Annotated in this window: 57 protein-coding genes and 1 tRNA gene (2 of these 58 running past the window's edge); 38 read left to right on the top strand and 20 right to left on the bottom strand. The window is 40.6% G+C overall.

Annotation, left to right across the window (positions count from 1 at the left end; translation table 11 throughout):
• The 4 genes in view from OWEHO_RS14440 to OWEHO_RS14425 are tightly spaced (at most 24 nt apart) and all read left to right on the top strand, a layout consistent with a single transcriptional unit that may run on beyond the window.
• Window positions 1-501: the 3' portion of an NDR1/HIN1-like protein gene (locus OWEHO_RS14440; RefSeq protein ID WP_014203230.1), read on the top strand. It extends 402 nt beyond the left edge of the window; the window shows 501 of its 903 coding nt (coding positions 403-903); its start codon lies off the left edge, out of view; its stop codon occupies window positions 499-501.
• A gap of 13 nt (window positions 502-514) precedes the next feature.
• A complete protein-coding gene (locus OWEHO_RS14435; RefSeq protein WP_014203229.1) occupies window positions 515-1,957 on the top strand; it encodes a dihydrolipoyl dehydrogenase family protein in 1,443 nt (480 codons plus the stop codon).
• A gap of 24 nt (window positions 1,958-1,981) precedes the next feature.
• Window positions 1,982-2,686: a DUF547 domain-containing protein gene (locus OWEHO_RS14430; protein ID WP_014203228.1), complete on the top strand. Its 705-nt coding sequence runs from the start codon at window positions 1,982-1,984 to the stop codon at window positions 2,684-2,686.
• An 8-nt stretch (window positions 2,687-2,694) separates the two neighbouring features.
• Window positions 2,695-3,399 (top strand): TIGR04283 family arsenosugar biosynthesis glycosyltransferase, encoded by a 705-nt coding sequence (locus OWEHO_RS14425; RefSeq protein ID WP_014203227.1) that lies wholly within the window; start codon window positions 2,695-2,697, stop codon window positions 3,397-3,399.
• 168 nt (window positions 3,400-3,567) lie between these two features.
• Here OWEHO_RS14425 and OWEHO_RS14420 read toward each other — a convergent pair whose 3' ends face one another.
• Both OWEHO_RS14420 and OWEHO_RS14415 read right to left on the bottom strand, forming a co-directional pair.
• Window positions 3,568-4,155, bottom strand: a complete 588-nt coding sequence (locus OWEHO_RS14420; RefSeq protein WP_014203226.1) for a TIGR04282 family arsenosugar biosynthesis glycosyltransferase — start codon at window positions 4,153-4,155, stop codon at window positions 3,568-3,570.
• Between the two features lie 23 nt (window positions 4,156-4,178).
• Window positions 4,179-5,054: a sterol desaturase family protein gene (locus OWEHO_RS14415; RefSeq protein ID WP_083828018.1), complete on the bottom strand. Its 876-nt coding sequence runs from the start codon at window positions 5,052-5,054 to the stop codon at window positions 4,179-4,181.
• 86 nt (window positions 5,055-5,140) lie between these two features.
• Here OWEHO_RS14415 and OWEHO_RS14410 point away from each other — a divergent pair, with 86 nt between their 5' ends.
• The 14 genes from OWEHO_RS14410 (at window position 5,141) to OWEHO_RS18020 (ending at window position 19,631) form a co-directional block, all read left to right on the top strand.
• Window positions 5,141-5,650 (top strand): rhodanese-like domain-containing protein, encoded by a 510-nt coding sequence (locus OWEHO_RS14410; protein WP_014203224.1) that lies wholly within the window; start codon window positions 5,141-5,143, stop codon window positions 5,648-5,650.
• A 202-nt stretch (window positions 5,651-5,852) separates the two neighbouring features.
• Entirely contained in the window at window positions 5,853-6,491 is a 639-nt protein-coding gene (locus OWEHO_RS14405; protein ID WP_169312800.1) for a TIGR04282 family arsenosugar biosynthesis glycosyltransferase, read from the top strand.
• Between the two features lie 77 nt (window positions 6,492-6,568).
• Window positions 6,569-7,783 carry an ABC transporter substrate-binding protein gene (locus OWEHO_RS14400; protein WP_014203222.1) on the top strand — a complete coding sequence of 405 codons (1,215 nt, stop codon included), beginning with the start codon at window positions 6,569-6,571 and terminating at the stop codon, window positions 7,781-7,783.
• Window positions 7,773-8,636, top strand: coding sequence for an ABC transporter permease (locus OWEHO_RS14395; protein WP_014203221.1), 864 nt, complete (start codon window positions 7,773-7,775; stop codon window positions 8,634-8,636). The genes OWEHO_RS14400 and OWEHO_RS14395 overlap by 11 nt, the downstream gene beginning before the upstream one ends.
• Window positions 8,636-8,920: a hypothetical protein gene (locus OWEHO_RS14390; protein WP_014203220.1), complete on the top strand. Its 285-nt coding sequence runs from the start codon at window positions 8,636-8,638 to the stop codon at window positions 8,918-8,920. Before OWEHO_RS14395 ends, OWEHO_RS14390 begins: the two co-directional genes overlap by 1 nt.
• Window positions 8,917-9,687: an ABC transporter permease gene (locus tag OWEHO_RS14385; RefSeq protein WP_014203219.1), complete on the top strand. Its 771-nt coding sequence runs from the start codon at window positions 8,917-8,919 to the stop codon at window positions 9,685-9,687. Before OWEHO_RS14390 ends, OWEHO_RS14385 begins: the two co-directional genes overlap by 4 nt.
• A gap of 3 nt (window positions 9,688-9,690) precedes the next feature.
• Window positions 9,691-9,897 carry a hypothetical protein gene (locus tag OWEHO_RS14380; RefSeq protein ID WP_014203218.1) on the top strand — a complete coding sequence of 69 codons (207 nt, stop codon included), beginning with the start codon at window positions 9,691-9,693 and terminating at the stop codon, window positions 9,895-9,897.
• A complete protein-coding gene (locus OWEHO_RS14375) occupies window positions 9,898-10,644 on the top strand; it encodes an ABC transporter ATP-binding protein (RefSeq protein WP_014203217.1) in 747 nt (248 codons plus the stop codon).
• A gap of 85 nt (window positions 10,645-10,729) precedes the next feature.
• On the top strand, window positions 10,730-11,650 hold the full coding sequence (locus OWEHO_RS14370) for a nucleoside hydrolase (protein ID WP_014203216.1): 921 nt from the start codon (window positions 10,730-10,732) through the stop codon (window positions 11,648-11,650).
• 123 nt (window positions 11,651-11,773) lie between these two features.
• The gene (locus tag OWEHO_RS14365) at window positions 11,774-12,763 is read left to right on the top strand and encodes a phosphotransferase (protein ID WP_014203215.1); all 990 of its coding nucleotides are present in this window, start codon (window positions 11,774-11,776) and stop codon (window positions 12,761-12,763) included.
• 80 nt (window positions 12,764-12,843) lie between these two features.
• Window positions 12,844-13,863 carry a radical SAM protein gene (locus OWEHO_RS14360; RefSeq protein ID WP_014203214.1) on the top strand — a complete coding sequence of 340 codons (1,020 nt, stop codon included), beginning with the start codon at window positions 12,844-12,846 and terminating at the stop codon, window positions 13,861-13,863.
• Between the two features lie 6 nt (window positions 13,864-13,869).
• Window positions 13,870-17,088, top strand: a complete 3,219-nt coding sequence (locus tag OWEHO_RS14355; protein WP_014203213.1) for a SusC/RagA family TonB-linked outer membrane protein — start codon at window positions 13,870-13,872, stop codon at window positions 17,086-17,088.
• A gap of 32 nt (window positions 17,089-17,120) precedes the next feature.
• Window positions 17,121-18,569, top strand: a complete 1,449-nt coding sequence (locus OWEHO_RS14350) for a SusD/RagB family nutrient-binding outer membrane lipoprotein (RefSeq protein ID WP_014203212.1) — start codon at window positions 17,121-17,123, stop codon at window positions 18,567-18,569.
• 306 nt (window positions 18,570-18,875) lie between these two features.
• Window positions 18,876-19,631, top strand: a complete 756-nt coding sequence (locus OWEHO_RS18020) for an SGNH/GDSL hydrolase family protein (RefSeq protein ID WP_014203211.1) — start codon at window positions 18,876-18,878, stop codon at window positions 19,629-19,631.
• Window positions 19,632-19,757: 126 nt separating this feature from the next.
• On the opposite strand, the gene OWEHO_RS14340 is transcribed toward OWEHO_RS18020, so the two are convergent.
• Window positions 19,758-19,842 (bottom strand) — tRNA-Leu (locus OWEHO_RS14340).
• 199 nt (window positions 19,843-20,041) lie between these two features.
• Here OWEHO_RS14340 and OWEHO_RS14335 point away from each other — a divergent pair.
• The 9 genes from OWEHO_RS14335 (at window position 20,042) to OWEHO_RS14295 (ending at window position 33,858) form a co-directional block, all read left to right on the top strand.
• On the top strand, window positions 20,042-20,944 hold the full coding sequence (locus OWEHO_RS14335; RefSeq protein WP_014203210.1) for a flavin reductase family protein: 903 nt from the start codon (window positions 20,042-20,044) through the stop codon (window positions 20,942-20,944).
• A gap of 9 nt (window positions 20,945-20,953) precedes the next feature.
• Window positions 20,954-21,319, top strand: a complete 366-nt coding sequence (locus OWEHO_RS14330; protein ID WP_014203209.1) for a DUF3127 domain-containing protein — start codon at window positions 20,954-20,956, stop codon at window positions 21,317-21,319.
• Window positions 21,320-21,439: 120 nt separating this feature from the next.
• Entirely contained in the window at window positions 21,440-23,410 is a 1,971-nt protein-coding gene (locus OWEHO_RS14325; RefSeq protein ID WP_143764615.1) for a hypothetical protein, read from the top strand.
• Between the two features lie 187 nt (window positions 23,411-23,597).
• On the top strand, window positions 23,598-27,758 hold the full coding sequence (locus tag OWEHO_RS14320) for a T9SS type A sorting domain-containing protein (RefSeq protein ID WP_014203207.1): 4,161 nt from the start codon (window positions 23,598-23,600) through the stop codon (window positions 27,756-27,758).
• 51 nt (window positions 27,759-27,809) lie between these two features.
• Window positions 27,810-29,192, top strand: a complete 1,383-nt coding sequence (locus OWEHO_RS14315) for a short-chain fatty acid transporter (protein WP_014203206.1) — start codon at window positions 27,810-27,812, stop codon at window positions 29,190-29,192.
• Window positions 29,193-29,233: 41 nt separating this feature from the next.
• Window positions 29,234-29,836, top strand: a complete 603-nt coding sequence (locus tag OWEHO_RS14310) for a hypothetical protein (protein ID WP_014203205.1) — start codon at window positions 29,234-29,236, stop codon at window positions 29,834-29,836.
• A complete protein-coding gene (locus tag OWEHO_RS14305; protein ID WP_014203204.1) occupies window positions 29,833-31,398 on the top strand; it encodes a flotillin family protein in 1,566 nt (521 codons plus the stop codon). Before OWEHO_RS14310 ends, OWEHO_RS14305 begins: the two co-directional genes overlap by 4 nt.
• A gap of 3 nt (window positions 31,399-31,401) precedes the next feature.
• A complete protein-coding gene (gene aat, locus OWEHO_RS14300) occupies window positions 31,402-32,052 on the top strand; it encodes a leucyl/phenylalanyl-tRNA--protein transferase (RefSeq protein ID WP_014203203.1) in 651 nt (216 codons plus the stop codon).
• Window positions 32,053-32,151: 99 nt separating this feature from the next.
• Entirely contained in the window at window positions 32,152-33,858 is a 1,707-nt protein-coding gene (locus OWEHO_RS14295) for a T9SS type A sorting domain-containing protein (RefSeq protein WP_014203202.1), read from the top strand.
• A 393-nt stretch (window positions 33,859-34,251) separates the two neighbouring features.
• Here OWEHO_RS14295 and OWEHO_RS14290 read toward each other — a convergent pair whose 3' ends face one another.
• Window positions 34,252-35,136, bottom strand: coding sequence for a T9SS type A sorting domain-containing protein (locus OWEHO_RS14290; RefSeq protein ID WP_014203200.1), 885 nt, complete (start codon window positions 35,134-35,136; stop codon window positions 34,252-34,254).
• 500 nt (window positions 35,137-35,636) lie between these two features.
• Here OWEHO_RS14290 and OWEHO_RS14280 point away from each other — a divergent pair, with 500 nt between their 5' ends.
• The 4 genes from OWEHO_RS14280 to OWEHO_RS14265 all read left to right on the top strand — a co-directional run bounded on the left by OWEHO_RS14280 (window position 35,637) and on the right by OWEHO_RS14265 (window position 37,866).
• Window positions 35,637-36,113, top strand: coding sequence for a hypothetical protein (locus OWEHO_RS14280; RefSeq protein WP_014203199.1), 477 nt, complete (start codon window positions 35,637-35,639; stop codon window positions 36,111-36,113).
• Window positions 36,114-36,216: 103 nt separating this feature from the next.
• Window positions 36,217-36,930, top strand: a complete 714-nt coding sequence (locus OWEHO_RS14275) for a DsbA family oxidoreductase (protein ID WP_223252693.1) — start codon at window positions 36,217-36,219, stop codon at window positions 36,928-36,930.
• Window positions 36,931-37,072: 142 nt separating this feature from the next.
• Entirely contained in the window at window positions 37,073-37,564 is a 492-nt protein-coding gene (locus OWEHO_RS14270) for a DinB family protein (protein ID WP_014203197.1), read from the top strand.
• A 77-nt stretch (window positions 37,565-37,641) separates the two neighbouring features.
• Entirely contained in the window at window positions 37,642-37,866 is a 225-nt protein-coding gene (locus OWEHO_RS14265; RefSeq protein ID WP_014203196.1) for a hypothetical protein, read from the top strand.
• Here the strand turns inward: OWEHO_RS14265 and OWEHO_RS14260 are convergent.
• Window positions 37,863-38,819 carry a helix-turn-helix transcriptional regulator gene (locus OWEHO_RS14260; protein ID WP_014203195.1) on the bottom strand — a complete coding sequence of 319 codons (957 nt, stop codon included), beginning with the start codon at window positions 38,817-38,819 and terminating at the stop codon, window positions 37,863-37,865. The two genes, OWEHO_RS14265 and OWEHO_RS14260, sit on opposite strands and share 4 nt — an antisense overlap.
• Before the next feature lie 117 nt (window positions 38,820-38,936).
• Here OWEHO_RS14260 and OWEHO_RS14255 point away from each other — a divergent pair, with 117 nt between their 5' ends.
• From OWEHO_RS14255 to OWEHO_RS14240, 4 genes are all read left to right on the top strand, one after another.
• A complete protein-coding gene (locus OWEHO_RS14255; RefSeq protein ID WP_014203194.1) occupies window positions 38,937-39,845 on the top strand; it encodes an NAD(P)/FAD-dependent oxidoreductase in 909 nt (302 codons plus the stop codon).
• A gap of 69 nt (window positions 39,846-39,914) precedes the next feature.
• On the top strand, window positions 39,915-40,397 hold the full coding sequence (locus OWEHO_RS14250; protein WP_014203193.1) for a YehS family protein: 483 nt from the start codon (window positions 39,915-39,917) through the stop codon (window positions 40,395-40,397).
• 31 nt (window positions 40,398-40,428) lie between these two features.
• On the top strand, window positions 40,429-40,809 hold the full coding sequence (locus OWEHO_RS14245; protein ID WP_014203192.1) for an iron chaperone: 381 nt from the start codon (window positions 40,429-40,431) through the stop codon (window positions 40,807-40,809).
• A 56-nt stretch (window positions 40,810-40,865) separates the two neighbouring features.
• Window positions 40,866-41,462, top strand: coding sequence for a YceI family protein (locus OWEHO_RS14240; protein WP_014203191.1), 597 nt, complete (start codon window positions 40,866-40,868; stop codon window positions 41,460-41,462).
• 42 nt (window positions 41,463-41,504) lie between these two features.
• Here OWEHO_RS14240 and OWEHO_RS14235 read toward each other — a convergent pair whose 3' ends face one another.
• Both OWEHO_RS14235 and OWEHO_RS14230 read right to left on the bottom strand, forming a co-directional pair.
• Complete coding sequence (locus tag OWEHO_RS14235; protein ID WP_014203190.1) at window positions 41,505-42,800, bottom strand: hypothetical protein; 1,296 nt, start codon at window positions 42,798-42,800, stop codon at window positions 41,505-41,507.
• A gap of 18 nt (window positions 42,801-42,818) precedes the next feature.
• Window positions 42,819-43,376, bottom strand: coding sequence for a YceI family protein (locus tag OWEHO_RS14230; RefSeq protein WP_014203189.1), 558 nt, complete (start codon window positions 43,374-43,376; stop codon window positions 42,819-42,821).
• Window positions 43,377-43,601: 225 nt separating this feature from the next.
• Here OWEHO_RS14230 and OWEHO_RS14225 point away from each other — a divergent pair, with 225 nt between their 5' ends.
• Entirely contained in the window at window positions 43,602-44,195 is a 594-nt protein-coding gene (locus OWEHO_RS14225; RefSeq protein WP_014203188.1) for a DUF6992 family protein, read from the top strand.
• Window positions 44,196-44,344: 149 nt separating this feature from the next.
• On the opposite strand, the gene OWEHO_RS14220 is transcribed toward OWEHO_RS14225, so the two are convergent.
• The 8 genes from OWEHO_RS14220 to OWEHO_RS14185 all read right to left on the bottom strand — a co-directional run bounded on the left by OWEHO_RS14220 (window position 44,345) and on the right by OWEHO_RS14185 (window position 51,332).
• Window positions 44,345-44,863: a hypothetical protein gene (locus OWEHO_RS14220; protein WP_014203187.1), complete on the bottom strand. Its 519-nt coding sequence runs from the start codon at window positions 44,861-44,863 to the stop codon at window positions 44,345-44,347.
• A 75-nt stretch (window positions 44,864-44,938) separates the two neighbouring features.
• Complete coding sequence (locus tag OWEHO_RS14215; RefSeq protein WP_014203186.1) at window positions 44,939-45,442, bottom strand: hypothetical protein; 504 nt, start codon at window positions 45,440-45,442, stop codon at window positions 44,939-44,941.
• Between the two features lie 92 nt (window positions 45,443-45,534).
• Window positions 45,535-45,903, bottom strand: coding sequence for a contact-dependent growth inhibition system immunity protein (locus OWEHO_RS14210; protein WP_014203185.1), 369 nt, complete (start codon window positions 45,901-45,903; stop codon window positions 45,535-45,537).
• Window positions 45,904-46,042: 139 nt separating this feature from the next.
• Complete coding sequence (locus tag OWEHO_RS14205) at window positions 46,043-46,228, bottom strand: hypothetical protein (protein ID WP_014203184.1); 186 nt, start codon at window positions 46,226-46,228, stop codon at window positions 46,043-46,045.
• A gap of 17 nt (window positions 46,229-46,245) precedes the next feature.
• Window positions 46,246-46,782: a hypothetical protein gene (locus OWEHO_RS14200; RefSeq protein WP_014203183.1), complete on the bottom strand. Its 537-nt coding sequence runs from the start codon at window positions 46,780-46,782 to the stop codon at window positions 46,246-46,248.
• A gap of 160 nt (window positions 46,783-46,942) precedes the next feature.
• Window positions 46,943-48,019 carry a hypothetical protein gene (locus OWEHO_RS14195; RefSeq protein WP_014203182.1) on the bottom strand — a complete coding sequence of 359 codons (1,077 nt, stop codon included), beginning with the start codon at window positions 48,017-48,019 and terminating at the stop codon, window positions 46,943-46,945.
• Window positions 48,020-48,151: 132 nt separating this feature from the next.
• Window positions 48,152-49,219, bottom strand: a complete 1,068-nt coding sequence (locus tag OWEHO_RS14190) for an ABC transporter permease (protein ID WP_014203181.1) — start codon at window positions 49,217-49,219, stop codon at window positions 48,152-48,154.
• Window positions 49,220-49,226: 7 nt separating this feature from the next.
• Entirely contained in the window at window positions 49,227-51,332 is a 2,106-nt protein-coding gene (locus OWEHO_RS14185) for a carboxy terminal-processing peptidase (protein WP_014203180.1), read from the bottom strand.
• A 321-nt stretch (window positions 51,333-51,653) separates the two neighbouring features.
• Between OWEHO_RS14185 and OWEHO_RS14180 the strand changes: the two genes are divergently transcribed.
• Window positions 51,654-52,925, top strand: coding sequence for a mechanosensitive ion channel family protein (locus tag OWEHO_RS14180; RefSeq protein WP_014203179.1), 1,272 nt, complete (start codon window positions 51,654-51,656; stop codon window positions 52,923-52,925).
• Here the strand turns inward: OWEHO_RS14180 and OWEHO_RS14175 are convergent.
• Complete coding sequence (locus OWEHO_RS14175; RefSeq protein WP_169312798.1) at window positions 52,912-53,916, bottom strand: glycosyltransferase; 1,005 nt, start codon at window positions 53,914-53,916, stop codon at window positions 52,912-52,914. The two genes, OWEHO_RS14180 and OWEHO_RS14175, sit on opposite strands and share 14 nt — an antisense overlap.
• A gap of 148 nt (window positions 53,917-54,064) precedes the next feature.
• Here OWEHO_RS14175 and ruvC point away from each other — a divergent pair, with 148 nt between their 5' ends.
• The gene (ruvC, locus tag OWEHO_RS14170) at window positions 54,065-54,634 is read left to right on the top strand and encodes a crossover junction endodeoxyribonuclease RuvC (protein ID WP_041627643.1); all 570 of its coding nucleotides are present in this window, start codon (window positions 54,065-54,067) and stop codon (window positions 54,632-54,634) included.
• 5 nt (window positions 54,635-54,639) lie between these two features.
• On the opposite strand, the gene OWEHO_RS14165 is transcribed toward ruvC, so the two are convergent.
• The 4 genes from OWEHO_RS14165 to OWEHO_RS14150 all read right to left on the bottom strand — a co-directional run.
• The gene (locus tag OWEHO_RS14165) at window positions 54,640-55,032 is read right to left on the bottom strand and encodes an HIT family protein (protein ID WP_014203176.1); all 393 of its coding nucleotides are present in this window, start codon (window positions 55,030-55,032) and stop codon (window positions 54,640-54,642) included.
• Between the two features lie 3 nt (window positions 55,033-55,035).
• Window positions 55,036-55,509, bottom strand: a complete 474-nt coding sequence (greA, locus tag OWEHO_RS14160; protein ID WP_014203175.1) for a transcription elongation factor GreA — start codon at window positions 55,507-55,509, stop codon at window positions 55,036-55,038.
• 98 nt (window positions 55,510-55,607) lie between these two features.
• The gene (locus OWEHO_RS14155; RefSeq protein ID WP_041627642.1) at window positions 55,608-56,642 is read right to left on the bottom strand and encodes a PorV/PorQ family protein; all 1,035 of its coding nucleotides are present in this window, start codon (window positions 56,640-56,642) and stop codon (window positions 55,608-55,610) included.
• 19 nt (window positions 56,643-56,661) lie between these two features.
• A protein-coding gene (locus tag OWEHO_RS14150) for a hypothetical protein (RefSeq protein WP_014203173.1) crosses the window boundary here: on the bottom strand, window positions 56,662-57,671 show its end. The gene runs 3,055 nt beyond the window's last position; the window shows 1,010 of its 4,065 coding nt (coding positions 3,056-4,065); its start codon lies off the right edge, out of view — the gene reads right to left on this strand; it ends in the stop codon at window positions 56,662-56,664.

Genomic DNA, 57,671 nt, shown 5'->3' with positions numbered 1-57,671 from the left:
TACTCCGTGAAAGGAGACTTTTATGCCGATGTTCCCTTACTGAAAGAGCGCAAATTCAATTATAATCAAAGTTTTGAGGCCCCACTTTACAAGGTACCCGCAACAAAACTCAAAGACTGGGAATACCGAAAACTTGAAAATGGAGACGTCACCCTCGACTTCATCCTGACTATTGTAAACTTTAATGTATTCCCATACGATTTTAAAGACCTATCATATGAAATCAACCTTGGGAACGATAAGATGGTTTTTGATGGTGCTATAATGGGAGACGTAAATATCCCAAAAGAAGACAGTGTGGATTTGGTACTACCTGTAAATATTGACCTGAGCGAATTAGGAGGTGCCGCCTTGAATTTCATTTTTAAAGGTAGAGACCTAGAGTATGAGTTTTACTCAAAGCTCACCATTACTAATGAGAGCAATACGATAAGCGATAGCCCCATGGAACTTTATTCGAAAGGTACCCTTGGAACCATAATAGACCTAACAAAAGAATAAATCAACCAACCACATGAAAAGCAAATATGACATTATTGTAATCGGAAGCGGAAGTGGTGGCCTAGGCGTAGCCTTGGGGATGAAAACTTTTGGCTTTGATGTACTAATGGTAGAAAAGGATGGAAACAACATTGGTGGCGAATGCTTAAACAGCGGATGTGTTCCCAGCAAAGCACTGATTCACGTTGCTGAACTTTTTGCCAAAGGCCGCGAAGCTGCCAGTTATGGTTTGGGAGATGCTTCTGGTAAAGCTGACCTTCAAAAAGTTTGGGAGTATGTTCACGGCCGTCAGGATATGATTCGTGACCACGAGTCGTTAGAATATCTCCGAGAAAAGGAGGGCCTGGATATAGAGATTGGTTACGCCAAATTTTCCGGACGAAAAGAAATTGAAGTAAACGGTAAAAAGTTTAGCGCCAAAAAGATTTTGGTAGCCACTGGTTCGCGCCCAAGGATGATAAATGTGGACGGGATGGAAAAGGTGAACATTTACACCAATGAGAATCTCTTTCACATGAAAGAGCTACCCGAAAACATGCTGATAATTGGTGGTGGCCCCATAGGTATGGAAATGGGACAATCTTTTGCCAGACTTGGTTCTAAAGTTCGTGTGCTGGAAAAGCATAACCGCATAATGAGCAAGGAGCTTCCCGAAGTTTCTACTATAGTGCAAGAGCGGCTTGAAAAAGACGGTATAGATTTTTTCCTGGAGCACCAGCTGATAAATTTTCCTGAAGCCAATATGGCCTTGCTAAGGGACAAATCCGGAAACGAAAAGACCATTCAATGTGATGCGGTGCTGGTAGGAATTGGCCGCACCGTGAGCCACGAAGGGCTGGACATTGAGAAAGCAGGAATAAAACTCAAAGACAAAAAAGTAGAGATTGACGACAAGCTAAGGGCAAAGGACAATAAGAATATTGTTTTTGCCGGAGATGCTGCCGGTAATGTATTATTTAGCCATGGAGCTGAATTGCACACCACCGTTCTACTTACCAACTTTTTCACTCCCTCACCCTTTAAACAGAAGTTTAATCTTGACCATTTTAGCTGGTGTACCTTTACCGACCCTGAGGTTTGCACCTTCGGCTTAAGTGAGGATGAAATAAAAGACCGTGGCATTTCTTACGAAAGAATTGACCACAGCTTTGAATCAGATGACAGAGCAATAACTTCGGACTACCGCTACGGAAAACTAATACTCTTTCTAAAAAAGAACTGGCTCAATCCTAGAAATGGAAAAATTTTAGGAGGAACCGTAGTTGCCCCTAGTGCCGGAGAAATGGCTCAAGAGTTAATCATGGCTAACCAACAAGGACTGGGCGCAGGTGCAATTTTTAATAAAACTTATCCCTATCCAGTACAAACCAGAGTGCATAAGATGGCTCTTGTTGAGAAATTTTCATCCGGCATAAGCCCTACAATTAAGAAGCTTATGAAATTTCTTTATCATTAACCCTAAACTACACCGCTATTCACCATGAACCCTAAAGCTGATATTATTTCTTCACCACCCTCAAATGAAGTGTTTTCGAGCCTGCTTAAAAAGTATGTGAACGATGCAGGCTTTGTGGACTATAAAGGCTTTATCAGCGAAAAAGACGTTTTTGAAGAATACCTCGACTCATTAATCTCTACCTCGCCTGACGGAAGTTGGAGTAAAAATGAACAGATAGCTTACTGGATAAATGTCTACAATGCTTTTACGATTAAGCTGATAATAGACCACTACCCTTTGAAAAGCATTAAGGACATCGGCCCATACATTCAGATTCCACGGGTAAATACGCCTTGGCAAAAGAAGTTTATACAAATTGCCAACAAAACTTATAACCTCGACAAGATTGAGCACAACATATTAAGAAGTAAATTTAATGACCCCAGAATTCACTTTGCACTTGTCTGTGCTTCCATAAGTTGTCCCAAGCTTAGAAGTGAGGCTTATGAAGCAGATAAGCTTGATAAACAACTAAATGAGCAAGGGAGATTCTTTTTGGCCAACCAGAACAAGAATATCATTGAAGCTGATAAATTAAAGCTTTCCAAGTACTTTACCTGGTACAAAGCAGACTTTACGCAAGATGGCAGCCTCATTGACTATCTTAATCAATTTGCACCAATTAAGATAAACCGCGATGCTGACATCGAATATTTAGAGTATAATTGGGGTCTTAATGAGCAGTAATTGCGCCTATGCATTTAAGTATAGTTATACCTACATATAACGAAGTTGATAATATTGAGGAGACCATCCAGCATCTGCAGGAAGGTCTTAAAGATAAGCTCGGTGAAATCATTGTAAGCGATGGTGGAAGTGATGATTGCACATTAGAAAAAGCCCGGTCACTTGGCGTAGATACTTATTTATCTCCCGTAAAGGGACGAGCTGGGCAAATGAACTACGGAGTGAGCAAGGCTTCTGGTGATGTATTTTACTTTGTACACGCTGACAGCAGACCTCCTCTATCTTTTTATGATGATATAAAGGAAGCTCTGAATGAAAACTACAATTGTGGCGGCTTTCGCTTTAAGTTTGACAGCAACAGGCTTATACTTATCATCAATAATTTTTTGACTCATATCAACTGGATTTACTGCCGTGGTGGTGACCAGAGTATATTTTGCTCCAAAGAATTGTTTTATTCCGTTGGCAAATTCAGGGAGGATATGCTCATCATGGAAGATTATGATTTTTTGAAGAAAATCAGAACAAAGGGCAATTTCAGGTTGATCCCTAAATCCACTTTGGTATCAGCCAGAAAATACTACGCCAATAGCTGGCTAAGGGTGATGCGTGCCAATATAAAAGTGGTAAGCATGTATAGAAAAGGCGCTACCCAAGAAGAATTGCTGGAGACCTATCGCAAAATGCTCAGCTATAGAAAGAATGCTTTTTAACCCAGATTATGCAGTAGAACTTCGTGATGAGAATTGAAACTACAATAAAATCAGGTGTTTTACGGGTTTCAGCATAGCACAGCTATGGTAAAATCCGAAAACACAGCGAAGCGCTTGATTTTGCAGTAGATTCAAAACGCAATAGATTTTCTACTACATAATTTGGGTTTAGCGCCACTTTTGAGGCACATCTTCAAGATGGTCAACATCGGTAAGCGGCTTCAATAGTTTTATGCTAAAGCCAGCATTTGAAATATCCTTTACAGTTTCTTCCAGTACAGTTTCGGCACTCCAGGTTTTATTTTCAAAAATTGGACTAAAAAGCGTGTTCATCCCTAAAAGGTAATAACCACCATCGTTGGAAGGTCCTATTACAAAATCATTCGAGTTTAATTCCTTGAATGCATTTTCAATTAACTCTGAACTTATATCCGGGCAATCACTACCAATTATAATGGCCTTATCACAGCCTTCGCTGAACACAGTGGAGAAAGCATCTTTCATTTTTTCACCAAGACCTCCATCCAGCTGCAATCTCTTTTGAAAATCATCGGTACTCCATTCATCCTCAGCATTAATGTAATCGGCATAAAAGACGTAGCGCTCAGCATCAGTTTGTGTGCACACCTTTCTTGTGTGCTCAAGCAGTTTTATATAAATCTCCAAGGCGTATTCCTTTGAAGAATCTTTAGCCAAACGCGTTTTGCCTTTGCCCAGTTCAGGGTTACGAATAAAAGTGATAAGGGCTTGTTTCATGTAAAATCAGGGTCTGCCATTTTTCAGAATACTTGTGTCTTATCAGTAGCATCACGCTCTGGCACAGACTGGTCTTCATATACCCATCCGCGCTGTTTTGTAAATGGTAATATCAGAAGTCTCCAAAATTTATTGTCCGCTTTAGACCTATAAGCTGGCACACCAATGGTGATTTTTTCCTGTGGTATATTTAATCTCCTCGTGCTATGTATTCTATCCCAAACATTCAGCACTGTAGAATAATTGCTGTCGGTTTCATTTTTTACTACTGAGTGATGTATACCGTGCATCCTCGGTGTTACGATTAGTTTTACCATTAGGCCCTCCATCTTTTTAGGCAATCTAATATTGCTGTGATGAAAAAGAGTGGCTGCTTCAAATACAAGCTCGTATACCAATACCATCATTGGGCTTACGCCAAATAGTGAAATAACAATCAACCTATAAGGTATGGAAAACAATTGCTCACCAAAGTGGAAGCGAATAGCCGTAGAAATATCCATTTCCATGTCTGCATGGTGTACATTGTGAAAACGCCATAAAAATGGAACCAGGTGATTGATACGATGCCAATGATACATGGCATAATCCAATGCTAATAAACCAACAGGCCACGCTACCCATACTGGAAATTCAAACCAATTGAGAAGCCCAAAACCTTCCGCTTGGCATAGTGTTGCCATAAATAGAGTAGCTGGCAGCAAAAGTAGCCGGGCCGTAGGCAACCCTGTCACAGCTACCAGGCTATTGTTTATCCACCTAAACCATCGGCTCGTTTTCCATGGACGGAGTACAATTACAAACTCCAGAATGACCAGCAGGATAAATAGCCCCAGCAGAATGGGAAAGGCTACATTATCCATAAATGGGATTTCGATAAACTCAGAAAATTGTTTCACACAATTGAATTATATTGACAAAACTAAACATTTGACCACTGCACTTACGTAAATACAATTATCGCAGTTTAGTTTTTAAAACTATCATGAGTATTCCAGTTCAGTTTTACATCCTTGGAATTCTTTTTCTTCTACATTTACCCGCTATGGCGCAAAAAAAAGTAGAAAGCAAAGCCTATGGAATCATGTTGGACGGGCTTCTAAGTGATACCGTTCCTGCAGTTTCTGTAGAGCAACTTGCCAAAATGGATGATGTGGTCACTTTAGACTCCCGGTCAAAAGAAGAGTATGAGGTTAGCCACATGAAAAATGCCATTTGGGTGGGTTATGAAGATTTTACGTTGGATAGAGTACCCGAAAATCTTAAGAACAAGAAATTAGTAGTGTATTGCTCTGTGGGCGCCCGAAGCCAAAAGGTAACTACTAAACTTCTTGAGGCTGGTTACAATAATGTTTCAAACTTGTACGGAGGTATATTTGAATGGATAAATCAGAATCATCCTGTGTATAATGATGAGGGCCAAACCAAAAAAATCCACCCTTATAATTTTGTGTGGGGGCTTTGGTTGAGTGAAGGCGAAAAGAGTTACGATTGATGTTTTTTCATCTTCTACATCATATGCCCTTTTATTATTTTCAAAAAAATTCAGATTAAATCAATCCGATTAAAAACCGTTCTCGTAAATCCCCAGTAGAATTGTTTAAATTAACGAACTCACAAGGGATCACTTTAGCTTGAGCAACCAATTTTCAAATACTGCCGTTCTTATTTTCTCTCGATCAGCGAAAGCTGAAAGCTTGGAGAAAAATCTTTTTTCGTCTCAGCGCAAGAGGTTCAACAGAACCATCTTTCAATCCCTTTTAGACCATAGCCTCCATACGGCAAAGGATTCACAACTCCCTATTTTCTGGATTGATGAGAACAAGCAGCGTGGGTACAATTTTGGTGAGCGATTTGCCAATGCCTTTGAATACGTTTTTAGTCAGGGTTATGATAATGTAATCTCCATTGGTAACGATACACCGGAGCTTACCTCAGATGACTTATTGCAAGCGGCAAATATTCTGGACCAACAAAAATCTGTTTTAGGCCCCACGGCTGATGGCGGTGATTATTTGATTGGTTTAAACAAAAGTGCTTTTTGCAAAGAAACTTTTCAAAACATTCCTTGGCAAACCTCAGCAGTGCATAAGAGTCTTGCCAATTACTTCAAAGCATTTGACTGTTCTACAGCACTACTTCACACTTTGGTAGACGTAGATCATGAATCTGTAATTTGGGAATCGTCCACTGATCATAGCAAACTTCAATCCTTGAAGATTCTTCTGCTAAAACTGCTTGGTCAAACGATTTTCACCCTGTTTTATCGCATACCGCACACCAGCTCTCCCTCTTTGCTTCAAAAGGGACTTCGAGCCCCACCAAGTTTTTCTTAGAAAACTTATCTCCCCTTTTGTAATCCTTATTAACACAGGGAAATTTGGTTTATAACCAATGCCTGAAAACTTTTATTGTGAATAGAATATTCTACGCATTTGCATTGCTCGTAGGCTTGGTATCTTGCAATTCTACACCTCCAGAATCTGACATCAACCTTTCTGAAGCACCTTGGGACACCATTACCCAAAAGGCTAGCGGTACCACCGTGAATTTTATGATGTGGCAAGGCAATCCTTCATTAAATGATTACATCAACAATTATGTAATTCCAAGGGTAAAAGAGCTCCATAATATTGACTTGGAAATTACTGGTGGCCAAGGTCCTGAAGTAGTACAACTGGTAATGGGTGAAAAACAAGCTGGGGTAGAAAAAGGCCAGGTGGACATTGTTTGGATTAATGGTGAAACCTTCTTTCAGCTCAGAAAAATTGATGGCTTATGGGGGCCTTTTGTAAAAAAACTTCCCAGTTCTAAATACATAAATTTTGACAACCCCTTTATCAGCATTGATTTCCAACAACCAGTAAATTACATGGAAGCGCCTTGGGGCATGGGGCAATATGCACTAGTCTACGACTCTGCTCAAGTGTCCAATCCGCCAAGAAATCTAAATCAGCTTGAAGCCTACCTAAAAGAAAACCCTGGGACTTTTACTATATCCAACGACTTTTCCGGAATGACCTTATTGAAAAGCTTTTTGGCAGAAATAGGAGGCTCGCCTACCAGTCTGGATGGTGAGTTTGATGAAGAAAAATACAATAGGCTTTCTGAGCAATTGTGGGATTACATCAATAGAAACAAAAAATATTTCTGGAAAGGAGGTAGCACTTTTCCCAAAGAACACACCAAAGTAGACCAGATGTTTGCCACGGGCGAGTTACACTTGGTTTATGGATTTAGCGAAGGCGGAATAGAAGATAAAATACGTGATGGGCTTTTTCCAAAAACAACCCGTGCCTACGCCTGGGACAATGGCACCATTCTCAATTCTAACTACCTCGGAATTCCTTACAACAGCAGCAATAAGGCTGGGGCTATGACGGTAATTAATTTCTTGCTGTCGCCTGAGGCTCAATATTACAAGCAAACCCGAAATGGTCGTGAAGCCCGCACCGTGCTCGACCTTAATCTCTTGCCCGAAGAATGGAGAGCGAAATTTGAAAATGCTCCTAAACCTCAATACTCTCCAAACCTTGAAAAGCTGGCCAAAAAAGCAATTAAAGAACCTGCTCCGGAGTATATGATTCGCCTGTATGATGACTTTAGAACTGAAGTAATTGAAAAATAAATACTCAAATATTGGCCTGCTCTTTTTCGTACTGATTGGTGTAGTGCCATTTGCCGCGGCATTTATATATTCGGTGCTCTACAGCTTTGGCGTGGTAGGTGTTGTGAATGATGGTTTCACCACCCGCTTTTGGGAATCTGCCATTACTTCGGGAGAATTTTTTAAATCATTTGGATACAGTGCTGCCATAGCTGCGGTTTCCGTTACCATTTCCGTGGGGCTGGCATTATGGTTAGCCCTAAAGTTCACCAAGGAGTTGAATAGAAAACTCTTATCATTTGTTATTTACCTGCCCTTAGCTATTCCTGGTGTGGTGGCAGCTTTCTTCACGTTTCAGCTTTTTAGCAAAGCAGGTTTTTTCTCCCGGCTTAGCTACAAACTGGGCTGGTTGGTTGAAGCTCGACAGTTCCCCGATTTGGTAAACGACCAGTATGCCATTGGTATCATCCTCACATTTATCACAGGGGTTATGCCCTTTTTTGTGCTACTGTTTTTGAATGTGTACAAAAATGAAAGAGTGGCCGACCTATCGCGCCTGGCGTACTCTTTGGGCGCCTCTCCTAGGCAAATTACCTGGAGGGTAAGCCTACCTGTAATGCTTCGAAAAACCTGGACGCTGGTTGTATTGTACTTCATATTTCTACTCGGAGCGTATGAAGTTCCCCTGATACTCGGGCAAGAGTCTCCACAAATGCTTTCGGTACTTGTTATTCGAGAAATCAAGCAATATGACCTCACCAAAATATCTGAAGGCTATGTGGTAGCTGTGATTTACACAATCATTGTGTCGCTGGCCGCTATTCTGCTCTTTTCCAAAAAAAGTAAAACCACTGAAGCCATAGTAGATAACTGATGCATAATATCACGCAAAGGCGCAAAGCACGCCAAGAGTTTATAGAAACAGAAGGTGCTACCGAAGCCCTGAACCTGATGGAAGGATCAGCCTTGGCCTTTGGAGGGGATGATTCGAAATCAAGCCTTAGTAAGACCGGGAAGCTCCGAAGAATTGAGGAGATCACCCGATCGCACTTAGGCTTGATAAAGAGAAGCCCCTCCAAAGGGCGAAGCCTTGACCTTTTTGGTTCTTTTTGGGTCAAGCCAAAAACGAACAGAAATAAAAATATTGCCCAACTATGAAACTCTGGAAACCCGCAATATTATCCCTTCTCGTAATCCTGATACTCTTCCCTTTTGTGTATCTGGTGCTACTTTCCATGGCTTCCAATTGGCGTTTCCCTGAAGTGCTGCCTGCCTATTTTGGACTGAAAAACTGGAGTCGCATTTTTGGTTCGGAAACGGGACTACTTGGAAGTTTTATAATCTCGGTGGTCATTTCACTTTCGGTAGCTACAGTTTCTACTTTATCTGGATTTTTCATCAGCCGAACGGTATCCTATCATCCAAGAAAAAATACTTTAACACTCCTCACCTATTTTCCATACATAATGGCCCCTGTGGTATTTGGCGCCTGTCTTAGTTTTTTCTTTTTAAAGCTTGGCTTATTTGGGAAACCAACTGGAGTAATCGTTGCTCAGTTTATGATTGCTTTTCCCTACGCCCTGATTTTTTTCAGCAGCTTTTGGAATGAGCGCACCAAGAGCCTCGAAAATCTGGTGGCTACCCTTGGTGGAAACCGAGTACAGACCTTTTTCAAAGTGCTATTCCCCATTGCAAAAGGCATGTTGTTAATCTGCTTTTTTCAAACCTTTTTAATCTCATGGTTCGAATACGGACTCACTTCCATAATAGGGGTTGGAAAGGTGCAAACGCTTACCATCAAAGTATTTCTATTTATAAAGGAAGCCAATTTTTACTACGGGGCACTAAGCTGCTGCCTATTGATTTTCCCTCCGGTAGTATTGCTTTATCTCAATAAGAAATATGTGTTCAACAAAATCGTGTAGATAATGGATAGCGCAGAAACACATATCACAAAATTGCTTCAACGCAGAGGCGCAGAGAGCGCAGAGCTACGCGTAGAATTAAATCTCGACCTACAGAGCTTTATCACTGGCTCTATCCTCCGCTGGCAGCCCGCACTAAACTTGTCGAAGTGGAGGTGCCCGATGGGCGGAAGTGGACTGGTAAAAGACATACAACTCAAACAAATCTAAATGTTTTTAGAAGTACAAAATATCCTCAAAAGCTTTCATGCAGAGCAAGTGGTAAAAGACTTGAACTTCTCGCTGGACGCTCATAAAACCCTGAGCATCCTCGGAAAATCAGGTTGCGGCAAAACCACAATGCTCAAGATAATCGCAGGCCTTGAAAAACCTGACGCAGGGAACATCACTCTGAACGGAGAAAATATTGATGAAAAATCTCCTGAAAAGAGAAGCGTGGTATATCTCTATCAAGAGGATTTATTGTTTCCGCATTTAAATGTTTTTGAAAATATCGCATTTGGCTTACGCCTAAAAAAGCTACCAAAAGACGAGATTAAAACCAAGGTGGAAGAAATGATTGACAGCCTAGAGCTTAATGGTCAGGCTAATAAAATGCCTCATCAACTTTCGGGGGGGCAACGTCAGCGCGTGTCTTTTGGGAGAGCCATTATCACCAACCCTTCTTTGCTTTTACTCGATGAACCCTTTGGTAGTCTGGATGCCGGAACACGCCAAAGGATGCAAGTACTTTTCAAAAAGCTCGCTTCGCAGTTTAGCATCACCTCACTTTTTATTACCCATGATTTGAAAGAGGCCATTTTGATGGGGGATAAAATTGCCTTTATGCGCAGCGGATGCCTGAAAGTATACAAAGACAAAAATGAATTTATAAATGACCCAGACACTGGGGTACAACAAGAAATTGGATTCTGGGAAGGGCTTATTGCCAGCCCATTGAAGAAGGTTTCAGGATAAAGAAATGGAACGCAAAGACGCAAAGTAGCTAAGAGTTTTGCGCCTTGGCGACTTTGCGTGAAAAGAAAAAATTAAAAGAACTAACATGAATAAACAAGTTTGGATAGACACTGACCTTTCGGTAGGAATGGAACGCGAAAACCGCCCGGGCTACTGCGATGTAGATGACGGCTACGCTATTCTTCAGTTAATGAAAGCTGAAAATATAGACATCGTTGGGATGAGCAGCGTATTTGGAAACACGCCTCTCAAAAACGCCCACCCGCTTTGCGAAATGATGAATACCGAATTTGCCAAGGGAAAAATTCCTACTTATCGAGGAGGTGCCGAAAAGATTGACCTCGCCAACGTACAAAGTAACCCAGCCGTGGACGCTTTGGCAGAAGCCCTCAAAAACCAAAAGCTAATCATAATGGCCATTGGACCCGCCACCAACGTGGGTTTGCTACTACTTAAATATCCAGAACTGAAAGACCAGATTGAAGAAGTGGTTTTGGTGGCTGGCCGCAGAACTGCGCAATCCAACTTTGCCATTGGCAACAAAGGCCGCAATGCTGGCGATGCCAATTTCGATAAAGACGTAGCTTCTTTTGAGGTGATGTTTCAACATGGCGTGGCGGTTACGCTGGCTCCATTTGAAATAAGCAACAAGGTTTGGCTTACACAAAAAGACCTAGATATGCTGGCCAAAAGTGATGATGCCGGAAACCAATGGATTGCCAAAGAATCGCAACACTGGCTACAGCAGTGGCTCGACCAAGGTGCGGAAGGTTTTAACCCCTTTGATGTGTTGGCCAGTCATTACATCATTTCGCCAGAGGATATTATAAGCGAAGAACTGAATGCCCGCATGGAAATTCACCCAAATGATACGGTGGACGACCCTGACCATTTTAAGCACTATTTGCTTTGTGATAAATCATCTGGCTACCCCGTAAAATACTGCTATGATGTGGTGGAAGGATATCATGAAAAGTTGATGAGAAGTTTAATGCTAAAAAGTTAAAGGTGGCACGCAAAGTCGCAAAGAACGCCAAGTTTTTTTTGCGCTCTCCAAGACTTTCCGCCTTAGCGACTTTGCGTGAAAACACTAAAGAATACTTTCCGCCTTTGCGTGATAAATAGAATTATGACAAAACTAACTAGAGATAAAAACTACCTCGAAACCTACCTAAAATCCCAAGGTTGGCTAGAGGAAAACGAAACCATAAAATCTACCGAAGTACCAGGCGAGGGAAACATGAATTTCACCTTGAGGTTAGATACCGGTGAACGCACTTTTATTGTGAAGCAAAGCCGCGATTTTGTGGAGAAGTATCCGCAAGTGGCGGCTCCAGCCGAACGGGCTTTGCGCGAGGCAGAGTTTTACGAGCTCACTAGTGAGAAACCTGGACTCAAAGCCATGATGCCAAACATTCTTGGTCTGGACAAAGAAAATAATGTGATGGTGATGGACGACTTAGGCGCGGGTTCGGATTACACACATGTGTATAAAAAAGGCCAAACCATTCCTGAAGATGAGCTAATTGAAATAATGGATTTTGCTGCTGATCTGCACAATGGCTTCTCTGCAAAGACAGCTTCCAAAGTGATTCACAATCTTAAAATGCGAGAGTTGAATCATGAGCACATGTTTGTATATCCTTATTTGGATGACAACGGATTGAACCTGGATGACATCCTACCCGGACTTGCTGAAATTGGAAAGATGTACAAAGCCGATGATGAGCTAAAGGCAGAGTTAGAAAAAATGGGAAAGCTCTATCTGGCAGATGGAGACAAGCTTTTGCATGGTGATTACTTTTTAGGAAGTTGGCTCAAAACCAAAGATGGCGTGCGCATCATCGACCCCGAGTTCTGCTTTTTTGGCCCTGCCGAATTTGAAATCGGAGTAACTATAGCACACCTCAAAATGGCAGACCAATCTGAAGAACTTATAACAAAGGCATTGGATCACTATTCCGCGAAAGCGAAACTAGATGAAGAACTGCGGAAGAAATTTACGGCCACTGAAATCCTAAGAAGGATTTTGGGGCTGGCTCAGCTTCCGCTGGAGATTGGGCTGGAGAAGAGAAAAAGTCTACTGGAAGAATCGAGAAACATTTTAACAGGAAACTGATAAGAACCACTGAACCGACTTGCGAGGATTAATCTATCGTTATCCAGGAAACCACCTGGTCTGCGATAAAAGCGGATTTTATGACACAAAACTTTAATAAATACCAACAGATTTACTGGGCTTTCACACAGCTCTGCAATGATCATTGTGATCACTGCTACAACAGCAGCGGGCCACATGGCGAACGTATGTCTGAAGAGGAATGTCTCGCGGTGGTAGATAACCTACCTGATCAGTTGGAAAGATTAATTCTAAGTGGAGGTGAACCGCTGGCGGAACGAAAAGTCCTTTTTTCGATACTTGACAAACTCAAGGAAAAGTATGAAAACCGACTGTTTATAACCATCCAATTCAACGGTGATCTCTTAACCCCTAAAATTCTGAAGCAACTACTGGATAAAGGTGTGGATCGTTTTTCTATTGCCAGCATTGACCGTTATCACAAAAAACAGGGAGAACGAAAAGAAATTCTAGCTGAACTTTTTGAAAGCCACGGCACCCGGTTTACGGAAGGTCAACCAGCAGTAACCAAAGCAGAGTTAGCCAAAACCAATCGGAACGATCCCACATTTGGTTTTTTTGGCGCCACTGAAGACATGTGGCTGGGTGGAAACTGGGCTCGTGGCCGTGCCATGGATAACAACATCTGGAAAAAAGATGGCTCGCATAATTTCTGTGCCATCCACTCAGGAGCAATCGGATTTTTAGAGCCTGAGGAGGAGCAAGTACAGGAAATGTCCATTCAGCTTTGGAAAATTAACCCCTGCTGCCCAGGTACGGTAGAGCCACTGGGCGATGCCCGTGTGGAAAAAGTTGCCGAGGTGTTGCAGCGTGCCACAAAATCAGAAGTCATTCAAAAACTAAACAAAGGTGATGCATGGGGAATGGGCGAAAGCATTGGTATTTCAGAAGGTTATGCTAAACAGCGCTCCAATCACCTTCAAAGCATCTGTTTGTGGTGTGATGATTTTTTTAAAAATCACTATGACATCAAAGAACTCAAGGAAAGAAAACGGCAAAAAATAGATGAGGCCGGATTTATACCTGAAAAGATGCAAAGCCGAATCAGCATAAGAAACTCTAACACTAATCCTAATTAACACTATATGAAGAAGTTTTACTTTTTACTGGTCTTCCAGCTTGCCATGGCATCCGCTTGGGCACAATCTCAAAGCTATTCCGCCAAGGTAGTAGATGCCAAAAAAGAGCCCGTGCCCGGGGCTTCCGTAAATATTAAAGGCACTGAAATTTATGCCGCCACCAATGCTGAAGGAGTGTTTACCCTGGAAACAGAAATGACGAATTTCATCCTTCAGGTTTCTGCCTTGGCCTTTAAACCAAAAGAAATTATAGTAACTAATGGCAGTATTCCTGCATCAATTTCTTTGGAAGAAAATACAGAGCAGCTTGATGATGTAGTGGTGACAGCACTCGGCATAGAGCGTGACAGGCAATCCATCGGGGCATCGGTAACCGAAGTTAGTGCGAAGGAGCTAACCGATGTTCCAATGACCAATGTGGTAAATAGCTTGGCCGGCCAAGTAGCAGGTGTTCAAATTACCAATGGTTCTTCCGGCCCTGGGTCGTCTTCCAGAATTATAATTCGAGGAGAAAACTCGCTGAGTGGTTCTAACCAACCACTTTTTGTAGTGGATGGTGTTCCTATCAGCAACGAATTGGTAGCTAGCAATCTCACAAATGACGGGGCTCTTCAGGAGGTAGATTTTGGTAATGGAGCTGCCGAAATAAACCCGGATGACATTGCGTCAATGTCTATCCTCAAAGGACCAGGCTCTGCCGCTCTATACGGCTCACGGGCTGCCAATGGTGTTGTTGTAATCACAACCAAAAGAGGAGAAAAAAAGCGTGGGTTTGGTGTAAGCACCAGCAGCCTTCTAACCTTTGAAACCTTACTCACCATGCCTGATTATCAAAATGTATACGGTGGAGGTTCTAACGGACAATATTCATTTGAAAATGGTGTAGGAGGCGGAGTGAATGATGGAGGCATCAGTAGCTACGGTCCAAAATTGGATCAAGGTCAGCTTATAAAACAGTTTGACAGCCCCTCTGTGGACATTAATGGAAACCCGGTGCGTGGTGGAGATGTAATTGCGCGAACTTATCCGGATGGCTCTTACACAGATATTACACCAACAGCGTGGACTTCGCGCCCTGATAATGTGAGAAACTTCTTTGAAACAGGTATTACTTCTCAACACAATATTGCCATCAGCTCATCAAATGACAGGAGTGCTATTCGTTTTTCGTACAGCAATCTGCGCAATGAGGGTGCTATTCCCAATACTGATTTAAAAAGAGATGGTTTGGCACTGAGTGTGGATCAGGAATTGAGTGACCGTTTAAGCGCAAGCTTGTTTGTGGATTACATAAACTCAAGAAGTGAAAACCGCCCCAATCTCGGATATGGATATGAAAACGTGATGTATGGCTTCAACTGGACTGGTCGTCAAACGAATATCGAATCCTTGCAAGATTACTGGCAAGCTGGTCAGGAAGGTATTCAGCATTATGACTTTAACTATTTGTGGCTGACCAACCCTTATCTCACCCTTTTTGAAAACACCAATTCCTTTAATAAGGATCGGGTTCTGGGTAATGCTAACGTTACTTATGATTTCAGCGAAAAGCTGAACTTAAGGGTACGCACAGGTATGGACAACTATAACGATGACCGCGAATTTAGAAGAGCTTACAGCACAAACAGAAATCCTTATGGTAGTTACCGTGAAGACAATGTGAGCTTCCGCGAAATAACTACTGATGTATTGTTGAGCTATAATGACAGAATCAATTCGGCTTTCAGATATGGCTTGTCTGCCGGTGCCAATCGAATGGACCAAAAAACGGAGTACACCTACACCACAGCAGCCCAACTTGCGGTTCCTGGTGTATACTCGTTGGCCAATTCCAGAGTACCTCTTTCTGGGAACAGCCAGGTTTTTGACAAGCGCATAAACAGCGTTTACGCTATTGCCAATTTAGCCTACCGCACTTCTCTATATTTAGATTTGAATGTAAGAAACGATTGGAGTAGCACATTGCCAGAAGACAATAACTCTTTTGCATACTACTCGGCTTCATTGAGCTATGTACTTTCTAATATGATAAGTATGCCCGAAGGCACTTATGCCAAACTACGGGTGAGTGCGGCCAGTGTTGGTAATGATACAGAGCCTTATCAATTGGCCAACACCTTTCAGTTTAATCAAAACTATGGTTCTGACTTTCGGGTAACGAATGAGTCAGTATTGAAAAATGCTAACCTTAAGCCTGAGCGACTAAATGCTTATGAAGTAGGTGCTGAAGTTTGGGTATTGGATAATCGCGTGCAAATGGATGTAGCTGCTTATCAAAACACTAGTGTCAACCAAATTATTGGCCGTCCTGTGTCTTCAGCTTCTGGTTATACCAATGTGATTGAAAATGGCGGTGAAGTAAGAACCAGAGGTTTGGAAGCCATGGTTCGTGGTAAAATTATTAATGGAAGAGACTTTCAATGGTTAGGCACTGTTAACTTTTCCACTTTTAGAAGTGTGGTAACAAAACTCCCTGAAGGTGTAGACCAGTTTGTAACTGGAACAGCTAGCGTATTTGCCGGAAACGGTGGTGCCAATACTGTATTTTACATCGCCTCCGAAGGCGGTCAGGTTGGTGATATGTACGGAACCGGATTTATAGAAGTTGATGGAGAGACCTTATACAACGAAAATGGACTTCCTGTACAAGACCCCACGCTGCGCCTACTTGGAAACTACAACCCTGACTTCACCATGGGGTTCGGCACCGAGTTTCGATACAAATTTGTTTCACTTTCTGTATTGTTTGACTGGCGCAAAGGAGGAACTATTGTATCCCGAACCAAAGCTTTGGGAAGCACATCTGGAGTTTTGCAAGAAACTCTTGAAGGAAGGGAAACCGGAGTTGTAGGAGATGGTGTAATGAATGTGGGTACGGATGACAATCCGATTTATGTAACAAATACCACCGCAGCACCAGCTAGCCAATTTTACAATAGCTTTTATGACCGAGGTAATGAAGAAAGTGCTCTTTACGATGCATCGTATGTAAAGCTTCGCCAGGTGAGCCTGTACTTCAATATGCCATCCAAGTTTGTAAAGAGGATTGGTTTTGAAAAAATACAAGTTGGTTTGATTGGTAGCAACCTATTCCTGTGGACTGAGAACCCTCACTTTGACCCTGAGCTAAATGCCTTTCAGGAGCAAAACATCACCTACGGTGTGGAAGATATGAGTTACCCATCTACCAGAAGTTTTGGTATTAGTTTGAAGACACAATTCTAATTCAACGCACTATCGATTTTAAAGAATAGAACATGAAAAAAACAATATACACCCTCAGCCTAATAAGCCTTATCACCTGGGGCTGCACCAAGGACTTTGACAAAATAAATAAGAACCCAAACGGCCCTGAGAATATCAGTCCTCAATTCCTGCTTTCTAATATAATTTGGGAAGTAGCAGACCGAAATACTTATGACCAGGGATTTATACTGGCCAGCTACTTGGTTCAGCAATCAGCTAGTGTAGAATTTGAAAGGATTGACCGCTACGAAATGGGCTCTAATAGTGAATATTGGGATGCACTTTATCGCCTGTTGGCTGATATTCAATCCATGAAAAAAGTGGAAGGAACAAATGAGGCTTATGCTGCCGTAGGCGATATTATGAGTTGCTTTATTTACTCACAGCTTACTGACATGTGGAACAATGTTCCATATACGGAAGCATTGCAAGCCAAAGAGGCCAACTTCACCCCAAAGTATGACTTGCAGGAAGAAATATACACTAACCCCAACACCGGGCTTTTGGCTGTGCTTAAAAATGCGACCGATGTACTAAATAACACCAACTTCTCCATTTCAGGAGATATTATGTTTAGTAATGACTTAGGCCAATGGATTCGCTTTGGTAATTCGCTTCGAGTGCGATATCTGATGCGTATGAGTAATCACTTTGGGCAATACCCTGATTTGCAAAATGAACTGCAAAACATTGTAGATGGCGGAATGATAATGCTGGGAAATCCAGACAATGCAGTGGTGCCTTACCTGGCCTCTGCCCCTAACCAATTTCCATTATTCAATGCTTCACAGGGTGGATACCAGGAGCACCGCATGACCCAAACAGCTGATTCTATTCTCACCATGTGGGATGACCCTCGTGTAGAAGTGCTTTACAAGCCCACTCAAAAAAGTGTGACCGATGGAAACCCAGAATACAAAGGTTTGCTGAACGGCCAAAGCCGGGAAACCATTGCTTCCGAAGGGATTGATTTGAATGACATCTCCTTGTACGGGGCTATTTTTAGAGATCAGCCCGATGGTGTAGATGCTCAAATCATGCAATACGCTGAGCTGCAATTTGCTTTAGCAGAAGCAGCCGAAAAAGGTTTCATCTCTGGAAGTGCCCAGGTTTATTATCAAGCAGGTGTTGAGGCCAGTTTTGACTATTATGATGTGGAAGTACCTGCAGACTATTTTTCCAGAGCTTCTGTAATGCTAGATGGTACCAACAACCTCAATCGTATTTTAACCCAAAAGTGGTTAGCCCTTTTTCACTGCGGCCATGAAGCTTGGTTTAGCGTTCGCAGAACAGGTATTCCAAATCTAAAACCCGGCCCTGACAACCTGAATGGAGGAAAGTATCCTGTGAGATATTTTTACCCGGAAAGTGAGCAGGCAACCAATAGCGAAAACTACCAGAATGCCATTCAAGAAATAGGTGGCGACAACATCAACAGCAAAGGTTGGTGGGAACAATAATTCCTAAAATCTTATTGAACTTTTAATTGAAGGGGCTGCCTGAAAAGACAGTCTCTTCTAATTTAACTCAACCAGCAACAAGTCTGATCATTCTTGGGCAGCTATTCTTACCTCTTTTTTTTCAAAAAAAATCCTACTCCCAGAACAACTTAATCATTTGCAAAAGAGAGGTTTATTGACCTACGGAACTCCTTATTAAGTGATTAAAATCTGATTGATTTCTGTAATTATTTCAAAAAATACATCGTTAACTATATTTACAGTGTCATTAGAAAAAGACATGTATAATAACCTCACATATTAACAATGAATTTTTTACGACACTTATGTTTATCCTTAATTATCATTCTTTCTGCGTGCGACAAAAAGAATAACCATTCCATTGCCGAACATGAAAGCTATCGCTTCTACCTATGGCAGCTTTTGAATGCCAATTACTGGGACTTTGACTTTATAGGCACACATCATGACAACTACTTCTACCCTGGCTTTAGAGGCGTACTATTTGATCGCGATCATGAAGGGATCTCAGGAATACAGACTGTAGGTGTATTGAATCATATGGATTTTGTTTTAGACCATATCCCAAAACCTGATGTTGTTTTGCTCGGAATTGGAGGAAATGATTTAGCATCTGGAAGCAGAGGAGTTGAAGAAACGGTTGACAATATCAAAGAAATCATAAATCGGTTTCAAGCAGTGAATCCCAATGTTGTGATTTTGGTTGAGCAAATAGCACCAATTAAGGAAAGTGAAGAAAGCATAGCATTAGTAGATAAATTAATAGAATTCAATAACCTCATTGCTCAACTTCCTATTAGCGAATCTACCAGTCGGTCCAAAGTTATTTCGGTGGACATGTTTAGCAATTGGAGCAATCAAAATTTTGCTGATGACGTCCATTACAATACCCGAGGGGCGCAAGAAGTTGCTTTTAGATATTATATCGAGATAGTGAAGCATCTTAACTTTGAGAATCACTATCGCATCCTACCCATAGGAGACTCTAGAGTAGAAGGGTACAAATCAACAAGCGAACATGTAGGTTTCCGTCAGGATTAATTATATCAACTTCTAAATCACTCGTCTTACTTTTCTGGTTGACATAAGCTCTTATTTGGAGTCAACTTTTTCTAGGACGAGACAAGCACAAAAAAAGCCCTTCGAGAAATCGAAGGGCTTTTTACTTGGTACAGGCGGAGAGACTCGAACTCTCACACCTCGCGGCACTAGATCCTAAGTCTAGCGTGTCTACCAATTCCACCACGCCTGCGTACCTTTTCTCTCGACTTAAAAGAGAAGATTACAAAAATCGCTTTCCGTAATCGGGGCGCAAATATAATCCAATTTCCCACACTTCAACAAACGTTTTGAAAAAAATATTTTCCTGTAATATCCTTCAATTTTAGAAGCCCTTATTTTTCATCAGCCAATAGTATATTTCTACTTTTGCAGCCTTATAAATATCACACATGATATCAGTAGATTTAAATGAATTGGATGGTAAAACGGCTCACGCTCACCTGCTAGGTGCAGTTGGCCCACGCCCTATTGCACTGGCAAGCACCATTGATAATGGTGGCAACCCAAACTTAAGCCCATTCAGCTATTTCAATGTATTTAGCTCTAATCCCCCCACGCTGATTTTTTCTCCAGCTCGTAGGGTAAGAGATAATACCACCAAGCACACTTTACACAATGCCGAGGCAACTCGTGAAGTAGTGATCAATGTGGTGAATTATGACATCGTGCAACAAACCTCCTTGGCTTCCACCGAATATGGTGATGGAGTAAATGAATTCACCAAAGCTGGCCTTACTCCCATCGAGTCAGATGTGGTAAAACCATTTAGGGTAAAGGAATCACCAGCACAATTTGAGTGTAAGGTGAAAGATATTGTGGCTCTAGGCGATGGTGGAGGTGCTGGAAACCTCATCATTTGTGAGGTAGTACGCATGCACATCAACGAAAATATTCTTGATGAAAATGGAATCATCAGCATGCAAAAAATTGATCTGGTAGCTAGAATGGGTGGCAACTACTACTGCCGCGCTAGTGGTGAAGCGCTATTTGAAGTAGAAAAACCATTAGCAAAATTAGGTATTGGTGTAGATCAAATTCCAAAACGAATAAGACAAAGTACCTACCTTGACGGCAATGATTTAGGAAAGCTTGGTAATGTGGAAAGCTTACCAAATGATGCTGAGTTGGCGGAATTTGCTGAAAACTGGAAAATAAAAGAGATTTTTGAAAAATCTGCAAACGGACTAGAAATGCACGAGAATCTTCATCAATACGCTAAAGAGCTATTGGATGAAAATAAAGTATCTAAAGCCTGGAAGGCTCTGTTATGTGACAAATTGAATCGTATATAAATAAGAAGAATGGAAGTAAGCGGAAGTATTAAGAAGATAGGCGATACCCAACAGGTAACAGCCTCATTTAGCAAAAGAGAATTGGTAGTAACTACCGAAGAGCAATATCCACAGCACCTGATGATAGAGTTTGTGCAAGACAAAACATCTCTATTGGACAGCTACAGCCCTGGTGACAAAGTTACCGTAGGTATCAACCTTAGAGGTCGTGAGTGGACATCTCCACAGAATGAGGTAAAGTATTTTAACTCTATCCAAGGATGGAGAATAGAAAAAGTAGGAGCACAAGGTGGTGATCCTTCTTCAAATGGCGCAGCACCTGCTGCACCTCCTATGGCACCAATGGATGAGGAAGATGATGATCTTCCTTTCTAAGGATCGTCTCAACAATTTTAAAGCCCTGTTTATCGGGGCTTTTTTATGCTCCGTATTTTTTCATAAACTTTAAAACTCATTGCCAATATTCCCTTAAATTCGGCTCACCATTCCCTTATCATGAAAAAATCAACTCTTATACTCTTCGCTTTTTTCTTCTCTCCCTTTGTCTTGCTTTCGCAAAATATAATTCCCCTAATGCCGGAAATGCTAATTAACCTATCAGCTCAAGGTGACGCGACATTATTAATAAATGAGCCCAACACAGCCGGTGACCCCAAAAAGAATGGAAAAACAGGAACTCCAGAGGGTAATTTCTTTGCGAGCTATAATAAGATGTATTATCCGATTCAAGTGGTTATAGATTTAGGGGCGCTACATTCCATTTCTGAAATTTTTGTTTTTAACACTCATGATATAGACAGCTTGTTCTTTTTTACCGGAAGCCCAAAAAACTGGACGAAAAACGGGACTATCTATCTGGACGGTTATAATATTTGGGAAAGCACTTCTATTGGGAAAAACTCACGCTACTTGATGATTGAGTTTCCTAGTTCCAAGGCCAATATATCCGAAATAGTACTTTACGGAAAAGCTTTAGAAGCTACTCCTATAATTCCTAAAAGAACCTACCACAAGCCTCCGCTTTTTGAAAGTTTTCTTGGTATAAACGCCAACCACAATCATCCATTGGCAAAATTGAGCTGTGTAGGAACCGTACGTGAATACCACAACTGGCAGTGGGATGAAGGAAATGATGACCCTAGCTATGAGGGGTACACTAACAATCAATTTGGATGGAACCCCAGCTGGGTTAAAGAGGTATCACCCTGGAACTTTGATCAAACCTACTCTCAGTTTCAGCTTGTAAAGTTAGATGTTTCACCCTGCCTACAACAATCCGCCCCATACATGTTGGAGAATGATGGAAACACTGCATGGAAGCCCATTTCGAAAGGTGATGACCCTGAGATACCGTCATCTTATAAAGAACATGCACGCTATATGTTTCAATTTTCTGCAAGATATGGCTCTACCAGAGTACCCCATCAACAGCTAATGCTTCAGTCCGAAAACCCTAAAATCTCTGGAATGAACCTCATAAATTACGTAGAAAACTGGAATGAACCAGATAACTGGTGGAGTGGACGTGAAGCTTATTTTACACCTTTTGAACTGGCGGCAATGTGCAGCGCAGATTACGATGGGCACCTAGGGAGCCTAGGCTTAGGATACGGTGCCAAAACTGCAGACCCAAACATCAAATTCGTAATGGGTGGTCTTGCAAATATGTCTCTAGAATACATAAAAGCCATGAAACTGTGGAGTGACCATTTTCGCAATGGGAGTTTTCCTGCTGATGTATTAAACTTTCATCACTACAGCAACACAAGCGGGGGACAAGATACAAACCTAAAACAAGCTATAAGTCCGGAAGATGATAGCTTAAAATACAAATTGGCTGAAATCATTGAATACCGCGACCGTTACCTTCCAGGTAAAGAAATTTGGCTTTCTGAGTTTGGTTATGACACCAATCCAAATTCGCCTCAAGGGGTAAAAGCAATAGGTAAAAATGATGTGTTTGAAGTACAGGCACAATGGCTTGTAAGAAGTTATTTGGAAATTGCGGCCGCAGGAGTGGATCGTGCCCACCTCTTCTTTTTTGCTGACCTCAATTCCAAAAACCCAAATAAATTTAACAGCTCAGGAATCGTAAACGAAAAGTGGTTTAAGTTTCAACCCAAAATTTCATGGTACTACATTTATTGTATAAAAAACGCTTTGACGGGGTACCGCTTTGCCAGCGAAATTACCTCCAACCACCCAGATGTAAATATTTACAAATTTGAGAGTGATTATGATGGAACCTGCCTTTATGCTGCTTGGTGTAAAACCTCAACTGACAAAAAGGTATCCAATTATATTCTCGATATTCAAGATAAACAAGGAGCAAAGGTTCTGGAACTCTCTGCAACAGAAAGAAAAGCAACCGAAACGGACGCTAAATATGATACTAAAGGAAATATTCTTTTAAACCTAAGCGAACGTCCAATTCTAATTAGAACCTCCTGCCGCAATTCAAAATAACTATTCATTAATTTCTTGCCAGTTTTTAAAGCATCCTCTGTCTATGGGCAGCTCAAGCTTCTCATTTGGTTTTTGTTTTGTTGTTTTTATTATATCACATCTTGCAGCATATCAATTTTTTACAATTTAAGATGTCTTAAATATTATAAAATGATACTTTCGCAACCAAACACAAACCAAAAACCAAATGAGAAGTTCTACCCTAACCCTTTGGGCATGTATTCTACTGTCTGGAGCACTGTTTTCGCAAAGCAAAATTGTATTAACTCCAGATATGCTCCTCAACCTTTCAACAAAGGGAGATGCTGGCCTACTAATAGATGAACAACAACTTGCAGGTGACCCTAGATCAGGTAGCAAGTCTATTCCATCTACAGCATTTGATGGTGGCTACAATAGTATCTACTTTCCGATAAGGATTATAATCGACCTGAAAGCAGTTCATCAATTAACCGAACTCTATGTTTTTGACTCATATAATGTAGATTCACTTAAAGTATTTGTTGGTGATCCTTCAAGCTGGCAACTAGATAGTGTATTATGGCTAAATGAATGGAATCGTTGGAAAAGCGTATCTCTAAATACTAATACTCGCTACCTGATGTTGGAGTTCCCAAGTATCAAAACTATTATTAACGAGGTCGTTCTATACGGTTATCCTATTGCCAGTAAAGCACCATTACCACCTCGAACTCCCCATACCCCTCCTCTCATGGAAGACTTTCTTGGTGCAAACGGTTTACACAACGAACCTATTGAGAAATTAAAGTGCGTGGGCTCCATTAGAGAATATCATAACTGGCAATGGGACGAAGGAAATAACAATCCTTACCCTGGCTATCCAAACAATCAGTTTGCATGGTCCCCTAGCTGGGTTTCCGGGGCAAATTGGGGCTGGGATTTTGACCAAACTTACACCAATTTCTTTAACGCTGGCTTAGACCTCTCACCTTGCCTCCTGCAAACAGCTCCTTATATGCTTGACAGCAATCTACTGATAGACCAAAAGCCAATTTCTCCAAATGATGACGCTGAGGATCCTACATCTTATGAAGAACATGCTCAATACCTTTACCAATTTACCGCGCGATACGGCTCCGTTGCCGTTCCTGCTTCCAAACTTAAACTTCGTCCAGGTCAGCCCGTACATTCGGGACTCAATCTTATCAAGTACATAGAAAATAGAAACGAACCGGATAAGTGGTGGCGTGGACGCGAAGGTTATTTTACCCCATATGAACTGGCGGCAATGTGTAGTGCCGATTATGACGGGCACGATGGAAGTATGGGCGATGGCTATGGTGCCAAAAATGCTGACCCAAATATTCAATTTGTAATGGGGGGTCTTACTATACTTGGGTTAGAGTATATCAGAGCCATGAAGCTGTGGAGCGACACCCACCGTACCACCGGATTCCCCGCTGATGTTCTTAACTTCCATCACTACAGCAATAGTAGCGGAGGTCAGGATCAGCCAATGAAGGGTGGAATTAGTCCAGAAGATGATAGCTTAAAATACAAGTTAAATGAAATTGTGGAGTACCGCGACCGCTATCTTCCTGGTAAAGAAATTTGGCTATCTGAATTTGGCTACGATACCAACCCCAATTCTCCACAAGGCGCTCGTGCTATAGGTCAAAATGATGTATATGAAGTGCAAGCTCAATGGTTAATCCGTAGTTATTTAGAAATGGCCGCTGCCGGAATTGATCGAGCTCATGTATATTTCTTTGCAGACTTAAATGCCCTAAACCCAAATAAATTCAACAGTTCAGGTCTTGTAAATGAAAAATGGAATGGCTACCAACCTAAAACTTCCTGGTACTATATATATGCTATGAAAAAAGCCCTCAAAGGTTATCGCTTTGGTCAAGAAATAGCATCTGGAGACCCAAGTGTAAACGTCTATAGATTTGACAATGATAGCACCTCTACAAGCGTTTATGCAGCGTGGTGTAATACCTCAACCGACAAAAGAGTCAACAACTTTAACATCAATGTAGGTAATGCTCTGGGAGCTACCCTCATGCAGTTTGCTAAAACCGATACCATTTGCACCGAAGCAGGACTGCAAATTGGTACTAATGCCAATGTAACCGTTAATTTAAGCGAGCGCCCTATTTTTATCAGAGCAGTAAATAGTAACTCCACGGACTGTATTGAAATTGAAGCAAAGAGTTCTATCCACCTCCAGTTAGATAAACAAGGTCAGGCCACCATTACACCTGCAGATATTAATAATGGAAGCAAATCCAACTGTGGACCTCTCTTATTTTCCCTTTCAAAAAGCAGTTTCGATTGTAGTGATGTTACCAGTGGTCACTATACTGAAATAATATCGGACAGCACCTGGAAACAGAGTACAGTAACTGACGGCATAACCAGTAGGACTTACCCTTGGAGTGGAGTAAAAGGCAACCTACCGGCTGCTAGCACATTTACTTCCCAAGTGTCTTTAGGTCAGCCAAAAAGCTATAAAAGTATTGACAATGTGCCTGGCAGTGAAGTAATAAAGTGTGCAAAAAATGTAACATTTTATCGCAAAACATTTCACTTAGCAGACACCGCAGATGTTGATTTTTTTGTGGAAATGACTGTAGATGATGATGTGGAAATTTACCTGAATGGTAATCTGGTAGCTCGTGAAGAAAGTCGCTTGCTCTCCAACGCTAGTTTTCCATCCCACATGTTTAATACCAAAGGACAAAACACTCACAATAATAATGTGCATGAATCTTTTGATCACGTTTCAAATAATGCAAGTTCATATTTAACTCAAGGTATTAATGAACTAATACTGGCGATTAGAAATGGAACAGGCACAGACAATGGAGGATTCAGTTTTAGGATGGGAGTTGGAAACCCTTATGCTCGCGTCCATCGAGTAACGCTCACGGCTACTGACAATATTACTTTAGCCTCGGACACATCATCTACCTTAGTGTATGTTGCAGACAACCTGGCTCCTTCCATTGACCTCGTGCCAAATCCCGAAATTTATTTTGACAACTTAGGAATAGCTGACATAACCTTAGCTGATCTGCGGTTTGCCATTACTGACAATTGCCACCTGAACTCTATTGAGTACGAACCTTCCTCCATTACCTTCTCTCAAGTTAAGGATTCGGCAATAGTAGAAATTGTATCCGACAAAACTTGGACTAAGAGTTCTTTCACAAACTTTAAAAATGCATTTACATATCCATGGTCTGGAGTCTTTGAACTTCCTGACAGCACAACTTACACTATCAATGCCAGTGTGGGCCAACCCTTTTCATACCAAGGAATTTATCCGATAAGTGGCACTGAAGTAATTTCTACGGATGAATACATTACATTTTTTAAGAAGAAATTTCTATTAAACATTGATTCTATAAACGAGTGCTGGATTGATCTCACTGTAGATGACGATGCCGAAATTTACATTAATGGTCAGCTCCTGGCCCGTGAAGGTAGTTTTCAGATTAATAATTCTAGTGCTCCAGCACATCGTATTTACTATGGTAATAGCTTCCCCACGAACGGTTATCATGGAGGAGATGCTTTTGACTTTGTCAGCAACAGCAATCTGGCTTCAATACTCAATGCAAATGGGAACAATGAAATTATACTTGCCATCAGAAATGGAGGAAACAACAATGTAGGTGGGTTCTCCTTTAAGCTTTCAATTCCATTGACTGAAAAAAAACATGTACCAGTTACCATAACAGCTTCAGACAAATATGGAAACACTAATACCGCTTATACAAGCGTAGAGCTTAAGGACACCATTCCACCAACTATTGTAACCACAAATCCTGTGCTTACGCCAAATGCTTCCGGTATTATAAACTTAGATATTTCACAGTTTAACAATGGTTCTTTTGACAATACAGCAATCGAGAGTTTCTCTATTTTCCCAAGTACCATTACTTGCGGTAGTCTGCGCAACACATCTCTGTATGCTACAGATTATTTTGGAAATACAAGTAGCACAACCCTTAATCTCCTAGTGGACACAGTGCTCTGCCCAAACCTGATAGCCGGTGGGAAAAAGTCTGGATCTTCTAGAACAAATAGCTCTGATGAAGGAACGGATAACCCTTTAGCATCACCTTGGAGCTTCAGAGCTTACCCACTGCCAGCAAATGAAATAGTAAATATTGATGTAAATAAAACTGTTCCTGCAGAATCTATAACATTTGAAGTATGGGATTTAAGTGGGCGCTTAATACTTTCAAAAAGCAATACAACACCTGCTTACAAATACTCCACACAACTTGATTTGACCGAGTTAGCTGCTGGTGAATACTTCCTTACCATAAAACATCAGAATGAATCTCAAACCACCAAACTTCTAATAAACTAAGTCCTCTATGGAGATTTGATAAGGATATAGTACTTTTCGGCAAAAGCAATTATGACCACTTTCGCTGAAAAATTTGAACGTGCGTTTCGAGCGATTTTACCATCGCCCTTTACCATAGCTATACTCCTCACTTTATTTACCTTTTTATTAGCGTTGGCCTTTGGAAACTTTCCAGAGGCCCACGCTCGTTTCCCCACCATGCTGCAATATTGGTATGATGGAATATGGTCGGCACCACTGATGGTATTTGCCGTGCAAATGATGTTAATTCTGGTTTTGGGTCATGCCTTAGCTTTAGCTCCGCCAGTAAATAGGACCATTGAATTAATACTTTCAAAAGCAAACACAGCAGCCAGCGTCACTTTCCTGGTGACCTTTACCACCATACTTGTTGCACTTTTCAACTGGGGTCTAGGTTTAATTTTTGGAGCCATCATTGCCAGAAAAACTGCAGAAAAATTTTACCGCGAAGGGAAACCTCTCAACTATCCACTTTTAGGTGCTGCAGGATATATTGGGCTCATGGTATTCCATGGAGGAATCTCGGGTAGTGCTCCTCTTAAAGCGGTAGAAGATGGCCATCTAAAAACCCTCATGTCCGGGATTTCTTCTCCTGAGGTTTTAGCCAAATTACCTTCTTCCATTCCCTTTGACCTTACCGTATTCTCCACCATGAATATTGTTTGTTCCATTGCGCTTCTAGCTATCATCCCTTTTGTTCTTTCACGAGTTGCCTACAAAACTTCCAAACTAGTGCAGCTGCCTTTTCAACTGGATGAACCACAAAAAAAACAAGCTAATGTGACGGGTGCCGAAAAATTGGATAACAGCCGCTGGCTTTCTCTTCTGCTGGCGGTTATTATTTTAGCATTCAGTATTTACCTCGCCTTCACTTCTCAAAGTGGACTTTCATTTCTTACCCCAAATTACCTCAACTTCCTGATGCTTGGTTTGGGCATATTGCTTCATGGCAATTTTGCAAATTATATAAAAGCCATTGAGTCAGCCATTGGTGGTGCGGCCGGCATTCTTATCCAGTTTCCTTTCTACTTTGGAATAATGGGATTGATGAAATCAACCGGCCTTATTGAGCAAATAAGTGGTTTTTTCATTTCAATTTCTAATGAAACCACTTTCCCGATTTTCACATTCTTTAGTGCTGGATTGGTAAATATATTTGTACCCAGCGGTGGCGGGCAGTGGGCTATTCAGGGGCCTATAATTGTAGAAGCCGCAAGTCAACTCAATATTCCGATTGCTAAAAGTGTTATGGCCCTTGCTTATGGCGACCAGCTCACCAATATGTTGCAGCCCTTTTGGGCACTACCCCTACTTGCAGTTACAGGTTTAAAAGCGAGAGAAATTCTTCCTTACACACTTTTGATGCTATTAATGGGACTGGTGATTTTTATTACTGTCCTTCTGATTTTTTAAATACTTTTAGTCTCCTTAATTTTTAACCTCATTTCTACTCAATGGATGACCTTTCAAGCTGGTGGTTTGCGCTAGACACTTTAGATAAAATTTACTGGGGCTTAGCCATCCCTTCCTCACTTATGTTTCTTTTTCAATTGATTACCACATTCATTGGTGGTGCGTTTGATACAGATTACACCGACCCCGATCTGGAAATAGAAAATGATGGAGGTGTGGGCTTTCAGTTTTTCACCTTCAAAAACATGGTGGCCTTTTTCGTGCTATTTTCCTGGACAGGTATAGCAAGCCTCGATTCTGGCTACAGTATGCTCACTACCATTATTATTTCAGTGGTTTCTGGTTTAGCAATGATGACCATTATGGCCTTCATGTTTTATCAAATTTCTAAACTGCATCAATCCGGTACTTTAAAAATTGCAAGAGCCGTTGGCAAAATTGGCGAGGCCTACTTAAGAATACCAGGTGGCCGCGGTGGTTTCGGAAAAATACAATTAACCATCCAAGGGTCGGTTCACGAATTTGATGCATTGACCGATCAGGAAACCGATATTCCCACAGGAACGATAATCCAAATCACTGAAGTGATTGACCAAAATAAAATGCTCGTAATAACTAACTCACCTAAAAAGCAAAATCCATGAGTCCAATTTTCTTGATTGCTATCGCTGCTGCGATACTCTTTATTTTCATCCTTATTTTTTCGCTGGTAAAGCGATACAAACGATGCCCATCTGACCGCATACTTGTGGTGTATGGAAAAGTTGGCTCCAACGTAGAGGGCAACCTTTCGGCAAAATGTATTCATGGTGGTGCCGCCTTCGTTTGGCCCATTATTCAGGATTATGCCTTTTTGGACCTTACCCCTACAAGCATTGAGGTAAATCTTACCAACGCCCTTAGCCGCCAGAATATCCGTGTGGATGTACCTTCTCGTTTTACCGTGGGTATTTCTACCGAGCCGGGTGTAATGAATAATGCTGCTGAGCGTCTTTTAGGATTGACCCAAGCACAGGTTCATGATTTGGCAAAAGACATCATTTTCGGTCAGCTGCGTTTGGTGGTAGCTACCATGGACATTGAAGAAATCAACAATAACCGTGATAAATTTTTGGCCAATGTAGCTTCAAACGTAGAAGCGGAATTGAAGAAAATCGGTCTTAAACTGATTAACGTAAACGTAACCGACATCAAGGATGAGAGCGGTTATATTGAAGCTTTGGGTAAGGAAGCTGCTGCAAAAGCAGTGAATGATGCCCGAAAAAGTGTGGCTGAAAAAACCCGTGATGGATCTATCGGTGAAGCTAATGCTCATCAGGAAGAGCGTGTAAAAGTGGCTCAGGCAAATGCCAGTGCAAATATTGGTGAAGCTAGTGCAAACCAGAATGAACGTATTCAGGTTTCTGCTGCCAATGCCCAAGCCCTTATCGGGGAAGCAGATGCTCAAAAAACAGAGCGTATTCAAACCTCCGAAGCCAATGCTCGAGCTGTAGAAGGTGAAAACACGGCAAAAATTACCATAGCCAACTCTGATGCAGCACGTAGAGAAGCTGAGGCTGAAGCTAATAGAGTAGCTATTGCAGCTGAAAAAGTAAAACAAGCACAAGCTCTTGAAGAGGCTTATCGCTCGGAAGAGAAAGCCGAAGAAGCCCGTGCGGAAAGAGATAAAGCCACGCAGTATGCTAACGTGGTAATTCCTACCAGCATCGACAAGCAAAAAGTAGAGATTGACGCTGAAGCGGAAGCAGAACGTATCCGTAGATTGGCCCGTGGTCAGGCGGATGCGATTTATGCCAAACTAGAAGCTGAGGCACGCGGTAACTACGAATTACTGAGCAAGCAGGCAGAAGGTTTCAAAGAGTTAGTTAGCGCAGCTGGCAGCGACCCTCGTGATGCCTTTATGCTATTGATGGCCGAAAAACTTCCGGATATTATCAAAACTCAGGTGGAAGCCATCAAGAATATTAAGATTGACAAGGTTACCGTTTGGGACTCTTTGGGTAAAAATGGTGAAGGCACCAACACCTCCAATTTCCTTTCGGGAATGTATAAGTCCGTTCCTCCATTGGAAGACTTGTTTAACCAAGCCGGACTGCAATTACCCGATTACCTAAAAGGTAAAACTGTAGACCAGGAGGCCAAAGAAGCTACAAACGACAAACCAGAAAACAACTCTAACGAACCCGAAGGAACAGAAGAGAAGTAATGTATGCCCGTATACCAACTAGGTAAAGAATTATGGTTTCCTCCAGAAGAGGAATATGACGAACATGGCGTAGTCGCCATAGAAGGCGATCTGAGTACAGATCGCCTTCTTTTGGCTTATAGCTCTGGTATTTTCCCTTGGTATAATGAGGACGAACCCATCATGTGGTGGTGTCCCGAAAAGCGCATGGTGCTCAAACCTTCTGAGGTAAAAGTTTCTAAAAGCTCTCGCAACCTCCTTAACCGAAACCTTTTTAAGGTAACTTTTGACACCGCCTTTGAAGAAGTAATTGAAGCCTGCCAAAACACTCCCCGAAAAGATCAGGAGGGCACTTGGCTAAACGATGAAATGAAAGCCGCCTACATTGAACTTCACCGCCTTGGGCATTGCCACAGTGTAGAGTGTTGGCAAGATGACCAACTCGTTGGCGGACTTTACGGCACTGCCGTGGGCAAAATATTTTGTGGAGACAGCATGTTTAGCCGAGTGAGCAATGCCAGCAAAATTGGCTTTATCACGCTTGCGCGAAAATTGGAAGAATTGGATTTTATTCTAATTGATTGCCAGGTGTACAATGATTATTTAGCATCACTTGGCGCTTATGAAATTCCGAGAAAGGAGTTTTTGGAGATTGTGAGGGGGAATCGCAAATAATGCTATTTATAATAAAATTAATATTCATGCTGTCAACTAACTCACATCTAACCAACAAGTTAAATAATTAGTATATTGGTCTAACTAAAGACTAACCTCATGCTACATTCATTTTTAACTTGGTGCTTTATACTATCACTGCTGACTCCAACTACTATTATTTCACAACCCAAACGAACATGGTTACAAACTGTAAGTAACTCCGGTAGTAGCACAATACATACAATAGATACAGATACATCAGGAAATATTTATGTTTCAGGAATTTTCTCCGGCACATGTGACTTTGACCCTGGCCCAAGTACTCATTTTGAAACTATCGCCAATAAGGGTTTTTTCATATATAAGTTGGATTCAAATCACATTCTACAATGGGTAACCGTCACAGAAGGTTTAGGTCGAGCTAGGTTTGGACAAATGTCGGTATCCGATAATGGAGAAGTAGCGCTTACTGGAGGGTTTTTCGGAACTAATAACGACTTTGATCCAAAAGGAAATGGTCTTTATCTTCATTGTAGCGGTGGCTTAAGTGCATTTATAGCGAAATGGGATAACTCGGGCTCCTTTCGGTGGGCTTATGCATTTGATGCAGGTGGTGATCAATATGGTACTGCTGTAGACTTTGATGCATTCGGAAACTTAATTGTTACTGGTAGGTATGTTTTCACTATTGATTTTGATCCAGGACCCGACTCGGTAATTCTTCATGCCAGCCCATTTGGATCTTGTTTTGTCCTAAAATTCACTATTCAAGGAAACCTTACTTGGGCAAAGGAAATACGCGGTAGCGGTGCAGAAGCTAGTTCTGCTTTAATGGTTGCTAGCAATGGTGACATTTTAATAGGTGGCGAATATTCGGAAAGTGCTGATTTTGACCCTAATTCTACCACCTATTTCCTTACCACAGGTTCGGTACAAAATCTAAAGGGATTTGTAGTGAGGTGGACCGCTGACGGAAACTTTATTTGGGTAAAACCAAGTGGAGGTCTAGTTTATAGCCTTGATGAGGATCTTAATAACAATATTGTGGCTTCAGGGACTTTTTGGGGCACATCAGACTTCTCTCCAACCCCAACAAAGCATGAGCTAACTTCTCTAGGGGGTGTAGGGAATGGTTTTACTCACAAACTAAGGCCCAACGGTGATATGGTCTGGGTTAGAAACACATGCCCTGCAACTGGGTTCGGAACAACATCAAAAATTATTACTGATGATGCATCAAATATCTACACAACAGGCTCCTATGCGGGAACAGCTTATTTTGGACCAGCCAACTCAAGACAAATTATACCTACCAGAGGCCAAGATGATACCTATATTTCAAAATTAGACTCAAATGGTGTTTTCAAGTGGGTCAAAACGATTGGATATAGCGGCAGTGCATACGGTGGGGCTATATTAAACACTAACCCTGGAGAGGTTTATTTTAGTGTGAACTTCGACTCATCTATTGATGTAGACATTACTACATCAGATAGCATCATTACCTCAGCTGGAGGTAAAGACTTTGTAATACTGAGGTTAGAAGAAAATTTATCGTCAATTGGGCAGATAGAGTCCAACCAAATTGGTCAAGAGGTTAGTATTTTCCCAAATCCAACCAATGGTAGTTTAACTTTAAGTATTCAGCACAAATCTGAGTTATTAATTATTAATATATATAATTATTTAGGAAAAAAGTTAAGTGAGCAAAGCTTCTTCAACAAGCGCCAGTTTGACTTGAACATTCTAGGGGCGCCTGGACTTTATTATATTGAAATAATCAGCGACAACTCAAGAGTTGTTGTACCCGTCACTAAAAAGTAACTCCGCTGTCGCATGAATCCTTTCGTGTGACATATACTAAATATAAACTATGTCGTGCCGCGGGCACCCTGGCCATTAACATAATATTTTGATCTACCATAATGTCGCTTCTCTGGAGCTTCATCAAAATCAGTTCTATCTGCTGCATCCATTTCATCCGCGCGCCTTTTTCACACCATGGCACTTTTGAAAATGCAGACATCAAAGATGCCTAGCATATGGAGTAAGCGAGATGAATGTTGAATGACTTTCCCCTAAATTACCGCCTTAATGAATTTGAACTCTCATTACTTATATATCCTAATAGCCGATAATTAAGATGTGACTGTAATAACAACCAAAAAAGCTCCTTAGGTAAAAACCCAAGGAGCCTCCTCATTCCAATTATCCAAATTACTCAATTGTAAATCTGGTCATTTGCTCACCAGTTGATGAGTTTGCTTTTAAAGTGTAAACTCCTTTAACCAAAGCAGAAATATTCACAGCTTGGGTAGAACTTCCTTCGCCCATAACTTCCAGTACTTTTGAGCCATTTAGATTATACACTTCAATATGTTTTACATCATCGCCTGATTCAAAACTTACGTTTATTACATCCTTTGCTGGATTTGGAAATATGCTAATTTGAGCCATTTCAGTCTCGTTTATCCCAACTGTTCCCGATTCTATAAAGCTCATTGCATTAATATAATAATAACCCGTTGGGTTATCTGTAGCGTTTGGCACGGCAGTAACGGTAATCTCTAAGGATCCATCCGACTTAGGCACAACACCATTTACCCAAACCATAACTGGAGTAGTAACTCCTATTACCAAACTTGCACTATCCTGTACTGCGCCATTTACGATGTATTTTGTTTCACGATTTGAGATGGGATAACGCGAACCATAGAAGCCAAAACTATATACTTTGCCAGGGTTCAAGCCATTAAGAGTTAATCCCCCGGTAGGCTGCTGCATCCCAAAAGCCAATTGAGTATTTCCATAAAAGTAATCGTTTGAAACCTCTTTCGGATAGTTTGGATCATTAGAATTTCCACCCGCTCCGTCCATGCTAAAGGAATCTGTAACCGCAATAGAAATACCTGTTAAGTTTCCTTTACAGTCATTCAGATCTGCAATTGCACCTACCTCGTAATCCGTAAGATTATTCCACGGTGCCGGAGCGGTTTGCATGGTCTCGCCAAAATCAATATTTACAGTATCAATTTGGGCTGTCGCAGCCCCCATAAAGCTCACTAATGTGAGTGCCAAAAAAGAATATTTTTTTATCATCATGAATTTATTTGGAGGCTGAAATTATCTTTAAAAAAAGCCTTAACCGCTTACCATTTATTATTCGTAGACACACACCCTATCAAACGGTATATATTTCTTTGAAAAGACTACTTAGGAAAATAGTTTAAGAGCCAAAACCCTGCTCTGGCAAAAATCCTATCTGGTGATATTAACAATCTCTTTTAAATGTCGTGCCGCTGGCACTTTGGCCATTAACATAATACTTTGATCTACCAAAACATCGCTTCTCTGGAGCTTCATCAAAATCTGTAATATCCGCAGCATCCGTTTCATCCGCGTTCCATTTTCTTCACCGCAGAGCCGCCAAGTGCGCAGAGTAAGTGCCAAGAGCAACCCGAAAAAATTAACCCAATCTGTGACTTTAAGACTTTTCTTCCAATTTCCTTTGCTCCTTAGGGACCTGCTCCGAAGGATTACGGAGCTTTGCGTGAAAAACCGTTTTCCCAAATTCCCCATCTTAGCACCTCAATTTCTCACGCATGAAAACCGCCACCGTAGCTGTATTAAAAAAAGAACTGGCTCATTATTCCCAACCCGAATTGATGGAGCTATGCCTTAGATTGGCGCGATTTAAAAAGGAAAACAAGGAGCTCCTTACCTACCTCATCTTTGAAGCTGGTAATGAGGAAGCCTACATCGGAAGTGTAAAAGCACAAATGGATGAGGCCTTTGCTGACATTAATTCCACCAGCATGTACTATGTCAAAAAGAGTGTGCGCAAGATTCTCTCCGGGGTAAAGAAAAACATTCGCTACTCACAAAAAAAGGAAACTGAAGTGGAGCTTCTTCTGTACTTCTGCCGCAAACTGCGAACTATGAAGCCAAGCTTTACCAAAAGCCCAATTCTAAGAAATACCTTTCAAACCCAGCTGAGAATGATTCGCAAAGCAATGGAGAAACTTCATGAAGATTTGCAATACGATTATGGTGTGGAGTTGGAAAGGTTGGAATCTTAAGGCCTGTAAAAATAGACAGCCCCTATCCTTTTATTCAGCAATTTGAAGTTTACACATTGATTTCTCAAAGAGATCGTTTCTTTGTACTACAATTAGAATAAGCATGATGAAAGTTGAAATTTGGAGCGATGTGATGTGCCCATTTTGCTACATAGGCAAAAGACGATTTGAAAAGGCACTTAGCAATTTTAAACATAAAGACGATATAGAAGTAGTTTGGAAAAGCTTTCAGCTGGATCCCACTACAGTGACTAACCCGGCCCTTTCGGTAACGGAAGAACTGGCTCGCAAAAAAGGTTGGACTCTAGAGCAAACTCGCGAAATGAGCGCTCATGTTACCAAAATGGCCGAGGGTGAAGGTTTGCATTATGACTTTGACAAAGCCGTTGTGGCAAACAGTTTTAATGCACATCGACTTTTGCAGTTTGCCAAAACACAAGGTAAAGGTGATGCTTTGAAAGAAGCCCTTTTATACGCCTATTTCACCGATGGCAAAAACACGGATGATACAGCAACTCTTCTCGAGCTGGGTTTAAAAGCCGGTTTGGAAAAAGAAGAAGTAGAAAAAGTACTTTCTGATGAAAGCCTATTTGCAGATGCCGTAAATAAAGATGTGGCCGAAGCACAGCAATTGAGAATTTCTGGAGTTCCATTTTTTGTGCTTGATAAAAAATATGGAATAAGTGGCGCCCAAGAACTCATGGTATTTGAGCAAAATCTTGCCAAAGCTCACGAAGAGTGGAAAGCTACACAGACTACAACCACAATCGAAACTATTGAAGGCGAAGTATGCCGCCCAGATGGAACCTGTGATTAAATCAATGATTCCTACTCATATTAAAATGCCTCTTGAAAATATCAAGGGGCATTTTTTTTACCTTGACAAAAACCTACTGACAAACTGCTGTCACCAGACACCTATACTTTTGGTGTAAACTTTAAAAAAACACAGCAGTACAATGGAAACACAAGCAATGGAACAAGTAAGTCAAGTAATTAGCCCCGAACAATTTTTAGCCCACTGGCAAGGACACCGCAGCCTTACCCGAAGAGTAATTGAAGCTTTTCCCGAAAAGGATTTCTTTGAATTTTCGATTGGTGGGATGCGCACGTTTGCACAGCTCACTATGGAACTTTTGGCAATAGGCGCCCCTGGAATCAGAGAAATTGCTACTGGCAATTCTGAAAAGCTGGATGAGCATTTTGACCATAAAAACAGTAAAGCCAACATCCTTAAAAAATGGGATGAGGATACTGAGGAAATAAACAAATACTGGGCTCAGGTGCCTGTGGAAAGATTTCAGCAACACCTTAAGTTATTTGGCCAATATGAAGGGACTGGAACTTCGCAAATATTCTATTTTATAGATAATGAAATTCACCATCGTGGTCAGGGGTATGTTTATCTGCGCGCCTTGGGAATTGAGCCTCCATTCTTTTGGGAGCGTTAGTATCTCCTCTCCCGAAACTGCTTTATAACAGTTTTGACATCTCCTCAACGAGGGTTTAGAATTAACAAAATTGTAAAATGAACAAACGCGTTTTAGTTTTTAAAACTTCGGTAAACGAAAACCGGGAAGTAGAAAAACTTCGCCCGGTGCTAAACGGAATTATAAGCCAAAACGAAAAGTGGAATTTTGACCTGGAGGATTGTGACAACATCCTCCGGGTTGAATCTCCCGAACTAAAGGCGGAGCACATTCGCGAAATTTTATCGCTCAATGGTTTTGATTGCCGGGAATTGCCCGATTAGATTCTTGCCAGAGTTCGCTCCAATATTTCCTTTACCCTATCCTTTAATGTTTCAGGTTCTAAAATGGTGGCAAACTCACCAAACATGAGATACCAACGAGCAAAGCCATTATTCACATTATTTGTCATAAAGGTCAATTCTACTTTATCACCTACCTCTTTTTCAGAAACAAACCCATAAAAATCACGCTCATACTTCATGAATCGACTCATGTTTTTCTCCACCAAAACCCTAACCTTTTCCCTGTTATCTGTATTTGGCTCATTTCTGTAATCGTCAATGCTACCATGGATTTTGGTAAAAATGTCATCTGTACTTTTTATACCCTTTATCCTATCGGTTCTAAACTGGCGGTAGTCCTTTCGTAAATGGCAATACGCCATTAAGTACCAAAAGTTATGTTCGTGAAATAGCCCAACTGGTTCAATACTTCTTTGGGTAAGTTCATCTTTATGAAAAGATTGATAGCTCAACCAAACCTGGCGTTTCTCTGCAATGCTCTCAAAAATTATCTCAAGTGCATTAGGTATTTCTTTGTTGAATAATTCCTCTCCACCATTTACCTGCACTTGCGATTCCAGCGCATCTACCCAATCCTTTTCGCTGCCGCGTAAAACAGACTTCACTTTATACATGGCCGATTCATGATAGGCTCCCAAAGATTTATCCATAAACCTCTGCATCAATTTTTCTGCTGCTACAAAGCTTCCGGCTTCTTCTCTAGTAAACATCACTGGTGGCAAGCGATAGCCGTCCATTATAGAATAACCCACGCCTGCTTCGCTTACAATGGGCACACCTGAAGCTTCCAATGTGCGGATGTCGCGATAAATGGTGCGAAGGCTCACCTCAAAGCGATCTGCTAAATCCTGAGCTTTTACAATTCGTTTGGATTGCAGCTGAATCAGGATGGCCACTATTCTATCAAATCGCTTGGGAGTTTCGGTGCTCATGAAGTTTTAAACTTGGTTCAAAAGTACATTTTCAGACAGAGGAAAACATAAATTTCATCTAACGCAACATTGTTGCATTAAATGAAAAGAGCTTTACATTTGCTGCAAACAAAAAACATGAAAGAGCTCACTCAATTTGACGCCATCATAATTGGAGGAAGTTATTCTGGCCTGTCCGCGGCCATGTCCCTAGGTAGAGCTTTACGCAAAGTATTGATCATGGATAATGGTAAACCCTGTAATCGAACTGCTCCACACTCGCACAATTTTATTACTCAGGATGGAAAACCACCAAGGCAAATTGCCAATGATGCCAGAGCTCAAGTTGAGAAATACAGCAGCATTCAGTTTTACAATGGACTTGCCACCAAGGCTGAACAAACCACAAATGGATTTACAGTTGAAACTGAATCTGGAAAAAGCTTCCACACCAAAAAAATCCTTTTTGCTACAGGACTAAAAGACATCATGCCCAACATTAAGGGTTTTGCGGAATGTTGGGGGATTTCAATAATTCACTGCCCCTACTGCCATGGTTATGAAGTGAGAAATGAACCCACCGGCATTATTGGAAATGGAGAGGCTGCCTTTCATTACGCATGGCTCATTTCCAACTGGACAAAAGATCTTACTATTTTCACAAATGGAAAATCCTCTTTTACCGAGGAGCAAAATCAAAAACTAAAAGCCAATAATCTAAAAGTTATTGAAACAGAAATAGGTGAAATAATTCACTCTAAAGGACAGGTCACATATGTAGAGTTAAAAGATGACAAATCTGTAAAACTGAACGCCATCTATCATGGTCCTTCATTTGAACAGCATTGCAAACTACCGCAAGAAATGGGTTGTGAAATAACAGAATCCGGTCATATTCAAGTCACTCAATTTCAGCAGACCAGTGTAGAAGGAATTTTTGCGGCAGGCGACAATTCTACTATGATGAGATCTCTTGCCAATGCTGTAGCTGCCGGAACCACCGCAGGATCTTTTATTAATAACGAATTGACCCAGGCTGAATTTTAGAATTATGCCTGAAATATTTTAAGACCTTTGGCGTTGCACGCAAATCCATTATTTGCTAAAAATCCATCTATGACCAATAACGACATACTTAAGCGCATCCGATACACATTTGACTATAGCGATGCAGAAATGATAGACCTATTTGCCATGGGTGGCGCAGAGGTAACCAGAGCGCAGGTTAGCGATTGGTTGAAAAAGGAATTAGATGATGATTACAGAGATTTGGATGACCGCAGCTTAGCCACTTTCTTAAATGGATTAATCGTTGAAAGACGCGGCCCACGTGCAGACGGCATGCAAATGACTCCTGAAGACAGACTGAACAATAACATCATTCTGAAAAAAATAAAGATTGCTTTAGACTTGAAAACGGATGACATTCTGGCCCTTTTCAAATCTATTGACAAAAAGATGGGGCCGCATGAGCTAAGCGCTTTTCTTAGAAATCACAAGCAGAGCCAGTATCGACCTTTCCAGGATCAGTACTTGCGATATTTTCTTACTGCTTTGCAGCAAAAATATCGCGGCAAAAATGATCGTTCACAGGATTGAAATTATTCAGGCGAAAGCCTAAATTTATTTCATGGAAGCTTCAAAAAAATTTAAAACTGTAGAGGAATACTTCAACACCTTTCCAAAGGAAACAGTGGAAGTACTGGAATCACTTCGTACCACGATCAAAAAAGCAGCCCCTCAGGCTGAAGAATTGATTAGCTATAATATGCCAGCCTTTAAGCAAAAGGGTATGCTCGTTTATTATGCAGCCTGGAAAACCCACATCGGCCTTTATCCTGCCTCGGTTAATCTTAAAATTTTTGATAATGACCTGGAAGGCTACGAACGTACCAAAGGCACCATAAAATTCCCCTTTGACAAACCTCTTCCCTTAGATTTAATTACGAAAATTGTAAAATACAGAGTGGAAGAAAATGAAGAGAAATCCAGGCTAAAAAAGAAAAAGTAAAGTCTACTACTGCTTCGCAAATTCTACCTTTCAGTTCTATTTTATAATTTCAGCCGATGCTCAAAATTTGGATCCTCTTACTTTTTTTCTCTCCCTTTTTATTGCTTTCGCAAACTACCCATCAGGAGTGGTTTCAAATTGAAGACAGTGAAATCAATATTTTGGGAACATCCAATGTTACTGACTACCAATGCGTTCTTCATGATTTGGAAAATAATAGTGACTTACAAATTAAGAGCACCACAAAAGACCTTCTTATAACACTTGAAAATGCGGTAATCAAATTAAAGTCCAACGGATTTAACTGCAACAGCAGTCCAATGACTAAGGATTTTTTGAAAACCATTCAGGCTGAAGAATACCCACTTATTTATATTGAATTTTTAAGTTTTCAGCTAAATCATTCGGTAACTGAAAAAAGACCTCAAAAAAATGTGATTGCCAGGATTGCAGTGACCTTGGCTGGGGTGAGAAAAGTGTATTCTTTAAAACTGGATTCACTAGAGTTTAAGATGGATAGCATTACCACAAAGGGAAAGAAAGAAATAAAGATGAGTGATTTTGATATAGAAGCACCATCGGCTCTTTTTGGCTTGGTGAAAGCAGACGATTTAGTAACGATAGATTTCAGAATTGTCTTTAACCTAAAATAGGCGACCAATGGCCGCCTATTTTTAATGAATTTAGTGTAGATATTAGAATCCTATAACTGCTTCAAAAACGGCTCCATCAAAGCTTCCACCATTAAAGTGTGCTTCGCTTCCTGTCCAGCCCTCATCAGAATACATTTGGTTCACGTACTCCAATTTCACCATCACATTTTTGGTAAAAAACCATCCCAGGCCAACATTAAATCTATTGATTGAAATATCCGGGCTATTCTCTGTATAATTTCCAGAAACGCTATTAAAACGTCCTCCTGCATAAAACTGATCCCAAGATCCAAAACGATATAGCAACTCACCACCAAGCTGAGTAAAGCTACCACCCTCCATCATTGGTGTTACATCCGGATCCGCCTGATCACCCATTGCCATTTCATAAATCCCGAAAAACTCTAGACCTTTCCATTTTACAAATGGATTGATTTGAAAGGCATTAAACTTGGCAAAACCAGGGTTAAATCTTCCACTTCTAAAATTATCAGCGGCTCCTTCTTTTACCATCACCCAGTAATATCTGGCTCCTGATCTATCTCCTGAGTATAAATACTGTCCATTGTCATATCCAGTAGAAGCTAAAAATGACCCTGTCAATCTCAATCGCAAATCATTATTTATTTGATCATCGTATCCCAGCTTACCATAAAATGAAAGCTTATTTTCTTTGGTCCCGATATTTACACTCTGGTTGAGGTTACCATTAGAAATACCTGCTACCGCCAAGAAAGGACCTGGTTGTAAAGTAAGTTCACCGAAGGCTTCTGTAGTAAAAGCATCCATTATATAATTACCTACAAAAGGATTGTAAATGGCGCGGGCGTTATCGCTTCGTCTAAAATGTGCATCACCATAGTTGATCTCATCCAAACCTATTTTTAGAGTTGCGATGTCCATAAATCCGGACAAGAATCCGTCACTTATAAAATCTAGCTTGTCAATTTGAATATGTCCCCCTTTTATCCATGCCTCGTTGTGGTGGCGAGATGAAAGATAGGTTCTCAAATGCATACGCACACCATCAGCCAGTTGCACGTCCAAATTAAGGTTAGCCGTAGGCAGGTTAAAATTGGTTCCCAAATTCGCTAAAGCTGAATCTGAAGTATGATTTATCCCCTGAAGTTGCAATGCAAAATCACCGCCAACTCTCACCTTCAGTCCATCAAAAGGAACAGTATCATTTTTTGGTTCTTCAAATACATTAAGTCCATCATACCCTGGCTGCCTGAAGTTTTGAAGCTCGGGCTGAATGGTGAATTTTTCCTGTGCAAATAATTGCGAAACTCCCATCAGCACACACATGGCTGTAAATTTGAAAATGGTAATCTTCATAATATTGATTGGTTATAGTTATTTAAAATATAAATGAAACTTGATCTCGACTTCGTCTCCTGTTTTGATAGTCCCCATCACAGCTGTAGGAGGATCCACACCAAATGCGGTCATTTTAAAAGCAATATCTCCAGTCAGCTCTACCTGGCCCTCTTTTACTCTGCTTTCCACCTGTGTGGTAATGCTTTTGGTAACTCCAGCCACAGATAAATCACCAGTTAACTTTACTGTACTTCCCTCTATTTTATAGGTTTTTAAGGCGTATTTTATTTCAGGATATTTCTCCTCTTTTAAGGCTACATAGGTGTTTTTGTCCATCCCTGATTTTCCACTTTTTATGGATTTTACCGGAATGGTAAGATGTAAACTTCTAAGCTTTACGAGTTTTCCGTCTTCCACATCAGCTCGCAGTGCTCCATTTATTGTTTCTACGGTTTCAGTCCAGTCGTGCAAAGAGGATGTTCCATTGATATACACACTCGACAAGTTATTGTCTACCGTATATTCTTGTGCGCTTAGCGCAAATGTGAACAGCAAAATGGATGACAATAAGCTAAACATTTTCAATCCTTTCATTTCTACTTACGTTTGTTATACACCTCAAAAGTACCCCAGCTATCATTCTCATTTTATGACATATATCATCTTTTCGTAAGATTTATCCTATTTAATTTTCTCTTTACATTTCAAGAGTATTCTTAATGTGTTAAAACATCTCGATACGCATTCTATACGTAGCTATATGCAGAGGCATAAAACAAGTATTCACCCCTTCAGTTAATGTAATTAAACAATATCACCATGCGTCATTTCCTATTCCTGTTGCTTATTACTCTTTCATTATCTGGTATAGCTCAAGATTTCAGCACCACCCAATTCAATCAGTCTAAAAACAAAATCACCAAAAATGGAATGTGGGTGCTTGGTGGATGGGGTACTGCCAATATTGTAGGTTCTGGCATTGGAGCTTTTACCACCACTGGCGAAACGCAGGCTTTTCACCAAATGAATGTGGGCTGGGGAATAATAAACACTGGTCTTGCAGCTCTCTCCTTAGCGGGAAATAAAAATGCCAAAACCGATCTCTCCCAAGTAGAAACCGTAAAACAGCTGGAAGCCACCAAGCGCATCTTTTTAGTGAATGCCGCACTTGACGTAGCTTATATGGCTACGGGCACTTACATGATTGAAAAATCTAAAAGTGTGGATGACATCAAGCGCTCGGATCTACTCAGTGGATTTGGAAAATCATTTATCCTACAAGGGGCCGGACTTATGATTTTTGACGCCATTATGTATGCCGCTCATACCCGGAATGGAAACCGCAAGCTTTACAATAATATTAGTGGGCTAAGTATTGGGCCGAGTGGGTTTTATGTGGCGGTTAGTTTTTGAGGGTAAGAGGGTGAGGTATTTAATAAACGTAGGGCAGCTTCGTCCGTGGTTTTGTAAAGAAACGGAAGGTTTCTCGGTCCACCGTAAAGCCGCTATCGGAAAGAGATAAAGCAAACTTGCGTTTACTTTTTGCTGGCAAATGTTCTTCATTAATTTCTTGGTTCAACTTGGATAGTGTCGAAGTATCGTCCATTAAAAGCTAAAGTATATTTAGAGCCTCTCCTCTCGTCAAAAACGAAATCGCTTACACCTTCATGTCTACTGTCAAGCAACTTTATAATACCGGGCGTTTGGGGATTGAATGCTTCTATTAATTCAAACTTGGCTCTTCCTTTTCTTCTGTACATTTTATACCAAACGTTACCAGCCCCCGAACCATAAGCGAATAAAATTACCTCGGTATTGTTATTTCCGAGTTGGTAGTAATTATATCCACAACTACATTCCAACGCTTTCGGCTGATCTATTTCAAGTGCACTATCTACTCTTAGCATTAATTTACTCGCATTATAGCGAATAGTGTCGTCAGGACAAACTATTCCATGCAAGCATGGGGTATAGCAGTTCGTAACAATGCAATGTGTAGAATCAAATAATGACCTAGGAAACGTGTCTAAAACGATCAAAGTTGATGTATCCGAATTTTCAGAGACTACACCTCGTGTCATTACAAGAAATTAAAATGATATCACTAAATAATATAATTGTAAGAATGTGATTCATTTTAATCAACACCAATGGTTTTATTTTTCAAATTTCATTGTCTGAATTATCTCCATCAACGTGTTGAAGTTTCTAGTACTTGTCTCGGATGCATAAAATGTCAATCCACCTGTCATTTCCTTTTGTTGAGGAAGATGAAGCGCGGTCAACTTTCCTTTCCTTGAAATCTCAATTATCAAATCATTTATAGTGTCAGTGACCGTGGTAAAGTCTTGATTGTCCGAGTAAACTGGTGCCATGTAACCATATTCGTAGTCAATCATTCCTTTTCCAGTCCATAGTCCACCTACGTAACCTGGACAAGTCTGCGAATGAACTAGATTTCTCCAGTTGTCAGGAGTTTCTAAAGTCGCCCATCTGGTTTCAATTAGGTGTCGCTCTGTGTCAATCGTTTTGTTGTATTTGGTTTCAAGAGTTGCAGAATAGTTGATGTCTATGGTCAACTGGACAAGTATATGAACCGCAAAAATGAATAGTCCAAAAAGAATTATTGAAATCAATATTTTCCTGGTTCTACGGTTCATTTTTAAATGTTCGTTAAATACATCCTTTACAAAAGTTATAGGTTAGGGTTTACACTGGATTAGTGTTTAATCCTACTGATTGTTCTTTCATATCATTTCCACCCAATCAAATTTTCTATTTCCTTTTGTTTCCGTTCAAGAAGGTCTAATGTCGCTTTATGTAGTTCAGGATTTCTTTTAAAAATTTCACCACTGAATAAGTCAATGCTTTCGATGAATGAACTTCCGTCATAATCGTCTTCTTCCGAAATATCATATTCCATACGCTCTAAAACTATAGGCATAAGATATTCCGAGCCTATGTCTTGAATCAGAAGTGTTTTGATTTGGTGGATTTGAAGGTCTTTCAGCTTAATCTTTCTATATCTGTGACATCTCTCCACCAACCCTGCTATATATTGATTCAGGTCTGGCCAAAAATCATTTTCAAGTTCTTGTATTGACTTTTCTTGTGGTTTCACTTTCTAATTGAACACAACGGCTTGAATAAAGCTAGTGCGGCTTTACGAGATTTTGAAAGTATCCGAAATTCCTTTTTCAGACGTCTTGGTCAACTGGAGACGTTATGGCCGCATTAGCTTTATTTTTTATTGTAGCACGTTATTTTTCGTCAATTCTTTTGGAAAGTTTCTCAGTAGATCTTTCAAGATTGTTCAGGTTGTCCATGGTCGAAGAGTGTTGTTCAACTACTTCAGTTAATCTATGGTACGTTCCTTCAGTTATATTTCGTAAATCCTTTATAGCAATCGTTAAGTTTTCTATTGATTCTTTAAATTCTGTTTCCATTGTATTCAATTTATTTATTATTTCTGTAGCAAAAGAAAGTCTATCATTTTGCCTTCAAGGAAGAAGTCTCCTCCACCGTCAAGTACAATTCTATATTGATGCTCATCGAAGAACTCAGCATTTAGAATGAAGTCAAGTTGTCTGATTGACGTGGGCATTGTAACTATCGCTATTTTATTGTCATAAGGCTTTATATTTGAGTCGATAATTTTTTTGGCTTGACCTCTTTCAATTTCTAACCTGAAATAAAAGAATGGATAATCCAAGGCTTCTCCAAATATGAAATACGTACTATCTTTTCTATAGACATCAATAATTCTTGAATCATCAATCATAAGAGGTTGAGGAGAATCTGTAAACAATTCTTGATACTGAAGACTGAAGTCATAATTAACCGTATCCCAATGTTGAAGTGCATTATGCTTTGTTGCAAAATCGTCTATTGCACTTTCTTTCTTGTCGTTTTGTTTTTCGTGCTCATGTTTTGACGAAGTTTCATCTTTGCATGAAATCGTCAGTAAGATCAGGAATAGGTATAAAAATGCTCTGAACATGGTCTGGTTTTTAATGTGCTACAACGTCTGTGTATAATTCAAGTTCTTTATATTCATCATTAAAGCAAAGCTCCGAATTACCTTAATAGCAAGGCTCGTCAAGTGAAAAAGCCCAAGTTTTAATTATATCATTTGCAAATTCACTACTGGAATTGTTCGCTTATCTCAACCCCTTCTTCTTCACTCCAAACCGGTACTGCACACCCGTCATCAAAAAACGTTGCGAATCAGCCACTCCGTATTCTCCTCTTAGCATCCAGTTTTTATTGAGCTGCAGGTTGAACCCAAACTGAAAGGTGATAGTTTGGATCAGTTCCTTTTGGATGAAATAGTCAATTTCAGTGGAGAATACTCCACTTTCGTTTACCTCTTCTTCTATTGTTTCAAGGGCTTGGTTTTGAGCTTGTAGTTTTATTCTCTCTGCGGCCGTGGTAGACGGATCATTTATAATAGCTTCATTATCCGCTATTTTTCCATTTACCTTTTCATTAAAAGTTTGATCCAACTCCGGAAAAACTTCATCCATACTGATACTTCCGTTGTTACCTTTTGAGCCAGTAAAATTTCTATACATTATCCCTATGTATGGAGCTATAAAAAAGTCTTTATTCTTTTTGCTTAAAAGAAAACGATAACCACCACGTGATGACATGGTTAAATACCCTACTTGATCTTCCAGCAACTCTGTCTTTGTTGCTGAGTAATTCAAATCTATACTCGAAAAGTAGCCATCCCAACCAAATATCAAGGTGGTACCCAGCCCATACGCCACGGCATTGAAATCTACATTAGAAGAAAATTGCGGTAGCTGTAGAATCACATCGCCCACGGCATCTTTCCATGTTGGTTGCAGCGTAACATTTGTACCGCCCGTTACCGATGAAAACATGCCATATACATTCATAAAAGGCAAAACCCAGGCATCCGCTCTAAAATTAGCTCCATTAGTGGTAGCGCTTACTTCTTGAAAATTCAAGGTTTCCAGATTTACGATTTTGGAAAAATCCCTACCTCCAATACTCAGGTCAAAATCTGTAATTTCTAATTCGATGAAGGCATTTACATAGTTCACATTAAGCCCAAAAGGAAGCTGAAGCTGATCAGCCATTCCTCTATCCTGCACTTGCTGCCCCCATATTGGCAATACATAAGGGTAAACAATAGAATCGGAAGTTTGAGCAAACAGGCCAGAGGAAAAAAGCAGAGTAGAAAGGAATAGCAAGTATCGCTGTTTCATACAAGAGATTGTTTAGTTGGCATATCTGCTGAAGCAGATAACATAGCCGAAAGTAAAAACATCAGGAGTGAAAAGCAAGGGGAAGTTTTGACCATGATATAGGTCAAAAAGTGGAGATCTATCTAGAAAAACCTAAACCTTCCTCACGTCCAGAGCATCCCTCAGCGAGTTGCCGAGCATCATAAATGAAAGCACAAGCAACATAATGGCTATACCAGGAGCTATGGCCAAGTAAGCTTTATCTACAATAAGGTAAGCGTAATGGTCTTTTATCATTCCACCCCAGCTGGGCATAGGAGGCTGGGCGCCAATCCCTAAAAAGCTAAGGCCGCTTTCAATAAGAATTGCTGCAGCAAAATTGGCTGCTGAGATTACAATAACAGGAGCTAGTACATTAGGCAAAATATGCTTGAAGATAATCCTGAAATCGCTAAAACCAAGTACATGGGCCGCTTGTATATATTCCTTCTCCTTTACGCTAAGTATTTGTCCACGAACCACACGGGCTACTTCTACCCACATGGTAAAACCTACGGCTATAAATACCTGCCAAAAGCCTTTACCCAAAGCCAGTGTAATGGCAATCACCAAAAGAAGTGTGGGAATAGACCAAACTACGTTGATAATCCACATAATTAGTTTGTCCACAAAACCGCCATAATAGCCAGCAATGGCTCCCATGGGAATTCCAATAATCAGGGAAATAAAAACGGACACAAACCCTACGGAAAAAGAAATTCTTGCGCCAAGCAAAAGTCTGCTCAGCAAATCTCGGCCATATTTATCTGTGCCTAAGTGAAACTTTTTTTGAACCAAATAGTCCCCGGCATAGAGCTGATCACGATCAATGCTTTTTTCTATACCATCACCACTACCTGTGTACTCAGTATACTTCAATATATTTTCGCCTTCCTCCGTTTTGGCCACCGCGACTTCTCTATAGGGCAAGTCTTTACCATTTAGTAGCTGTTCCCACCAGGTTGATTCCGTAGTAACTTCTTTTTGCAAGCGAAGGACTTCTACCGTAAAGCCCGGTTTTTTTCCGGCTATTGCCAAATTCATCTGATTGGCATTTGGCGTATGATCAGGTATAAGTAAGTATGCAAAAACCGCCACAAAAAAAGCAAGGAGAATGATAAACATTCCCCCTGCTCCTAATGGGTCTTTCAGTACTTTTTTAAAAACTGTGGTTTGCGCCACGTAATTGTTATTTTAAATCTTTTGCCACTTCAAATGCTTCGTGCAAGTAAAGGTCTTTTTTCAAACCTTTAAACCAACGATCGCGCTCCTTCTGCTTCTCCTCTGTAGCATCCCACATCGGTATGTCTACAGTATTTGAAGCTACCATAATGCTATCATCCGTTTTGCGCATGTTGTCATATTTCTTTGACTCCTCACGAAACTCATCTTGCTCTTTGTGATACGCTTCATAATTTAGGCTAAGCACGGTATTCTCACGCTCATCTTTCAACCATTGAGCATACTCATCGATAAGCGCAAATTTAGGACTATCCTTTACACGCTTATTGCTATTCTTTATTGCTTTTGCGTACGCACCTGTTCCTTCCTTCCATTCGGTATATTTTGCCGGTGCAATTTCATCATAAGGCAAAGCAAACTCCTCCTCCTTTTCACCAAACTCAATGTAGTTGTAGTTGTCAGGCAAAATAATTTCTGGAACCACCCCCTTGAGCTGTGGTGTACCTCCATTTACTCTGTAATATTTTTGGATGGTCAACTTCAAAGCTCCAAGTGGCTTTACATCATTGTAGGTAAAGTTTACGGCACGATCCATATCTAAAATATTCTGAACAGTTCCTTTACCAAAGGTAGATTTACTACCGATGATAATTCCACGGTTGTAATCCTGAATAGCTGCTGCAAAAATCTCAGAAGCTGAGGCGCTAAACTGATTCACCATTACTACTAATGGGCCATCATATGTAGTACCCTTGTTTTTATCACTAAGCACTTTTGGAGCAGTACCGGGAGCCTTTACCTGCACTACTGGACCTTGATCTATAAACAAACCTACGATGTCAATTACACCCTGTAGTGTACCTCCACCATTGTTTCTTAGATCAAGAACAACACCTTTCACATTATCTTTCTTTAGCTTTTCAAGCTCGGCCTTTACATCTTCCGCGCAGTTATGGTTAGAGTCTCCATAAAAGTCAACATAGAATTTTGGTAAACGGATATATCCAATTTTGTCTTCACCTTCGCCCAAAACCGCTGATTTAGCAAACGTTGCCTCCAGCTCTACCACATCGCGAACGATAGGCACTACCATTTTTGAGCCATCCAACTTCTGAACAGTAAGAATAACCTCGGTTCCCTTTGGTCCGCGAATATATTTTACAGCCTTACGAACACTCATTCCCACAAGATCTACGGCCTCGTCTTCCTTATCACCCTCTTGCGCTACCTTAAGAATTTTGTCACCTTCTTCTAGATCACCTTGTTTCCAGCAAGCGCTACCCGTTATGATTTTTGAAATGGTGATATAATCACCCTTTTGCTGCAACTGAGCACCGATACCTTCAAGCTGCCCTGTCATGCTAATTTCAAAATCCTCCTTTCGCTCTGGCGCGAAGTATTGAGTGTGTGGGTCATAAATATTGGTAATAGAGTTCATATAAACACCTACCCAATCAATTCGCTCTAAATCTTCAAGATTGTTAAACCAGTCTTCATGCAGTTCCAGCTCTTTTTCTCTGGCTTTTTCTTCAAGCTCAGCAAAAGTTTTTTGGTCCACGGTAGTGTCGTTATCAGCCAACGCCTTTTCCTGATCATGCATGTCCTCTTCAATTCTACCTAAAGCACGTTGCTTTAAATAAAGTCTCCAGCGCTCTTTAAGCTCGGCTTCATCCTTAGCATATTCCAGTTTTTCATCATCTGTTTCAAAACTTTCTTCTACCGTAAAATCAAAAGGCTCTGCTAGAATTTCTTCAAAATAACCTTTAGCATTATTAAAACGTGTATCGTATACTCCAAAGGCTTCATCAAAAAAGTTGAGCTCTGAATTTTTAAATTCATCATCCAGCTTAGTACGGTATTTTTCTAAACCCTCTACATCAGAAGCTAAAAGGAAACGCTTGTTGTAATCCAAGCTTTCTATAAAGTGATCAAACACTTTTGACGAAAAGTCATCATTAATTACCTGAGGGGCAAAATGAGAAGTATTCAGCACATTGTACACAAGGTTTACAATCACCTTGTCTTTTTTTGATTCTTCACCATGAGGTAAACTAAACGCCAGCCCTACAGCCAACACAGCCCCCAGCAGGAGGTATTTAAATTTATTTATCATTCTTATGATTTTCATATAATCGCAATCTTCCTAATACGTACGGCAATATTTAAGCCACAGCTTGGTGCCACTTTATTTTATACAACAAAAGCATCAATTGGTTTTTAGGATGGGAGGAAAGCACTAATTCTTGAGTTGTTTGTCTTCAAATGTTAAAGGTCGTAATTCCACGCTTAAAGAAAAGGCAAAATTTTGCATTTTATGATTTTTTTAAGAGTTACCAGGTGTATTCTTCAACTTCCAGTATCCTTCACGGTAAATATAGCTCACCACCAATAACTTGTTACTTTTGCCTACATCTTGAAGAATACATAAAAGCACATGGAACAAACATTTAATCTAAATCATTGGGCAAATGAGTGGCTTTTAGCCAAAGGGCTGGAAGCATCTACAGTAGCTTACATCACTCTTGGTCTGGATATTTTATTGGTTTTGCTGGTAAGTTTTATTGTGGATTTTATCGCCCGCAAGCTTATCTTAAATTACGTTACCCGCTATGTAAACAAATCTAAAAATACCTATGATGATGTGTTTTTAGACAAAAAGGTTTTTCATGGTTTAGCGCATATTCTTCCTGCTGTTATTATTCTAAAAAGCCTTCCATTGGTTTTTGATGGTGTGGATTTCTCAATTACATTTTTGGAAAAAATCATCATCATATACCTTATTGTCTTAATCACTGGAGTGGCCTCCAAATTCCTAAGATCTCTTGAACATATTGGCCTTCACTCTAAAAGATTTGAAGGCAAACCAGTGAGCAGCTACGTGCAGGTGGGAAGAATCGTTCTTTACATTGCCGCTGCAGTTGTTATTATTTCAATGGTAGTTGGCAAATCCCCAATTACTATACTTACTGCATTTGGTGCCGCCACCGCAGTAATTCTTTTGATTTTCAGAGATACTATTTTAGGTCTTGTGGCCAGTATTCAGATTTCATCAAATGACATGGTTCGCCTTGGCGACTGGGTAAGTATGGATAAATATGGTGCCGATGGTGATGTGATAGAAATCAACCTTACTACGGTAAAAGTGCGCAACTGGGACAAAACGATTACCACCGTTCCCACCTATGCCTTTATTTCCGATTCATTCAAAAACTGGCGAGGAATGCAATCTATGGGTGTGAGGCGAATTAAGCGTTCCATCTACATCGACATTAGTTCGGTAAAATTTGTGACTGATGAAATGCGCGACCGATACAAAACCTTTGCCCGTGTAAGCCAATTTGTGGTGGAGCGTCAAGCGGAAATTGACGCGTATAATGAAGAAACTGGTGTAGATACTTCTGAACTCATCAATGGCCGTCACATGACCAACATTGGGGTTTTTAGGAAATATGCTCTAAACTACATTATGGCCCATCCTAAAATTGACCAAAACGAAACTGTAATGGTTCGTCAATTACAGCCTACTGAAAAAGGACTTCCTCTGGAAATTTATTGTTTTAGCAATGATATTGCCTGGGTAAATTATGAAAACATTCAATCCGATTTGTTTGACCATCTTTTGGCCGCAGCCGAAAGGTTTGAGCTAAAAATATTCCAAAATCCAAGCGGCTCAGATTTTAGACAACTGGCTTCTACTTCTGAATAGTCCGCCCCTTCCACGTAGTTTTAAAAAACATGGCCATTCCCGTAATGCAAATGTAAAATGGGTATATAATGCTTGATGGAATAAATATACCTAGCAAGTTGGTTTGCTTGGTCAAGTTTGCATATTTCCTTAACAAAACATAATCGGCTATAGCTTTTGTAAATAGAACGGTTGCAAAAATTACCAGATAAGTGATTTGCCAAAAACCAAGTACAATCAACGCACACTGCAATACCGAAATCCCACCAATGAGGCCAGCTACAACAATGGCCAGCTTAGAAGGATAGGCAACTGTTTTGCTTCCCCAGCGAGCACGCTGATTTACAAACTCGCCAAAATTCGCTGGTGCATCGGTATAAGTTTGGGCCTTTTCGTTTAGTACAAATTTTACTTTTTGTGGATTTTCTTTCCCCAAAGATTGAATCATAAAAACATCATCACCACTGCTCAGGTTTTCACCGCTTTTTTGGAGATTCGCTACAACCGATTTGCGATAAGCCATATTTGCCGCGCTACCCATTATCGGTTTTTTACCCAAAGTAAAAGCTGCTCCACTGGCTTGTAAACTCATAAATTCCAAAGCCGCAAACTTTGACCAAAAGCCACTTTGCGGACGCATCGCCACTGGCCCCAACACCATTTCAGAATTCTCTTTTAACCCGTTCAAAAGATTTTGTAGCCAATATTCTCCCATTTCACAATCGGCATCAGTTTGTACCAAAACCTCTCCGCTGGCATATTTAATACCTTCAGCCAATGCGGCTTTTTTTCCTTCCACCCCTTTCGGGGAATGTATTAGTCGCAAATTATCCACCTCTTTTTTTTGGATAAAAACCTCCAACCACTCCGCACCATTATCACTTGAATGGTCATTAATAAAAATCACTTCCCATTTTCCACTATAAATCTGGGCCGAAAGACAATTTAACAGAGCTGGCAATTTTCTCTCCTCATCCCGAAAAGGAATTAGAACAGAAATAGAGTGCTCCATATTATTTGTTATACCAGATGATTTGAGTTTTGGATACATCCAAATTATCATCGCCAAATAGGCTAAAAGAAAAAGGGTGGATAAAACAGTTACTAAAAACAAATGCGTCAGATTAGGCCACTAAATTATTACATTAATTTAGAGCCCTATGCAGAAGGAAAAGGTAATTATGGGTGTCGACCCGGGAACCAACATAATGGGCTACGGAATCATTGAGGTAAAGGGCAAAAGCAATATCGAAGCGCTTGCTCTTGGTGTGGTAATGCTTACCAAAATGAGCGATCATTCGGCTAAACTCAAGCGAATATTTGAACGAACCTTGGCGCTTATAGATCAATATCACCCCGATGAAATGGCGGTGGAAGCTCCCTTTTTTGGCAAAAACGTCCAATCTATGCTAAAACTTGGACGTGCCCAAGGTGTGGTAATGGCAGCTGCATTGTACCGTGATATTCCCATAATTGAATACGCTCCTCGAAAAGTGAAGAAGGCCATAACGGGAAATGGTGCAGCCTCAAAAGAGCAGGTAGCAGCAATCATTGAAAGTACTCTTAAAACCAAGATAGAAAGCAAGTATATGGATGCAACCGATGGTTTGGCGGTGGCACTTTGCCACCATTATCAAAATGGCAACAATTTAAGCTCTGGAAACGGAACTGGAGGAAAAAACTGGGATGCTTTTATAAAAGCTAACCCTGATAGGGTTGCTAAAAAATAAAGCCGCTACAAGCGGCTTTTAATTTTTTCTAATGTTGAAGAAAATTCTTCTTCGCTGAACTTAAGCTTCGGTCGGCTAAAGTCAATATCACTAACATTATTGATAGGTACCAAATGTATGTGTGCGTGAGCTACCTCTAAACCAATCACAGCCACCCCCACTCTTTTGCAAGGAATTGCTTTGCCAACGGCATGAGATACCTTTTTTGCAAAGCTCCAAAGTCCACGATACTCTTCATCCTCCATATCAAAAATATAGTCGGTCGGATTTTTAGGAATCACCAAGGTATGCCCCTCATTTAATGGGTTGATATCTAAAAAAGCCAAATACTTATCATTCTCAGCTACTTTATAGCTGGGAATTTCGCCACTCACTATTTTTGAAAATATGGTGCTCATAACCTAGTTTATTGTGATTTCCAGAATCTCAAAAGTCATAACCCCTGAAGGAACTTTGATTTCAGCTTTGTCTCCAACTTTCTTACCAACTAAACCTTGACCAATTGGTGAGTTTACAGAAATCTTTCCTGCCTTCAAATCAGCCTCAGACTCAGAAACCAATGTATAGTTCATTTCCATCTTATTGGCAGTGTTTCTAATCTTAACCGTAGAAAGCACCATTACTTTAGATGTGTCAACCTTAGAACTATCCAATAGTCTCGCGTTGGCCACAGTGTCTTCAAGTTTACTAATCTTCATTTCAAGTAGACCCTGAGCCTCTTTGGCCGCATCATACTCTGCATTTTCCGACAAGTCTCCCTTATCTCTAGCTTCAGCTATCTGCTTAGAAATATTAGGACGATCTATACTCTTCATTCGCTCCAACTCATCCTTGAGTTTTTGCAATCCTTCTTTGGAATAATAATTAACTGCCATTGTAATATGAGTTTAATAAAACACAAAAAAGACCAACAGAATTGGTCTTTTTTGTATCTAATGCTAAAGTAATAAATTTAATCTATAGCCTGTCGCTATTACAAGCTAAAGCCAATACCAATAGAGTGTGTACCACTAAAGGTTTTAGTTGCACGGTACGAGTAATCAATCAAAAGCTTGCTCTCGCCCAAAGCTACATTAAGGCCAAGGCCTGCAGCCAAACCTGTATATGCAGTAGTTTCCAAGCCTGAATCATCACCTCCAATTAGCTGGGTATAACCAGCGTGTACGATTACCATTTCTTTAATGCTGTACTCAGCACCAACATTCACTAAATCCTTTTCAAAAGAATTAGATTGAAATGCCGCAGCCAAAGTAAGACGCTGGTCAGTAAAGTTAAAGTCATAACTAGCACCAAGTCCAAGCAAAGCCGGTAATTCAAAAGAGGCACTCTTTTCCTCGTAGTTTTGGCTATAGCCTCCAGTAGGAACCGCTAAGTTTACCGTTTGACCGTCACCTTTGTAGGTTGCTGAAGGTCCCACATTTTTAAGTGTCACACCAAACTTAAGCTCCTTTTCATCACCTGTTACATATTGCACTCCAGCGTCAAAGCATACAGCACTAGCATTAAGATCTTGAGCAGATTGAGAGAATATTTTGATATTAACTCCCCCCAGAATACTCTCAGTAAACCTTTGCGCATAGCTTACGCCAAATATCGCAGTAGATGGGCTAAAATAACCGATTCCGCCATCAGGGTTTGCTTCGGTTGTTCTTTCAATATCGCCATAGTCCATGATAGTAACATTAGCTCCCATTACTCCATTTGCACCAACTTTTTGGTTGAAACCGAAAGAGTTAATCGAAATTTCGGAACCTACTAACCACTGTGAGTTAGAAAATGCAATCTCTGTAGACTCAGTATTCGCTATACCAGCGATGTTTACATATGTTGCATCGAGACCTTTCACTCCTGCTACATTAACACCTCCCCAGCCCGCACTACGAGCCCAAGGGTTAATCATAAGTTCTGAAGCCCCTGCTTGACCAGCACGCTGTGGGTTACCTGCTATTGCACTACCTCCCATCAACGCCAAAGCCAACACTGCGCTATATTTTATTCTTTTTTTCATTCTTAGCATTTAAAAGTTTTTAGAATGCATTTAAATCAACCGGACGAAGACTACCCATCCATTTAACCACTTTCTCACCTATTCCAGGAGCATTAATATGAATAAGATAAATCCCACTTGCAATTGGAACATCGTAGTCATTAGTAAGATCCCATTCTACAAATGTTGAAGTCGGGTCATCTTTATAAATGGTTCTAATCTTAGTACCATTAGTCATAAAGATGTTGATCTCACACTCCTTTGGAAGGTTTGTAATCTTAACGACATTGTCCAATTGAGAATCTTCATACTCTGAACTTCCGTAATACGGATTTGGCACTACTCTCACTGTCTCTAGCGCGTCCTCCGCTATACTATTCACACCAACATTTACAGCTCTTCCTTCTGAACTAAAACCATATTGAGGATATCCATTATTGGTCAACGGCTGTGCAAAACCATTATCCGTACGTTGATAAGGCTTGGCCACTCTAAGTGAAACCGTAACCTCGGTAGGAATATTAGCATAACTACTAAACTCATAAATATCACTTGTAAGCAGAGGAATACTCGCCCATGCTATTGTATTATAGAAATTTAGCTTGCTAATAGTATTACTTAGATTTCCAATAACATCATACAATGGATGATTCTTAATCTCATCACCTTGATAAGTAAGGTCGATGTCATTCTGCACGATGGTGGTAGAATCAGTGAAAATGTAGATTGCATGCATACCCCCCATTGCCGGGCTACCTAGCGTTTGATAGATATTGGCAGTAGGGTTCCATAACATGTCTCTACCGTTTTCACCTTGCAACCAGCTATTCTCACCGAAAGCCATGTTTAACCTGCGTCCTGTTTCCACATTTACCGCATACCCAGGGAAATAACTCCACCCTGTAGCATCTTCTGCATTAGGATCTCGTGGCACCAAGGTGCCATCATTATTTTTGTCTAAAGTTCTTCCCAATCTTAGATTAAACTTACTAGCTCCACCCTCATTAGGATTTCCTCCAGTAGTTCCATTCTCTCCAAGTTCAATTACTG

This window comes from Owenweeksia hongkongensis DSM 17368 (assembly GCF_000236705.1).
Lineage (GTDB): Bacteria > Bacteroidota > Bacteroidia > Flavobacteriales > Schleiferiaceae > Owenweeksia > Owenweeksia hongkongensis.
Note: the sequence above shows the minus strand (reverse complement) of the source record. Positions and strands in the feature narration are given on the sequence as shown.

Coding starts and splice junctions, on each gene's coding strand:
- OWEHO_RS14435 (WP_014203229.1), top strand. CDS start 515: ATGAAAAGCAAATATGACATTATTGTAATCGGAAGCGGAAGTGGTGGC.
- OWEHO_RS14430 (WP_014203228.1), top strand. CDS start 1,982: ATGAACCCTAAAGCTGATATTATTTCTTCACCACCCTCAAATGAAGTG.
- OWEHO_RS14425 (WP_014203227.1), top strand. CDS start 2,695: ATGCATTTAAGTATAGTTATACCTACATATAACGAAGTTGATAATATT.
- OWEHO_RS14420 (WP_014203226.1), bottom strand. CDS start 4,155: ATGAAACAAGCCCTTATCACTTTTATTCGTAACCCTGAACTGGGCAAA.
- OWEHO_RS14410 (WP_014203224.1), top strand. CDS start 5,141: ATGAGTATTCCAGTTCAGTTTTACATCCTTGGAATTCTTTTTCTTCTA.
- OWEHO_RS14390 (WP_014203220.1), top strand. CDS start 8,636: ATGCATAATATCACGCAAAGGCGCAAAGCACGCCAAGAGTTTATAGAA.
- OWEHO_RS14385 (WP_014203219.1), top strand. CDS start 8,917: ATGAAACTCTGGAAACCCGCAATATTATCCCTTCTCGTAATCCTGATA.
- OWEHO_RS14380 (WP_014203218.1), top strand. CDS start 9,691: ATGGATAGCGCAGAAACACATATCACAAAATTGCTTCAACGCAGAGGC.
- OWEHO_RS14375 (WP_014203217.1), top strand. CDS start 9,898: ATGTTTTTAGAAGTACAAAATATCCTCAAAAGCTTTCATGCAGAGCAA.
- OWEHO_RS14370 (WP_014203216.1), top strand. CDS start 10,730: ATGAATAAACAAGTTTGGATAGACACTGACCTTTCGGTAGGAATGGAA.
- OWEHO_RS14365 (WP_014203215.1), top strand. CDS start 11,774: ATGACAAAACTAACTAGAGATAAAAACTACCTCGAAACCTACCTAAAA.
- OWEHO_RS14360 (WP_014203214.1), top strand. CDS start 12,844: ATGACACAAAACTTTAATAAATACCAACAGATTTACTGGGCTTTCACA.
- OWEHO_RS14355 (WP_014203213.1), top strand. CDS start 13,870: ATGAAGAAGTTTTACTTTTTACTGGTCTTCCAGCTTGCCATGGCATCC.
- OWEHO_RS14350 (WP_014203212.1), top strand. CDS start 17,121: ATGAAAAAAACAATATACACCCTCAGCCTAATAAGCCTTATCACCTGG.
- OWEHO_RS18020 (WP_014203211.1), top strand. CDS start 18,876: ATGAATTTTTTACGACACTTATGTTTATCCTTAATTATCATTCTTTCT.
- OWEHO_RS14335 (WP_014203210.1), top strand. CDS start 20,042: ATGATATCAGTAGATTTAAATGAATTGGATGGTAAAACGGCTCACGCT.
- OWEHO_RS14330 (WP_014203209.1), top strand. CDS start 20,954: ATGGAAGTAAGCGGAAGTATTAAGAAGATAGGCGATACCCAACAGGTA.
- OWEHO_RS14325 (WP_143764615.1), top strand. CDS start 21,440: ATGAAAAAATCAACTCTTATACTCTTCGCTTTTTTCTTCTCTCCCTTT.
- OWEHO_RS14320 (WP_014203207.1), top strand. CDS start 23,598: ATGAGAAGTTCTACCCTAACCCTTTGGGCATGTATTCTACTGTCTGGA.
- OWEHO_RS14315 (WP_014203206.1), top strand. CDS start 27,810: ATGACCACTTTCGCTGAAAAATTTGAACGTGCGTTTCGAGCGATTTTA.
- OWEHO_RS14310 (WP_014203205.1), top strand. CDS start 29,234: ATGGATGACCTTTCAAGCTGGTGGTTTGCGCTAGACACTTTAGATAAA.
- OWEHO_RS14305 (WP_014203204.1), top strand. CDS start 29,833: ATGAGTCCAATTTTCTTGATTGCTATCGCTGCTGCGATACTCTTTATT.
- aat (WP_014203203.1), top strand. CDS start 31,402: ATGCCCGTATACCAACTAGGTAAAGAATTATGGTTTCCTCCAGAAGAG.
- OWEHO_RS14295 (WP_014203202.1), top strand. CDS start 32,152: ATGCTACATTCATTTTTAACTTGGTGCTTTATACTATCACTGCTGACT.
- OWEHO_RS14290 (WP_014203200.1), bottom strand. CDS start 35,136: ATGATGATAAAAAAATATTCTTTTTTGGCACTCACATTAGTGAGCTTT.
- OWEHO_RS14280 (WP_014203199.1), top strand. CDS start 35,637: ATGAAAACCGCCACCGTAGCTGTATTAAAAAAAGAACTGGCTCATTAT.
- OWEHO_RS14275 (WP_223252693.1), top strand. CDS start 36,217: ATGATGAAAGTTGAAATTTGGAGCGATGTGATGTGCCCATTTTGCTAC.
- OWEHO_RS14270 (WP_014203197.1), top strand. CDS start 37,073: ATGGAAACACAAGCAATGGAACAAGTAAGTCAAGTAATTAGCCCCGAA.
- OWEHO_RS14265 (WP_014203196.1), top strand. CDS start 37,642: ATGAACAAACGCGTTTTAGTTTTTAAAACTTCGGTAAACGAAAACCGG.
- OWEHO_RS14260 (WP_014203195.1), bottom strand. CDS start 38,819: ATGAGCACCGAAACTCCCAAGCGATTTGATAGAATAGTGGCCATCCTG.
- OWEHO_RS14255 (WP_014203194.1), top strand. CDS start 38,937: ATGAAAGAGCTCACTCAATTTGACGCCATCATAATTGGAGGAAGTTAT.
- OWEHO_RS14250 (WP_014203193.1), top strand. CDS start 39,915: ATGACCAATAACGACATACTTAAGCGCATCCGATACACATTTGACTAT.
- OWEHO_RS14245 (WP_014203192.1), top strand. CDS start 40,429: ATGGAAGCTTCAAAAAAATTTAAAACTGTAGAGGAATACTTCAACACC.
- OWEHO_RS14240 (WP_014203191.1), top strand. CDS start 40,866: ATGCTCAAAATTTGGATCCTCTTACTTTTTTTCTCTCCCTTTTTATTG.
- OWEHO_RS14235 (WP_014203190.1), bottom strand. CDS start 42,800: ATGAAGATTACCATTTTCAAATTTACAGCCATGTGTGTGCTGATGGGA.
- OWEHO_RS14230 (WP_014203189.1), bottom strand. CDS start 43,376: ATGAAAGGATTGAAAATGTTTAGCTTATTGTCATCCATTTTGCTGTTC.
- OWEHO_RS14225 (WP_014203188.1), top strand. CDS start 43,602: ATGCGTCATTTCCTATTCCTGTTGCTTATTACTCTTTCATTATCTGGT.
- OWEHO_RS14220 (WP_014203187.1), bottom strand. CDS start 44,863: ATGACACGAGGTGTAGTCTCTGAAAATTCGGATACATCAACTTTGATC.
- OWEHO_RS14215 (WP_014203186.1), bottom strand. CDS start 45,442: ATGAACCGTAGAACCAGGAAAATATTGATTTCAATAATTCTTTTTGGA.
- OWEHO_RS14205 (WP_014203184.1), bottom strand. CDS start 46,228: ATGGAAACAGAATTTAAAGAATCAATAGAAAACTTAACGATTGCTATA.
- OWEHO_RS14200 (WP_014203183.1), bottom strand. CDS start 46,782: ATGTTCAGAGCATTTTTATACCTATTCCTGATCTTACTGACGATTTCA.
- OWEHO_RS14195 (WP_014203182.1), bottom strand. CDS start 48,019: ATGAAACAGCGATACTTGCTATTCCTTTCTACTCTGCTTTTTTCCTCT.
- OWEHO_RS14185 (WP_014203180.1), bottom strand. CDS start 51,332: ATGATAAATAAATTTAAATACCTCCTGCTGGGGGCTGTGTTGGCTGTA.
- OWEHO_RS14180 (WP_014203179.1), top strand. CDS start 51,654: ATGGAACAAACATTTAATCTAAATCATTGGGCAAATGAGTGGCTTTTA.
- OWEHO_RS14175 (WP_169312798.1), bottom strand. CDS start 53,916: ATGGAGCACTCTATTTCTGTTCTAATTCCTTTTCGGGATGAGGAGAGA.
- ruvC (WP_041627643.1), top strand. CDS start 54,065: ATGCAGAAGGAAAAGGTAATTATGGGTGTCGACCCGGGAACCAACATA.
- OWEHO_RS14165 (WP_014203176.1), bottom strand. CDS start 55,032: ATGAGCACCATATTTTCAAAAATAGTGAGTGGCGAAATTCCCAGCTAT.
- greA (WP_014203175.1), bottom strand. CDS start 55,509: ATGGCAGTTAATTATTATTCCAAAGAAGGATTGCAAAAACTCAAGGAT.
- OWEHO_RS14155 (WP_041627642.1), bottom strand. CDS start 56,642: ATGAAAAAAAGAATAAAATATAGCGCAGTGTTGGCTTTGGCGTTGATG.